This window comes from Rhodopila globiformis, from assembly GCF_002937115.1.
Lineage (GTDB): Bacteria > Pseudomonadota > Alphaproteobacteria > Acetobacterales > Acetobacteraceae > Rhodopila > Rhodopila globiformis.
In genome coordinates this window covers 1-57,671 of sequence record NZ_NHRY01000139.1, presented here as the reverse complement: position 1 = coordinate 57,671, position 57,671 = coordinate 1, and the positions used below count along the sequence as shown (strand labels likewise).

At 67.4% G+C, this 57,671-nt stretch carries 44 protein-coding genes (1 of these 44 running past the window's edge); 18 read left to right on the top strand and 26 right to left on the bottom strand.

Annotated elements, in window-relative coordinates:
- The 4 genes from CCS01_RS13775 to CCS01_RS13760 form a co-directional block, all read right to left on the bottom strand.
- Positions 1 to 41 carry the 5' portion of a DUF1467 family protein gene (locus CCS01_RS13775; RefSeq protein WP_104519387.1) on the bottom strand. It extends 223 nt beyond the left edge of the window, so 41 of the gene's 264 nt are visible here — the first part of the coding sequence; it begins with the start codon at positions 39 to 41; its stop codon lies off the left edge, out of view.
- Between the two features lie 6 nt (positions 42 to 47).
- Positions 48 to 1,706 (bottom strand): ribonuclease J, encoded by a 1,659-nt coding sequence (locus CCS01_RS13770; protein ID WP_104519386.1) that lies wholly within the window; start codon positions 1,704 to 1,706, stop codon positions 48 to 50.
- A gap of 18 nt (positions 1,707 to 1,724) precedes the next feature.
- On the bottom strand, positions 1,725 to 2,534 hold the full coding sequence (locus tag CCS01_RS13765; RefSeq protein WP_104519385.1) for a type III pantothenate kinase: 810 nt from the start codon (positions 2,532 to 2,534) through the stop codon (positions 1,725 to 1,727).
- Positions 2,535 to 2,937: 403 nt separating this feature from the next.
- The gene (locus CCS01_RS13760) at positions 2,938 to 3,876 is read right to left on the bottom strand and encodes a S1C family serine protease (protein ID WP_104519384.1); all 939 of its coding nucleotides are present in this window, start codon (positions 3,874 to 3,876) and stop codon (positions 2,938 to 2,940) included.
- A 233-nt stretch (positions 3,877 to 4,109) separates the two neighbouring features.
- Between CCS01_RS13760 and CCS01_RS13755 the strand changes: the two genes are divergently transcribed.
- Complete coding sequence (locus CCS01_RS13755; protein ID WP_104519383.1) at positions 4,110 to 4,466, top strand: GxxExxY protein; 357 nt, start codon at positions 4,110 to 4,112, stop codon at positions 4,464 to 4,466.
- 577 nt (positions 4,467 to 5,043) lie between these two features.
- Here CCS01_RS13755 and CCS01_RS13750 read toward each other — a convergent pair.
- Positions 5,044 to 6,729, bottom strand: a complete 1,686-nt coding sequence (locus tag CCS01_RS13750) for a methyl-accepting chemotaxis protein (protein WP_104519382.1) — start codon at positions 6,727 to 6,729, stop codon at positions 5,044 to 5,046.
- Between the two features lie 551 nt (positions 6,730 to 7,280).
- Here CCS01_RS13750 and CCS01_RS13745 point away from each other — a divergent pair.
- The 7 genes from CCS01_RS13745 (at position 7,281) to CCS01_RS13715 (ending at position 20,680) form a co-directional block, all read left to right on the top strand.
- Entirely contained in the window at positions 7,281 to 8,171 is an 891-nt protein-coding gene (locus tag CCS01_RS13745; protein WP_104519381.1) for a S1C family serine protease, read from the top strand.
- Positions 8,168 to 8,704 (top strand): response regulator transcription factor, encoded by a 537-nt coding sequence (locus CCS01_RS13740; RefSeq protein WP_239992154.1) that lies wholly within the window; start codon positions 8,168 to 8,170, stop codon positions 8,702 to 8,704. The genes CCS01_RS13745 and CCS01_RS13740 overlap by 4 nt, the downstream gene beginning before the upstream one ends.
- 1,373 nt (positions 8,705 to 10,077) lie before the next feature.
- Complete coding sequence (locus tag CCS01_RS13735) at positions 10,078 to 13,122, top strand: PAS domain S-box protein (RefSeq protein ID WP_104519380.1); 3,045 nt, start codon at positions 10,078 to 10,080, stop codon at positions 13,120 to 13,122.
- 802 nt (positions 13,123 to 13,924) lie between these two features.
- On the top strand, positions 13,925 to 16,942 hold the full coding sequence (locus tag CCS01_RS13730) for a PAS domain S-box protein (RefSeq protein ID WP_158258378.1): 3,018 nt from the start codon (positions 13,925 to 13,927) through the stop codon (positions 16,940 to 16,942).
- Between the two features lie 527 nt (positions 16,943 to 17,469).
- Positions 17,470 to 18,426: an AAA family ATPase gene (locus CCS01_RS13725; RefSeq protein WP_204848263.1), complete on the top strand. Its 957-nt coding sequence runs from the start codon at positions 17,470 to 17,472 to the stop codon at positions 18,424 to 18,426.
- Positions 18,427 to 18,619: 193 nt separating this feature from the next.
- Positions 18,620 to 20,035, top strand: a complete 1,416-nt coding sequence (locus tag CCS01_RS13720; protein WP_104519378.1) for a vWA domain-containing protein — start codon at positions 18,620 to 18,622, stop codon at positions 20,033 to 20,035.
- 66 nt (positions 20,036 to 20,101) lie between these two features.
- On the top strand, positions 20,102 to 20,680 hold the full coding sequence (locus CCS01_RS13715) for a peroxidase-related enzyme (RefSeq protein ID WP_104519377.1): 579 nt from the start codon (positions 20,102 to 20,104) through the stop codon (positions 20,678 to 20,680).
- A 351-nt stretch (positions 20,681 to 21,031) separates the two neighbouring features.
- On the opposite strand, the gene CCS01_RS13710 is transcribed toward CCS01_RS13715, so the two are convergent.
- Positions 21,032 to 21,883 (bottom strand): CBS domain-containing protein, encoded by an 852-nt coding sequence (locus CCS01_RS13710; protein WP_104519376.1) that lies wholly within the window; start codon positions 21,881 to 21,883, stop codon positions 21,032 to 21,034.
- Positions 21,884 to 22,098: 215 nt separating this feature from the next.
- Here CCS01_RS13710 and CCS01_RS13705 point away from each other — a divergent pair, with 215 nt between their 5' ends.
- From CCS01_RS13705 to CCS01_RS13690, 3 genes are all read left to right on the top strand, one after another.
- Positions 22,099 to 23,445, top strand: coding sequence for an LLM class flavin-dependent oxidoreductase (locus tag CCS01_RS13705; protein WP_204848262.1), 1,347 nt, complete (start codon positions 22,099 to 22,101; stop codon positions 23,443 to 23,445).
- Positions 23,446 to 24,324: 879 nt separating this feature from the next.
- Positions 24,325 to 25,389, top strand: a complete 1,065-nt coding sequence (locus CCS01_RS13695) for a zinc-binding metallopeptidase family protein (protein ID WP_104519374.1) — start codon at positions 24,325 to 24,327, stop codon at positions 25,387 to 25,389.
- A 144-nt stretch (positions 25,390 to 25,533) separates the two neighbouring features.
- Positions 25,534 to 26,613 (top strand): NAD-dependent epimerase/dehydratase family protein, encoded by a 1,080-nt coding sequence (locus CCS01_RS13690; protein ID WP_104519454.1) that lies wholly within the window; start codon positions 25,534 to 25,536, stop codon positions 26,611 to 26,613.
- Positions 26,614 to 26,723: 110 nt separating this feature from the next.
- Here CCS01_RS13690 and CCS01_RS13685 read toward each other — a convergent pair whose 3' ends face one another.
- From CCS01_RS13685 to CCS01_RS13650, 8 genes are all read right to left on the bottom strand, one after another.
- On the bottom strand, positions 26,724 to 28,073 hold the full coding sequence (locus tag CCS01_RS13685; protein ID WP_104519373.1) for a cellulase family glycosylhydrolase: 1,350 nt from the start codon (positions 28,071 to 28,073) through the stop codon (positions 26,724 to 26,726).
- An 848-nt stretch (positions 28,074 to 28,921) separates the two neighbouring features.
- Positions 28,922 to 29,722, bottom strand: coding sequence for a fumarylacetoacetate hydrolase family protein (locus CCS01_RS13680; protein WP_104519372.1), 801 nt, complete (start codon positions 29,720 to 29,722; stop codon positions 28,922 to 28,924).
- A 766-nt stretch (positions 29,723 to 30,488) separates the two neighbouring features.
- Positions 30,489 to 32,159 (bottom strand): AMP-binding protein, encoded by a 1,671-nt coding sequence (locus tag CCS01_RS13675; RefSeq protein WP_104519371.1) that lies wholly within the window; start codon positions 32,157 to 32,159, stop codon positions 30,489 to 30,491.
- Positions 32,160 to 32,324: 165 nt separating this feature from the next.
- Positions 32,325 to 32,969: an isochorismatase family protein gene (locus CCS01_RS13670; RefSeq protein WP_104519370.1), complete on the bottom strand. Its 645-nt coding sequence runs from the start codon at positions 32,967 to 32,969 to the stop codon at positions 32,325 to 32,327.
- A 46-nt stretch (positions 32,970 to 33,015) separates the two neighbouring features.
- Positions 33,016 to 35,337 carry a xanthine dehydrogenase family protein molybdopterin-binding subunit gene (locus CCS01_RS13665; protein ID WP_104519369.1) on the bottom strand — a complete coding sequence of 774 codons (2,322 nt, stop codon included), beginning with the start codon at positions 35,335 to 35,337 and terminating at the stop codon, positions 33,016 to 33,018.
- A 651-nt stretch (positions 35,338 to 35,988) separates the two neighbouring features.
- The gene (locus CCS01_RS13660) at positions 35,989 to 37,713 is read right to left on the bottom strand and encodes an MFS transporter (protein WP_239992153.1); all 1,725 of its coding nucleotides are present in this window, start codon (positions 37,711 to 37,713) and stop codon (positions 35,989 to 35,991) included.
- Between the two features lie 193 nt (positions 37,714 to 37,906).
- A complete protein-coding gene (locus CCS01_RS13655) occupies positions 37,907 to 38,602 on the bottom strand; it encodes a creatininase family protein (protein WP_104519368.1) in 696 nt (231 codons plus the stop codon).
- A gap of 57 nt (positions 38,603 to 38,659) precedes the next feature.
- The gene (locus tag CCS01_RS13650) at positions 38,660 to 38,869 is read right to left on the bottom strand and encodes a hypothetical protein (RefSeq protein WP_204848261.1); all 210 of its coding nucleotides are present in this window, start codon (positions 38,867 to 38,869) and stop codon (positions 38,660 to 38,662) included.
- 48 nt (positions 38,870 to 38,917) lie between these two features.
- On the opposite strand from CCS01_RS13650, the gene CCS01_RS13645 reads away from it, so the two are divergent.
- Entirely contained in the window at positions 38,918 to 39,607 is a 690-nt protein-coding gene (locus CCS01_RS13645) for a DNA-3-methyladenine glycosylase family protein (RefSeq protein ID WP_104519367.1), read from the top strand.
- A 393-nt stretch (positions 39,608 to 40,000) separates the two neighbouring features.
- Here CCS01_RS13645 and CCS01_RS13640 read toward each other — a convergent pair whose 3' ends face one another.
- From CCS01_RS13640 to CCS01_RS13605, 9 genes are all read right to left on the bottom strand, one after another.
- Entirely contained in the window at positions 40,001 to 41,338 is a 1,338-nt protein-coding gene (locus CCS01_RS13640; RefSeq protein ID WP_158258377.1) for a cation diffusion facilitator family transporter, read from the bottom strand.
- Positions 41,339 to 41,612: 274 nt separating this feature from the next.
- Positions 41,613 to 41,849, bottom strand: a complete 237-nt coding sequence (locus CCS01_RS34645; RefSeq protein WP_204848260.1) for a hypothetical protein — start codon at positions 41,847 to 41,849, stop codon at positions 41,613 to 41,615.
- Positions 41,819 to 42,004, bottom strand: coding sequence for a HEPN domain-containing protein (locus CCS01_RS34640; RefSeq protein ID WP_204848259.1), 186 nt, complete (start codon positions 42,002 to 42,004; stop codon positions 41,819 to 41,821). Before CCS01_RS34640 ends, CCS01_RS34645 begins: the two co-directional genes overlap by 31 nt.
- A 14-nt stretch (positions 42,005 to 42,018) precedes the next feature.
- Positions 42,019 to 42,369, bottom strand: coding sequence for a nucleotidyltransferase domain-containing protein (locus CCS01_RS13630; RefSeq protein ID WP_204848258.1), 351 nt, complete (start codon positions 42,367 to 42,369; stop codon positions 42,019 to 42,021).
- A 167-nt stretch (positions 42,370 to 42,536) separates the two neighbouring features.
- The gene (locus CCS01_RS13625) at positions 42,537 to 44,081 is read right to left on the bottom strand and encodes a DHA2 family efflux MFS transporter permease subunit (protein ID WP_104519364.1); all 1,545 of its coding nucleotides are present in this window, start codon (positions 44,079 to 44,081) and stop codon (positions 42,537 to 42,539) included.
- Positions 44,082 to 44,577: 496 nt separating this feature from the next.
- On the bottom strand, positions 44,578 to 44,934 hold the full coding sequence (locus tag CCS01_RS13620) for a helix-turn-helix domain-containing protein (RefSeq protein ID WP_104519363.1): 357 nt from the start codon (positions 44,932 to 44,934) through the stop codon (positions 44,578 to 44,580).
- A complete protein-coding gene (locus CCS01_RS13615; protein WP_193540137.1) occupies positions 44,916 to 45,191 on the bottom strand; it encodes a BrnT family toxin in 276 nt (91 codons plus the stop codon). The genes CCS01_RS13620 and CCS01_RS13615 overlap by 19 nt, the downstream gene beginning before the upstream one ends.
- Before the next feature lie 126 nt (positions 45,192 to 45,317).
- The gene (locus CCS01_RS13610) at positions 45,318 to 46,415 is read right to left on the bottom strand and encodes an HlyD family secretion protein (RefSeq protein ID WP_104519362.1); all 1,098 of its coding nucleotides are present in this window, start codon (positions 46,413 to 46,415) and stop codon (positions 45,318 to 45,320) included.
- Entirely contained in the window at positions 46,415 to 46,915 is a 501-nt protein-coding gene (locus CCS01_RS13605) for a MarR family winged helix-turn-helix transcriptional regulator (protein WP_239992152.1), read from the bottom strand. The genes CCS01_RS13610 and CCS01_RS13605 overlap by 1 nt, the downstream gene beginning before the upstream one ends.
- A 554-nt stretch (positions 46,916 to 47,469) precedes the next feature.
- On the opposite strand from CCS01_RS13605, the gene CCS01_RS13600 reads away from it, so the two are divergent.
- The 3 genes from CCS01_RS13600 to CCS01_RS13590 all read left to right on the top strand — a co-directional run bounded on the left by CCS01_RS13600 (position 47,470) and on the right by CCS01_RS13590 (position 50,133).
- Positions 47,470 to 48,696, top strand: coding sequence for an amidohydrolase family protein (locus CCS01_RS13600; RefSeq protein ID WP_104519361.1), 1,227 nt, complete (start codon positions 47,470 to 47,472; stop codon positions 48,694 to 48,696).
- Positions 48,693 to 48,995 (top strand): DUF4387 domain-containing protein, encoded by a 303-nt coding sequence (locus CCS01_RS13595; protein ID WP_104519360.1) that lies wholly within the window; start codon positions 48,693 to 48,695, stop codon positions 48,993 to 48,995. The genes CCS01_RS13600 and CCS01_RS13595 overlap by 4 nt, the downstream gene beginning before the upstream one ends.
- A gap of 865 nt (positions 48,996 to 49,860) precedes the next feature.
- Entirely contained in the window at positions 49,861 to 50,133 is a 273-nt protein-coding gene (locus CCS01_RS13590; protein ID WP_104519359.1) for a hypothetical protein, read from the top strand.
- Positions 50,134 to 50,211: 78 nt separating this feature from the next.
- Here the strand turns inward: CCS01_RS13590 and CCS01_RS13585 are convergent, their stop codons facing one another.
- Both CCS01_RS13585 and CCS01_RS13580 read right to left on the bottom strand, forming a co-directional pair.
- Positions 50,212 to 50,595 (bottom strand): hypothetical protein, encoded by a 384-nt coding sequence (locus CCS01_RS13585; RefSeq protein WP_146101743.1) that lies wholly within the window; start codon positions 50,593 to 50,595, stop codon positions 50,212 to 50,214.
- Positions 50,596 to 50,730: 135 nt separating this feature from the next.
- Positions 50,731 to 50,904 carry a hypothetical protein gene (locus CCS01_RS13580; RefSeq protein ID WP_158258376.1) on the bottom strand — a complete coding sequence of 58 codons (174 nt, stop codon included), beginning with the start codon at positions 50,902 to 50,904 and terminating at the stop codon, positions 50,731 to 50,733.
- 34 nt (positions 50,905 to 50,938) lie between these two features.
- Between CCS01_RS13580 and pncA the strand changes: the two genes are divergently transcribed.
- From pncA to CCS01_RS13565, 3 genes are all read left to right on the top strand, one after another.
- Positions 50,939 to 51,592, top strand: a complete 654-nt coding sequence (pncA, locus tag CCS01_RS13575; protein ID WP_104519356.1) for a bifunctional nicotinamidase/pyrazinamidase — start codon at positions 50,939 to 50,941, stop codon at positions 51,590 to 51,592.
- A gap of 18 nt (positions 51,593 to 51,610) precedes the next feature.
- A complete protein-coding gene (locus tag CCS01_RS13570; RefSeq protein ID WP_158258375.1) occupies positions 51,611 to 52,102 on the top strand; it encodes a DUF2147 domain-containing protein in 492 nt (163 codons plus the stop codon).
- Positions 52,103 to 53,285: 1,183 nt separating this feature from the next.
- Positions 53,286 to 54,365 carry a hypothetical protein gene (locus CCS01_RS13565; protein WP_146101741.1) on the top strand — a complete coding sequence of 360 codons (1,080 nt, stop codon included), beginning with the start codon at positions 53,286 to 53,288 and terminating at the stop codon, positions 54,363 to 54,365.
- 207 nt (positions 54,366 to 54,572) lie between these two features.
- Here CCS01_RS13565 and CCS01_RS13560 read toward each other — a convergent pair whose 3' ends face one another.
- Positions 54,573 to 56,579: a ThiF family adenylyltransferase gene (locus CCS01_RS13560; protein ID WP_146101739.1), complete on the bottom strand. Its 2,007-nt coding sequence runs from the start codon at positions 56,577 to 56,579 to the stop codon at positions 54,573 to 54,575.
- Between the last annotated feature and the right edge of the window lie 1,092 nt (positions 56,580 to 57,671).

Sequence of the window (57,671 nt, the reverse complement as noted above, 5' to 3'; positions counted from 1 at the left end):
CAGATCATCACAAACAGTACGGTGCCGGTGAACCAGTTCATCGCCGTTCAGATCCGGATCAGGTGAACGTCAACGGCCGGCCGCTTGCCGATGCGCCGCCCCAGGGCCCGGCGCAGCGCCGCACGCGCGGCATCGGCCAGCAGCGTGTCGTCGCGCCGCACGTCCGCCGGCAGGTCGCGCAGCGTGTCGGCGAAGTCGTCCGCCACCCGGTCGGTCCCGGCCTCGTCCGGCTCCAGCAGGCCGGGCGCGCTGACCCTGGGCCGCCCGAGCAGCCGCCCGGCCTGGTCCACCGCCAGGCTGGCGACGACGATGCCGTTGAACAGCATGCGGCGGCGAGCGCTCATCACGTCGCCCTTCAGCGGCAGCAGCCGGACCCCGTCCAGCACCAGCCGACCGGAGGGCGCGCTGTCGGTGATGGCCGGGCGGCCGGGGAACAGCGTGATGATGTCGCCGTCCTCCATCATGAACGGCTCCGCCCCGGCTTCCCGCGCCAGCTCGGCGTGCGCCGACAGGTGCCGCCATTCGCCGTGCACCGGCACCGAATAGCGCGGCTTCACCAGGCGGTACATCCGCCGCAGCTCGTCGCGCGCCGGATGGCCGGAGACGTGCACCAGGTGGTCGTCATCGGTCATCAGCCGTACCCCGGCGCGCACCAACTGGTCCTGCACCGTGCCGATGGCGCGTTCGTTGCCCGGGATCATGCGGGACGAGAAGATCACCGTGTCCCCTTCCCCCAGCGACACCCGCGGATGCTCGTCGCGTGCGATGCGGGCCAGGGCGCTGCGCGGCTCGCCCTGGCTGCCGGTGACGATCATCAGGATGTTGTCGTCCGGCACGTCGTCGATGTCGTCCTCGGTCAGGAACGGCGGGATCGAGCGCAAATAGCCGCACTCCCGCGCCGCGGCGTCGATGTTGCGCAGCGACCGGCCGACCAGGGCGACGCTGCGGCCGGCGTCCTGCGCCGCCAGCGCGATCGACTCCATGCGCGCGACGTTGGAGGCGAAGCAGGTGACCGCCACCCGCCCGGTCAGGTCGCGGATCAGCGCCGAGAGGCTGTTGCGGACATCCAGCTCGCTGCCGGAGTGTCCCTCGACCATGGCGTTGGTCGAGTCGCACACCATCGCCAGCACGCCCTTCGCCCCCAGCGCTGCCAACGCCGCCTCGTCTGTCGGCGGGCCGATCAGCGGGTTGGGGTCGAGCTTCCAGTCTCCGGTGTGCAGCAGGATGCCGGCCGGCGTCTCGATCACCAGCGCCTGCGCCTCGGGGATGGAGTGCGCCAGCTTCAGGAAGCGCACCGCGAACGGCTTCAGGTCGATGCTGCCGCCCGGCGGGACGACGCGCACCGGGACCTGGTTGGCCAGCCCCACCTCGGTCAGCTTGCGGCGCAGCACCGCGGCGGCGAACGGCGTGGCGTAGACCGGGCACTGCAGCTGCGGCCACAGCCAGGCGACGGCGCCGATATGGTCTTCATGCGCATGCGTGATCACCAGCCCGCGCAGCCGCTCCCGCCGATCGGCGATGAAGCCGGGATCGGCCATCATCACCTCGACCTCGGGAAGTTCGCTGCCGCCGAAGCCAATGCCGCAATCCACTGCGATCCAGGTTTCCTGGCCGGCCTCGCGCCAGCGGTACAGGTTGAGGTTCATGCCAATTTCGCCCGTCCCGCCCAGCGGCAGGAAGGCCAGTTCACCGATGTCTTCGTCCATCTGTAAGATTTCGTTCCGTTACTCGTGTTCGATCAGTCGCGTTCTCTCCCGGGGCAATGTGGGCGCTGGGTTGCGCTCCGCCAACATCCGCAGGCCATCCAGTGTCAGGTCGGGCTCGATATGTTCGATCATCAGCGTGCCCTCGGCGAACAGCGGCGCCAGGCCGCCGGTGGCGACGACCTTCATCGGGCTGCCGAATTCGGTCGTGATCCGGGCCAGCAGGCCCTCGATCAGGCCGACATAGCCCCAGTAGATGCCGGACTGCATCGCCGGCACGGTGGAGCGGCCGATGACCGACTGCGGCCGGCCGATGCCGATGCGCGGCAGGCGGGCGGCGGCTTGGTGGAGGGCCTCGATCGAGAGGTTGATGCCGGGGCAGATCACGCCGCCCAGGTAGGCGCCGGTGCCGTCGACCACGTCGAACGTGGTGGCGGTGCCGAAATCGACGACGATCAGCGGCCCGCCGAACCGCCTGTGCCCGGCCAGAGCGTTCAGCAGCCGATCGGCGCCGACTTCGCCGGGCTGGTCCACCTTGATCGCGAAGCCCCAGTCCAGGCTGGCGCGGGCGACCAGCGGCTCGACATGGAACCAGTCGCGGCACAGGCGGCGCAGGTGGTACAGCGCGGCGGGAACCACCGTGCCGATGACGGCACCGGTGATCTGCTCGCGCTTCAGGTCGCACAGGCTCAGCAGGCTGCTGAGCCAGACGGCATACTCGTCCGAGGTCCGCTGCGCGTCGGTGCGGATGCGCCAGACGCCGCGCCAGACGGTGCCGTCGTGGACCGCGAACACGATGTTGGTGTTGCCGGCGTCGATGACCAGCAGCATGGCTAAACCGGCACATCCGCGCCGCGGTGCCGGGCAGCGGCGACAATTGGTATGTGTTTCATGACCCTGCGGTGTAGCCCCTGGGGTGTTGCTATGTCTGGACCGGTGTAGGCCGGAATGCCGCCACTTGATCGCTCGGTCGGGCTGGTGTCAACGTGCGGTTGAGTCCAGAGCGCGTCATCTTCCGGGTAGTGCCGCGTGCACCCTCCGCGTACCGGGTCGTCACCCTATCGTCATGGCCAAGCGTGTCCCGGCCATCCCCCCCACCGTCGAAGTGCAGATGGCCGGGACACGCCCGGCCATGACGGTGAGGCAACCGACTGGGCACTCGTTTTTTCTCCAGCCGTCGCCCTATCCTGATAGCCATAGGGACACGCCCGGCCTTGACGGAGAGACCGCCGCCTCAAGCCTCGGCCGGCGTCACCGGCAGCGTCAGTACCTCGGCCCGCCGCAGCAGCACCAGCGGCGCCGGGACACCGGCGCGCTCGGCCGTCAGCACGCGATGCAGGTCGTCCACCCCGGTGAGCGTCACGCCATCGAACGACAGCAGCACGTCCCCGGCCTGCAGTCCGGCCAGCCGTCCCGGCCCGTCGGCGGCCAGCTCGGACACCATCACGCCCGCGGCCTGCTGCAGCCCGTGGAACCGCCGCACCCGCAGGCTGATGGGCACGGTCTGCGCCGCCAGGCCGAGCCGGGAGCGGCGGACCCGGCCGTCGCGCATCAGCCGCGTCGCCACCCAGATCGCGGTGTCGATGCCGATGGCGAAGCAGATGCCCTGCGCCGGCGCGATCATCGCCGTGTTGATGCCGACGACGCGGCCGGCGCCGGACACCAGCGGGCCGCCGGAGTTGCCCGGGTTCAGCGGCGCGTCGGTCTGGATCACGCTGTCGAGCAGCCGCCCGGATCCGGTGCGCAGGCTGCGGCCGAGCGCGCTGACGATGCCGGCCGTGACGGTGCAGGTGAAGCCCAGCGGATTGCCGATGGCGACGACAAGCTGGCCGACGCGCAGCGAGGCCGAGACGCCAAGCTCGGCGTGCGGCAGTCCGGCGCCCGACAGGCGCAGCACGGCGATGTCGGTATCGGGGTCGTCGCCGGCGAGGGAGGCTTCGAAGCTCTGGCCGTCGGTCAGGCTGGCGCGCAGCCGGTGCGCCCGGGCGACGACGTGGCTGTTGGTCAGGACGTAGCCGTCGGGGGTGAAGATCACGCCCGATCCCTGTCCCGCGGGACGGCCGTCCTTCGCGAAGGCCATGACATGCACGACCGCCGGGCCGGCGCTGTCGAAGGCATGCGCCACCTGGGCGGAGTAGGGATCGAGATCCTGGTTGAAGGAGTCGAGCGGCATCGAAGGGGGTCCTTTCGGCGGGGGGAGATGGGGAGGCGAAGGACGCGGGCATACCCGGCCATGTGGCGGGGCCTGGGGTCGGGAGGATTCGTGGCGGCTTGTGGGGAGGGTCGCTGGCGGCTTCTGTGCCGTTCAGACTTTATTAATGTTTCGCACAGAGAAAATGGGAGGGCTTCAGAAAGCCGGAGAGCCGTGCGACAGGCGGAGGGTTCGGGATGTATGAGCATTAGGAACTGACCGGGCGGATTATCGGCCTGGCGATCGACGTTCACCGGGTGCTTGGGCCGGGGTTGCTCGAATCGGTTTATGCGGCCTGCCTGTGCCGGGACCTGAAGCGGGCGGGGATCGGATTCCAGCGCCAGGTCGCCATTCCGGTCACCTACCGGGGCGAAGTGCTGCCGTTGGCGTTCCGGGCGGATGTTGTCGTGGAGAATACCGTTATTCTTGAAATAAGGGCGGCCGCGGCCATCACGGCCGAGCATGAGGCGCAAGTCCTGACCTATCTACGCCTGAGCCACCTGCCGATCGGCCTGCTGATGAACTTCCATGCGCTGCGGCTGGTCGATGGCCTGCGGCGCTTCGTGGCCTGATCGGGAATTGATCCGGAGGATACAACAAACCCCAGGCAAGATGAGCCGGGAAACCCCGGGCAAGGTGAGCCTGGCCGACGTGCGCCTTCATTGGCATGGGCACCCTGCGGCCGCCATGACGGAAGGGACGGTTCGCTGCGCTCGGCCGCCTTCTGTCAGCGCCTGTGCGGACACGCCCGGCCGAAAGGGCCTGATGCAGAATAGCCGCTCCCATTGTCGCACGGACGGTCCAACCGTCCTGGCCGGTACCCGGGACAAGCCCGGGCACAGGCTCCGGGCCGCCATCCACGCCTGGCGGTGCTGATATCGGCAAAAGGCGTGGATGGTGGGCCTGCGCCCACCATGACGATGTAGACACGACCGCGCCGCCCATCCCGCTATTTCACGCCCATGGGGCCTCCGCCCGGCATGACGATCGGGGCTGGCCGCCCTTTGACCGCTTCCTTGGTAACGCCAACAGGCCCTCCGCCCCAAGCCCTCAGAGACGATCTCGCTTCGCCAGCGACCTTATCCAATGCGCATGGAGATGGCCCGGGTGGCCAGGTCCCGCATGGCCGCCCGGACGCCATGGCGCCTGCTACGCGGCCCTCACCTCGGCGACGAACCGGTTCACTTCGCCAGCCAGGGAAGACGCTTCCCGTGCCAGCTCGCCGGCGGACGTCAGAACCTGCGCGGCGGCCGTTCCGGTCGTTGCCGCGGCCTCGTTCACGCCAGCGATGTTGGCGGTGACGTCCTGCGTGCTGGCCGACGTCTGCTGCACGCTCCGGGCGATTTCCGAGGTCGCAACCCCCTGTTCCTCCACGGCGGCTGCGATGCCGGTGGCAATCCGGCTCACCGCTTCGATCGTACTGGCGATGCCTTGGATGGCGGTGACGGCTTCGGTTGTCGCGGTCTGGACCTGCGTGATCTGGCCGGCAACCTCGTCCGTCGCCTTGGCGGTCTGCGATGCCAGTCCCTTCACCTCGGCCGCGACAACGGCAAAGCCCTTGCCGGCATCCCCGGCCCGCGCCGCCTCGATGGTCGCATTCAGCGCCAGCAGGTTGGTCTGCCCCGCGATCGAGGTGATCAACCCGACCACATCGCCGATCTTCTGCGCCCGTTCCGCCAGGACACGCACGATCTTGTCGGTCCGGTGTGCCTCCTCGACCGCCTTGCCCATCATCTGGCTGGAATCGGCAACCTGGTGGCTGATCTCGGAGATCGACGTGGCAAGCTCCTCGGCCGAGGCGGCGACCGTCTGCACGCTCAGGCTGGTCGCCGAGGCGGCCGCCGTCACGGTCGATGCCTGGCTCTTGGTCTGCTCCGCCGTCGCCGACATCGACTGCGCCGTCGCCTCAAGCTGCGATGATGCCGACGAAAGCTGGCCGACCAGCCCACTGACCTGCGCCTCGAACGCCTGCACCAGACTGGCCAGCTTCGTGGCGCGTTGTTCCTTCGCGGCCCGTTCGGCCTCCTGCTCGGCGGCAAGCTGCCTGTTCCGGACCATGGAGTCCTTGAACACCTGGACCGCCTGGGCCATCTCGCCCACCTCGTCCCGGCGCTCCGTCGCCGGCACCGTGACGGTGACGTCACCCGCCGCCAGCCCGCGCATCGTCGCGGTCATGCCCTTGATCGGCGTCGCGACCGCGCGGGTAAGCGTAACCCCGCAGGCCAGGGCGATCGCCAGCGCCGCGACGCCGCCGCCCAGCGTCACCAGGCGCGTTGTGCCGAATGCGCGGTCCTCGTCCGCCGAGCGGATGGCGAGCAGGCCGCGCTCGGCCTTCTCGATCTCGCCCACCTTGGCACGGATCGCATCCACGGAGGCCTTGCCCGCTCCGCCGGCCTCGATGGCACGCGCCTGTTCGCGGGTTTCCGGTTTGCCCATCAGCGCGATTTCGCGCTCGGCAACATCGTTGCGCCAGGCCTGGGCAGACCGGTTCAGCTCATCCAGCCGCGCCTGCTGCGCCGGGTTGTCGGATGTCAGCTGCCTGATCCTGGCCAGGGCATCATCATAGGCGGCCCGTCCCTTCTGGTAGGGCTCGAGGAAATGCGTATCGCCGCTGACGAGGTACCCTCGGACGCCGGTTTCCTGGTTCACCATGCTGGCCGCGACCGCATCGGCGGTCTCCAGCACCTGATATGTATGGTTGGTCCAGCCGTTGCTCCGCTCGAGGAATCCGAGCTCGACGTAGATGGCCGCTCCGATCCCGGCAACAATTACGATAATGCTGGAGAATGCCAGGATCAGCTTGTTGGCGATCCTGAGATCGGTCAGACGGCGCATGAGTTTACAAAGCTCCGGGAAACAGGAAGCAAATTTCCGATGGCACGCCGATCGGCGCACATGGCGAATGGCGGTAAAACTAGCGATTGGGACATTGTTGCACAATCATTTTCGCCGTGTGGCGGCATTATTCCGTTGCTGTCGGTTACAGAATGATATTCCTCTGCTTCCGCAACGGCTACCGTTGTTGCAAGTGCAACCGTCCCGCCCGGCAGGATGGCGGCCGCGGCGGCCGGAACCTTGATGCGACCGGCCGGGACAATGGAAAATGAGCGGATGTCGCCACGAGAAGGACCCGGCCTATGCGCGGAGGCGGCGCCAGGGCGCCCCGGCCTTTGCCATGGGCACGCTCCGCCTGCGGTGACACCGGACGACTGGTGCCGAAACCGTTGCCGCAGATTCAAGGACCAAATGCCGCGATGGGCTGCAACGGGAAAACCCCTGCCGCACGATCACCCGGCCATCCGGCGGGGCCGGCGACCGGCTATCCGCCCGATGTCCAGCCGGCACGCCGGCGCGCAGGATGACGCCATGCAAGGAGGTACCACCGCATGGGCATGATTGACGATCTCTCCACCTCGCTCGCCGGGCAGGTGAACCAGGCCGCCCCGTTCGTCGTCGGCGTCCACACCGGCCATCGCCCTCACTCCGGCATCCTCTGGCGCCCCGACGTCGTGCTCGCCTCGGAACAGACGTTGCCGCGCGACCTGTCCGGGCTCTCGGTCCTCCGCGGCGGCCAGACCGTCGGCGCGAGCCTGGCCGGACGCGACACCGGCACCAACGTCGCGGTGCTGAAGCTGGCGACCCCGCTGGACGGCGCCCTGCCCTCGCCCACGCCCGACACGTCGCCTGTCGGCAGCCTCGCCCTGATCCTGGGCGCCGATACCGCCGGCCATCCCACCGCGCGCCTGGCCATGGTGCATGAGGTCGGCGAGGCCTGGCACAGCATGGCCGGCGGCCGGATCGACGCGCTGATCCGCCTCGACTGCCGCCTCGCCGCCGATGAGGGCGGGCCGGTGCTGACCCCGTCCGGCGCGCTGATCGGCATGTCCACCGCCGGGCCGCGGCGGCGGACCATCGTCATCCCGGCCGCGACCCTGGCGCGCGTGGTCGATCCGCTGCTGACCGAGGGACGCATCGCCCGCGGCTGGCTGGGCGTCGGGCTGCAGCCGGTGATGATCCCGGACGGCTTCCGCCAGAGCAGCGGACGCGACAGCGGCCTGATGGTGGTCAGCCTGGCCTCGGGCGCGCCGGCCCAGCTGGCCGGCATCCTGCCAGGGGACATCGTGCTGGACATCGACGGCACCCCGGTCAGCCGCCCGCGCTCGCTGGCGGCGTCGCTGGGGCCGGACCGCATCGGCCAGGCGGTGGCGCTGCGGGTGCTGCGCGCCGGCGCGCTGCAGACGATCAGCGTGACCGTCGCCGCCCGGCCGGCCTCGTGACCGAGCCGTCCGGCCTGCGGGTCCGCATCCACGCGGCGGACCCGGTGCGGCGGCGCGGGCTGGCAGCGATGCTGGAAGCCGCCGGCCACGCCGTCACCGATGACACGCCCGACGTGGAGCTGTGCGACCTGGCCCAGCCGCTGCCGCGGGAGTCCGAGGCGGCGGTGGTGGCGCTGGCCGCCAGCGTGCCGGCGGGCGCCGCGCCGGCCGGGCTGCTGCCGCCCGACGCCTCGGCGGCGCAGTTGGACGCGGCGCTGCGGGCGGTGGCGGCCGGGCTGCTGGTGCGCGCCGCCGGGATGCCGGAGACGCGCGGCTTCGCGCCGATCGAGGATGCGCCCCTGCTGACGCCGCGGGAGCGCGAGATCCTCGGCCTGATCGGCGAGGGCCTCAGCAACAAGGCGATGGCGCGGCGGCTGGGGATCTCGGTGCACACGATAAAGTTTCATGTGGAAGCACTGTTCGCCAAGCTGGACGCGACCAGCCGCGCCGAGGCCGTAACGAAAGGGCTGCGCGGCGGCATCATCGAGTTGTAGGCAGGCCGGAGGTTGCCCCTCGGGGCCGGGACGGGCTGTCGTTGCCGGTCCGTTGTCAACCGGCCCGGGACAAGCTGCGTGAGCGCTATTGCGTTGGCCTGCATCGACCTGAACGCCGGGTGCGGCGAAGGCGACGATCCTGGCCCGCCGGGCCTGTTCCGGCTTGCGGGCAATGACGCCCCTCCCGGCAGGCGACGTCCGGTTGACATGGGCAATGCCGATCGCCATTGAGCCACCGCGATCGCAGATCGCAACAAATTCTTCTCTGCGTGCTCTGCGCCCCACTCTGCGCGCTCTGCGTTTTAAAAATGCGGTCGTGCCACAAAGATCTGCGTTTCCAGTGAGTCGCCCAACCCCACACGCCGGTGGCGCCCCGGCCACCGCTTTTTGCAACGCAGAGTGCGCAGAGTGGGGCGCAGAGTCCGCAGAGAAGGGATTCGGATGGCCCATGGTCGCGATGGCCGCCGGGCCGTGGGCATCAAGGCCAGGGCATCCGGATGATTGCCATAGACGTGCAACGAAAACGTCACCGCGTCCGGCCAGCATGAAAGCTACCCCTCCGGCCGAAGCCATCGCAATATCGACATCGCCCATGGCTCCGGATTCCCCCAGGGCGCATGCGCACTCTGTATCGGAACAACAATAAGCCAACACCGGGCAACGGGAGGCATGGCTCACGCCGAGGATTGCAGCCCCCGTGCCGCGGCAGGTCACCCGGACAAGCCGGACCATGACGGATAACGAACGTCCTTGGCCTTCGCCAACACATTGAATTGTGGAGCAGTTTCGAGAGGCGCGTACGCCCTGGCGGGCCCCAGCACAAAGCGGGCTGCTCAATGCCCCCCGTTGCCCCCGCGCCACGATGCCCCCCGAGGCATGGCAGCGCAGCGTCCCGTCTCCGCCGTGCCGTCCGATCCAGGACGACAAGTGCCGGATCCGCAGGACAAGCGGACAGCCGGCGCGACGGCCCTGTCGTCAGGGTGGCTGCCCGGGCCATGTCCGGGTGGCCGCCATGGCAGGAAGCGGCAGCCTGCCCCGCTCCATCTGATGCTGGCCGGCGACGAAATCGCGAAGGACGGTACTTATAAGAAATGAACCGGCGCGGCCCCTGCCGCCGCTGAGCGATGCTCCCGCTCGTTGCAGTTGATCACGGGATCACAGCGTGGAATTTTTCACGTTCATGCGCGGCAATTCTGTCGACAACGCCGCGCGCCCCCGCCTATAAGCCGGACGAACAGTGAATTCAGCCAGGAACATTCGCCCGAATCGCGATTGGCCGACCCCGTCATTGAGGCATTTATTACGTTGCGAGATGGTATAATCGCCACCCGTCACCGCGGCAGGCAAGGCAGCGGCGGCGGGCCGACGAGGGAATGCGCCGCCTCGTCATGACGCATGCGGACAGCCAGCCAGAGCCGCCCGGGCCGCTCAAAATCTTCTCGCTCCGCCGCCGCGCCACATGGGGGGTCGCCGCGATCGCCGTGCTGGTCATGGCAATGGGGCTCGGCGCCCGCCACGTGATCCGCGACCGGGAGCGCAGCGCCAACGAGGCCGTTGCCCAGTCCGACCATGCCCAGGCATTGATCGCGACCCTGGGCGACCTGCTCATCGGCGCGGATGACGCGGAAACCGGGCAGCGCGGCTTCCTGCTGACCGGCAAGCCGGCCTACCTCGGCCCCTACCACCACGGCATCGCGGCCACCCGGCGCGCTGCCGCGAGGGCACGCGACCTGGTTGCCGGCAATCCGCGCCGGCAGGATCGCCTGCGGGCGCTGGAAACCCTGCTCTACAACAGGCAGGCGGTGCAGTCCCATACGATTGACCTGGCGCAGGCGGGCGACCGGGCCGGCGCCGTCGCCGTCGTCAACACCGACGAGGGCCAGCACCTGATGGATGCCATCCGCGCCACGGTCGCCGGCATGGTCGCGGATGAGCAGCAGGTCCTCCAGCAGCACCGCGCCGAGCGGCAGCGGTCGCAGCACTGGTCGGGCTATCTTCTGGCCGGCCTGCTCGCCGCCGCGGCCGGCGGCATGGCACTGGGCGCTGCGACCGTCGCCTGGCTGCTCTCCGCGGTCACCGCTCGGAAGGACGCCGCGGCCGCGGCCGATCGGCGGCGGCTGCTGGCGATGATGGACCTGGCGGCGATCATGGTGCGCGACCTGAACGGCACGATCCGCTTCTGGTCCGCCGGCTGCCAGGCGCTGTACGGCTACACGGCCGGAACTGCCGTTGGGCAGTCGTCGCACGCTCTGCTGCAGACCGTATTCCCGGTGCCGTTGGCCGAGATCGAGGCCGCCCTGTTGCAGGACGGGCACTGGAGCGGCGAACTGCGCCACCGCAGGCAGGACGGCGCCGAGGTGACCGTCATCGCCCACAAGGCAATGCGGCGCGAACCCGACGGCCGCAACCTGGTCATGGAAAACGTCACCGACATCACCGACCTGCGGCGGGCCGAAGCCGCGCTGCGCATCAACGAGGCCCGGCTGCGGCTGGTCCAGGCGGTGGGCGGCGTCGCCTACACCGACCAGCGCTCGCCGGCTGACGCCGCCCTGGTCTCGCCGGAGTACGCCCGCCTCTACGGCCTGCCGCCCGGGCAGACGCATATTTCCGTTCAGGAATGGGCCGCCCTGGTGCATCCGGACGACGAGGACCGGCTGCGGTCCGAAACCGGCGCGCTGTTCGCGCAGGGCGGCAGCCTAGCGACGGAATTCCGCATCCGCCGCCCGAACGGCGCCGTCCACTGGATCGCCATGCGGGTCGAAACGTTCCCGCACGCGGACGGCACGCCGGGACGCGTCGTCAGCGCGCATCGTGACATTACCGAAATCGTCCGGGCCCGCGAGGAACAGGCCTCCCGCGCGGCGGAGCTGGAGCGTCTGGTGGCCGAGCGCACCGCCGCGCTGGCGGAAGCCGAGGCCCGTTTCCGCGCCATCTTCGACTCCCAGTTCCAGATGATCGGCCTGCTCGACCCCGACGGCACCGTGCTGGAAGCCAACCAGACCGCCTGCGAAATCACCGGCCTGGCGCCCGGGCAGTTCGCCGGCCGCCGCTTCTGGGACGGGGCCGAGTGGCCGGACACCGAGCGCGCCCGGCTGCGCCAGGACGTTTCCGAGGCCGCCGCCGGCACGTTGATCCGCCGCGAGGTCAGGATCGTCGACGCCGGCGGGCACGGCCTGTGGATCGACTTCTCGCTGAAGCCGGTGCGCGACGCGGCGGGCCGGGTGGTGTGGATCATCCCCGAGGGCCGCGACATCACCGAGCGCCGCAGCCTGTCGTCGCAGCTGGCGCAGGCGCAGAAGGTGCAGGCGCTCGGCCAGTTGGCGGGCGGCATCGCGCACGATTTCAACAACATCCTGCAGGCCGTCGAGGGCGCCGCCACGCTGATCGAGCGGCGGCCCGAGGATATCGACAAGTCGCGCCGCCTGGCCCGCCTGGCGATCGAGGCCACGTCCCGCGGGGCCTCGATCACCCGGCGCCTGCTGTCCTTCGCGCGCAAGGGCGAGCTGCGCACCGAGGTCCTGTCCACCGCGGCGCTGCTCGGCGACGTACGCGAGGTGCTCGCCCACACCCTTGGCACCGTGATCACCGTCCGCTGCGTGGTGCCGCCGGACGTGCCGCCGGTGGTGGCCGATCGCGGGCAGCTGGAGACGGTGCTGGTCAATCTGGGGACCAACGCACGGGATGCCATGCCGCATGGCGGCACGCTGACCCTGGCGGCCGCGGTCGAGACCGTCGCCGCCGGCGCGCCGCACCCGGCCGGGCTGGCGCCGGGGAACTATGTCCGGCTCAGCGCCGCCGACACCGGGGACGGCATGGATGCGGCGACCCTGGCGCAGGCGACCGAGCCGTTCTTCACCACCAAGGCCGCCGGCCAGGGCACCGGCCTAGGGCTGCCGATGGTCAAGGCGTTCGCCGAGCAGTCCGGCGGGGCGATGGCGATCGACAGCGCCCCCGGCGCCGGGACGACGGTGACGCTGTGGCTGCGCCAGGCCGGGGACACCGTGGTGCCGTCCCCCGGCGAGAAGCCCGGCCGGACGGGAGGCCTGGATGCCTCGGCGCGGGTCCTGCTGGTCGACGATGACGACATGGTGCGCGAAACCATGGCGGCGCAGCTGGAGGAACTCGGCTTCACCATGCTGGTGGCGTCCGGCGGCGCCGAGGCGCTCGCCCTGCTGGAGGCGGGCGAGGTGGTCGATGCGCTGGTCAGCGACCTGTCGATGCCGGACATGAACGGCGTGACGACGATCGAGCGGGCACGGACGATGCGCTCGCGGCTGCCGTGCTTCCTGCTGACCGGCTATGTCGGCGAACGCGCGGCGCTGGAGGCGGAAGACAGCTTCACCCTGGTGCGCAAACCGGTTTCCGCCCAGGCCCTGGCGGCGCGCATCGAGGCGGCGCTGGCGGCGGGGCCGGGGTAGAGCGAAATCGGCATGATTCGATAGCAGTCCCCCAGCCCGCCCGCGGGCACCACGACGGATGAAAATGGGCAAGGCCGGCGCCTCCCCGTCATGGTGGGCGCAGGCCCCATTGGCGTTAAAATAGCGTGGCGGCGGCACGATGCTTGCCATTCCGTCATGGCCCGGCTTGTCCGGGCCACCTATTCCAGCACTGTGCCGCGACAGGTGGCCCGGACAAGCCGGGCCATGACGAGGAGGCAACAGCCAGCCCTGTTTCAACGCCAATGGGGCGCAGGCCCACCATCCACGCCTTCTGCCGATACCAGCACCGCAAGACGTGGATGGCGGCCCTTCGGTCGCCATGATGGGCTAAACCAGGCGTGCGGCAAAGACGTCAAGCGTTTGCCCTGATCGCGTGTAAAATCGCCGGCAGTTCGTTGGTAATACGGACAGATAAGACAACGCGCTCGTTCCGACTCACTTATTAAATATTCGCGCATGGCCGTTGAATCTCGCCGCCAGCCAATGCGGAACGGTGTTTGCACTATCTTAAAGCCTCCCATTCTGACTGGATTTTTCATAAGCCTACAAATAAATTCATTCGACATGATCTTGAGTCCGCATTTATAAGAACAAGCGATCACCATCAGGATTCCTGTTCCGAGCGGATATTGTTCTACGCCACACGCACCGTGTGCGTCATGGCGCTCATCATTCTGCGAGGGAATGCGGGATCCCAGGAATCCCGGCTACCATTTCGAATGTGGAAAAAGGCGTGACTGAGATCCTGCCTTCCAAAAGCGTCATCACCTCTGATCCCCCCATGCAAGGGCTGCCGGCCGGCGCCGCCCCCCATCGTCTGAGCCGCCAGCGCGCCATCTGGATGCTCGCCACGATCCTGCTGATGGTCGTGGCGATCATGTTTGGCGCTCACCGGGTCATCCTGGATCGGGCGCAGAGTGACGATGCCGCCGCGGCCTGGGCGGTTCATTGCCAGGAGGTTGTCGCCGGCCTGAACGGCATCGTGACCGGCGCGGACGAGATCGAAACAAATCAGCGCGGCTTCCTGCTGACCGGCAAGACGGCCTACCTTGTCCCCTATGACCGTGCCATCGAAACGGTTTGGCGCAACTTTTCCCGGGTCCGTGATCTCACCGCCGACAATCCGCGCCAGCAGCAACGCCTCCTGGCCCTGCAGGACCTGCTGCGAAGCAGGCAGGCGGAACTCGCGCATACAATCGAGCTGGCAGAGAAAGGTGACAGGACCGGCGCGCTCGCCGTCGTCAATACGGATCAGGGACTGCACCTGATGGACGCCATCCATGGCAGGATTGCGGAGATGACCGCCGCGGAGCAGCGGTTGCTTCAGGCGCGGCAAGCCGAGCTGGCGCGGACCCACAGCGTATCGCAGTCGATCCTGGGCGGGCTGCTCGCAGTCGCGGCGGGCGGCATCGCGCTGGGTGGCGCCGCGTGCGCCTGGCTGCTGACCCTGGCGACCGCCGCGAAGCGCGAGGCCCTGCTGGCCGAGCGGCAGCGACTGCTCGACATGATGGACGGGGCCGTCATCATGCTGCGCGACTTCGACGGCACCATCCGCTTCTGGTCCGAGGGCTGCCGTGACCTGTTCGGTTGGACGGCGGAACAGATCATCGGACAATCCTCGCACGCGCTGCTGAAGACGGTTTTCCCGGCGCCGCTCGACGACATCAGGGCCGCCCTGCTGCGGGACGGCAGCTGGCGCGGCGAGCTGCACCACCGCAGGCAGGATGGCACCGAGGTGATCGTTTTCTCCCACAAGGCGGTACGACGCGAGGCTGACGGCAGGCTCACGATCATGGAGAACGTCACCGACATAACCGACAGGCGGCATGCGGAGACAGCCCTGCATGACAACGAGGCCCGACTGCGCCTGGCGCAGACAATTGGCGGTATAGGCGCCACCGACAGGACACTGCCCGACGGGCAGACCGTCGTTTCGGAGGAGTTCGTGAAACTCTATGGCCTGTCATCCGGTCAGACCCGGCTCGCAGCGGCGGAATTTCTCGCGCTCGTTCACCCGGACGACTGCGCCCGGATGAAGCAGGAAGCTGACCGCGTCTACCGGATGGGGGGCACGTACGCCACCGAGTTCCGCATTCGCCGTCCCGACGGCGCCGAGCGATGGGTGAGCCTGCGCACCGAGATATTTCTGGGGAAGGATGGCAAGCCGCGGCGCGCGATCAGCGCGCAACAGGACATCACCGAGCTTGTTGCCGCCCGTGAGGCACAGGCGTCCCGCGCGGCGGAACTGGAGCGGCGAGTGGCCGAGCGCACAGCGGCGCTGGCCGAGGCCGAGGCACGGTTCCGCGCGATCTTCGAATCACAGTTCCAGTTCATCGGCCTGCTCGCGCCGGATGGGACGCTGCTGGAAGCGAACCGCACAGCCCTGGAGGTTGCCGGGCTCTCGCGCAAGGACGCCATCGGCCGTCCATTCTGGGAAACCGGCTGGTGGCCGGAGAGCGAGCGCGAGCGGCTGCGCCAGGAGATCACCCAGGCTGCCCGGGGCGCCGTCATTCGCCGCGAGGTGACGCACATCGGCGCCGACGGACGCGAGATCTGGGTCGATTTCTCGCTCAAGCCAGTGCGGGATGTGGCGACGGGCGAGATCACCGGGATCATCCCCGAAGGGCGCGACATCACCGAGCAGCGCAACCTGGCCGCCCAACTCGTGCAGGCGCAGAAGGTGCAGGCGCTCGGCCAGCTTGCCAGCGGCATCGCCCACGACTTCAACAACATCCTGCAGGCGGTCGAGGGCGCCGCCACGCTGATCGAGCGGCGGCCGGAGGATCTCGAGCGGACCAGACGGCTGGCGCGGATGGCGATCGACGCCACCGGCCGCGGCGGCTCGATCACGAAGCGCCTGCTGGCCTTCGCCCGCCGCGGCGAACTCCATGCCGAGCCGCTGCCCACCGCCGAACTGCTCAACAATATCCGTGAGGTGCTGGCTCATACCCTGGGCACCACCATCGTCGTCCGGAGCATCGTTTCACCCGAGGTTCCGTCGATTTTCGCCGATCGCGGGCAGCTGGAGGCGGCGCTGCTCAACCTCGGCACCAACGCCCGCGATGCCATGCCGGACGGCGGCGTTCTGACGCTGTCGGCCGCCGCCGAACAGGTCGCCGCCGATGGCCCGCATCCCGCCGGGCTGAAGCCTGGGGCCTATGTGCGTCTCAGCGTCATCGACACCGGCACTGGCATGGATGCGGCAACCTTGGCACAGGCGACCGAGGCGTTCTTCACCACCAAGCCGCTGGGAGAGGGCACAGGCCTTGGGCTGGCCATGGCCAAGGCCTTCACCGATCAGTCAGGCGGGGCAATGGCGATCAGCAGCACTGCCGGCCAGGGGACGACGGTCACGCTGTGGCTGCGCCAGACCATGGATGCCACCACAGCCGTGGCCGGCAGGGCAGATGATCGGAAGGCCCCGCTCAACGGCCCGGTGCGTGTTCTTCTGGTCGATGACGACGACATGGTCCGTGAGACGCTGGCAGCCCAGCTTGAGGATCTCGGCTTCCGGATGCTGGTGGCATCCGGCGGCGCCGAGGCGATTGCCCTGCTGGAGGCGGCCGAGGTGGTCGATGCGCTGGTCAGCGACCTGTCGATGCCGGACATGAACGGCCTGACGACGATCGAGCGGGCGCGCACGATCCGCGCGCGGCTGCCGTGCTTCCTGCTGACCGGCTATGTCGGCGAGCGTGCGGCGATGAAGGCCGGCGATGCCTTCACCCTGGTGCGCAAGCCGGTCTCTGCCCAGGCCCTGGCCGCGCGTATCGAGGCGGCGCTGGCGGCGGGGCGGGGGTAGCCGAGCGGCGCTGGCAGGTGCCGGCGGCACGGTCGTTGCCCTTTCGTCATGCCAGGCGAAGGCCCGGCATGACGTTATGGCAACGGATGCCGCTAACTTACGGATCCGATCGTCATTATCTTTGCCATGATAAACAAGGCACGGTGATCATCGCACAGCCATCGCGACCGCAGGGGGCAACAAATTCTTCTCCGCGTGCTCTGCGCCCCGCTCCGTGCGCTCTGCGTTTAAAAAATGCGGTGGTGCCACAAAGATCTGCGTTTCCAGTGAGTCGCCCAACCGTAAACGCCGGTGGCGCCCCGGTCACCGCTTTTTGCAACGCAGAGTGCGCAGAGCGGGGCGCAGAGTTCGCAGAGAAGGAATTGGGCGACCTGCGGTCGCGGTGGCGCGAACGCAGCCGGCCTGTCTTGGCCCGCCCGCGGTTTGCCGTGGCCCCTGCGCGGGAGTAGCCAGCCGGCGACACCCCGCGGTTTGACATTCCCCCGCTGCAATGCGATCGGGTTACTGAACAGTAGCTGGAGCCGCATGTGAATGACTCGCTGCTGCCGGGGGACACCCCCCTGGCATCGATCGACGCTGTCGAAAGCGGCCTGGGCGAGGCTGGCTATATCGCCAACCGGCAGATCTGCACCGCGGTTTTCATGGCGTACCACCTGCAGAAGCCGATCCTGGTGGAAGGACCGGCGGGGGTCGGCAAGACCGAGCTGGCGAAGTCGGTCGCGACCTGGCTGCGGCTGCCGCTGATCCGCATGCAGTGCTACGAGGGGCTGGACGAGTCCAAGGCGCTGTACGAATGGAAGTACGGCAAGCAACTGCTCTACACCCAGATCCTGAAGGACAAAATCAATTCGGTCATCGGCGACGCCGCCACCCTCACGCACGCGCTCGACCGGCTGCACACCTTCGGGGATGTTTTCTTTTCACACCAGTTCCTCGAGCCGCGGCCCCTGCTGCGCTCGCTGGAGGCGCCCGGCGGCGCGGTGCTGCTGATCGACGAGATCGACAAATCCGACCAGGAATTCGAGGCGTTCCTGCTGGAAATCCTCTCCGACTACCAGGTCACCATCCCCGAGATCGGCACCGTAACGGCCAAGGTGCCGCCGATTGTGCTGCTGACCTCGAACAGCACGCGCGACCTGGGGGACGCGCTGAAGCGGCGCTGCCTGCACCTGCACATCGGCTTCCCGGACGAGAAGCTGGAGGCGCGCATCATCGCCTCCCGCGTGCCGGGGATCGACGCGCGGCTGATGAAGCAACTGGTCAGCTTCGTGCAGCAGTTGCGCACGATGGACCTGAAGAAGGTGCCCTCGGTCAGCGAGACAATCGACTGGGCGCGGGTGATGATGCTGCTGCACACCGCGGTGCTGGACGTGGACGTGGTGCGCGACACGCTGAACGTGCTGCTGAAGTTCGAGGTGGACGTGGAAGCCGCCGGCAAGCAACTGGCCGGGCTGACGCAGAAGGCGCGCGAGGCGGGGGGCTGATCCCATGGGCGCCACAACAGCGCGGTATGCCGGCCGTCGTTGTCATCCCGTCATGCCGGGCGCAGGCCCGGCATCCACGTCTTCCACTGATATCAGCACCGCAAGGCGTGGATGGCGGCCCTGCGGCCGGCATGACGGGAGAGGCAGGCCATCGTTTGCCGACGCTGTTTCGACGCAGATGGGCGCCTGATCCATGTCCGAGGCCGCATCCACGTCCGACGCCGCACCCGCCAGCGAGCCGCTGCGCCGCTTTCTGCAAGTCGCCCGCGGCGCCGGGCTGCGGGTTTCCGCCGCCGAGGGGATCGACGCCGCCCGGGCGGTGGAGCTCGTCGGCTTCGACGACCGGGCGGTGCTGAAGGACACGCTCGGCCTGGTGCTGGCCAAGACGCCGGACGAGAAGACGCTGTACGACGAGACGTTCGAGCTTTTCTTCCAGCGCAACGAGTTCGCCGGCAAGGGGGACGAGCCGGAAACCCCGGCGCCGGAGCAGGACGAATCGGCCGAACCATCCGATGCGCTCGGCGGCGACGGCATGGGCGGCCAGGGCGGGCAGTCGCTGGGGTCGTTACTGGCCAGCGACGACCGCGCCGCCCTGGCGACCGCGATGGAGCAGGCGGCGCGGGAAGCCGGCATCGAGACCATCCGCTTCTTCACCCAGAAGAACCTGTACGCGCGCCGCATCCTCGACCGCATGGGCCTGCGCGCGCTGGAACGCGGCATGGAGGCAATGCGCCAGTCCGGCACGCCCGAGGGGCTGGGGCGCGCGCAGTTCCTGGAAGGCAAGCTCGAGGCGCTGCGCGACGCGGTGCGCGACTTCGTCGAGCGCAACCTGCTGCTGTACGCCAAGGGCGACACCGAAAAGTTCCGCGAGGAAATGCTGAAATCGGCGCGGCTGTCGAACGTCGAGCGGCGCGACCTGGAGCGGATGCGCGTGCTGGTGCGGCAGATGGCGAAGAAGCTCGCCGCCCGCTATGCGAAGACAAGGCGGCGGCGCCTGCGCGGGCAGTTGGACACCAGGCGGACGCTGCGGCGGAACATGGGCTGGGGCGGGATTCCGTTCATCACGGTCTGGAAACAGAAGCGCATCGAGAAGCCGCGGCTGATGGTGCTGTGCGACGTCTCCGGCTCGGTCGCGGCGATGGCGCAGTTCCTGCTGATGTTCCTGTACGCGCTGAACGAGGCGCTGTCGGACATCCGCTCGTTCGCCTTCGCCGGGTCGCTGGTCGAGGTCTCCGACATCCTGGAGAAACACCCGGTCGAGGACGCCATCACCCATATCATGGCGATGATCGGCTACGGCTCGTCGAACTACGGCAATTCGCTGGCTGATTTCGAGGACGGCTGGATGCGGCACGTCACCAACAAGACGACGGTGATCATCCTGGGCGATGCGCGCGGCAACCGCACCGATCCGCGGACCGACGTGATGGCGCGGCTGTCGCAGCGGTCGAAACGGATCATCTGGCTGAACCCGGAATATCGTTCGGCCTGGGGGACCGGGGACTCGGACATGTACCGCTACGCGCCCTACTGCAGCCTGGTGACGGTGTGCCACTCGCTGCGGCACCTGGAGCGGGCGATCGAGAACATCCTGGAGGATGCGGCCTAGAAGCGGGCGGCCTCCACGTCCGCCATGACCTGTGCCACAACGTCGTTTCAACCGGAGAGCTGATCCATGACGGTTTCGCCCCAGCCTGCCATCAGCCGCTTTCCCGTTCCCGCGCTGGCGGACCTGCCGGGCGACGTGCGCGCGCGGCTGCTCGCCGTGCAGGAGAAATCCGGTTTCATTCCGAATGTCTTCCTGGTGCTGGCGCACCGGCCGGAGGAGTTCCGCGCCTTCTTCGCCTACCACGACGCCCTGATGGACAAGCCGGGCAACCTGAGCAAGGCCGAGCGGGAAATGATCGTGGTGGCGACCAGCAGTGCGAACCAGTGCCAGTACTGCGTCATCGCCCACGGCGCGATTCTGCGCATCCGGGCGAAGAATCCGCTGATCGCCGATCAGGTCGCCGCGAACTACCGCAAGGCCGACATCACGCCGCGGCAGAAGGCGATGCTGGATTTCGCGCTGAAGGTCTGCAATCACGCCTACGCCGTCGGCGACGATGACATCGCCACGCTGGCCGGGCACGGGTTCGATGCCGAGGACGCCTGGGACATCGCCGCCATCGCCGCGTTCTTCGCGATGTCGAACCGCATAGCCAACGTCACCAACATGCGTCCGAACGACGAGTTCTACAGGCTTGGGCGGTGAGTGGAACACGGAGTTCTGCTGGTCGAGGCGCCCTTTGACTGGTTTTCTCTCGCCCTGCTTTGAAAATACGGTTCCGCAGGGTCATCGCCCCATCGTCATGGCCGGGCGTGTCCCGGCCAGCATCCACGCCTTGCGGTGCTGATCGCGGCAAAGGCGTGGAGGGTCCGCCTTCGCGGGCGTCACGGCGAAAGGACGGCGCCCCAAGCCCAACGACGCGGCCATCCCCTGACGGGGGCCCAAAGGCCGCCTGCACGTCTCAACCAATCCGCGGTTCTCCGCCGACGGACCGCCGATCGGCACAGGCCGGCCCACAACCGCATGATCGCAACCCTGCCGTTGCCACCGGGCGACCTACCCGAGGTACTGGAACATCGCCTCCTCGGAATAGGCCACGTCGCCGAGATGAACCTGATCGCCACCCTTGCGGTACTTCGGCCGTCCATCGACATAACGGCCGACGAGGCCCGGCACCGGACCGTTGCTGTCGAGCTTGACCAGCAGGCAGCCGCGCCGCAGGAGAAACCAGCCGATCGGCCGGGCAAAGCGCACGAATGTTTCGCTATCGCGGCAATAAACCAACAGCGCGAGGCGAATCCCCCCGTGGCGCCGTGTCAATTTGAAGACGAACGGAAACCGCTGGCCGTCAGCCTCACAGATCAGGCTGAGACAGCCGTACTGCTGGTGTTGTTGAAGCAGGTCAATCTCGGCCTGATCGAGATCCCGGTCGGGATGGATCACCGGCGGAAGTTTTCCGACATGCGCCCGGACGGCGGCGGGGCCAAGCAGTGGAACAGCGACCATGTAGCCGGCGGCGAACCGCGTGAACCCAAGCGCTTCCAGCGTCGGCCAGGTATGCGGCGCCGGCGTCACGTTGAAGAAGATGACATTCCTGTGTCGCGACGCCTGCATGGCGAGGAGCGACGCGTAGGCACGAAAGGCGGGCCTGACATACCAGCTTGAAACATTGCAACGAATATGGCTGCGCCCGCCAATGTGAATCTCAGTGAAAATCAGCAGCACGACACCGACAAGTGTCTGATCCTGTTTCAGGACATACCCGTATTTCGGCAACCCCGGCGGCGTCCGGTGATCGGCCAGTCGCTGCAGGGCGTCGACACGGTAATTCCTCGGGCCGAAGCCCTCGTTCAGCAACGCGACGACATTCTCGAAATCATCTGCCTGAATTTCCCGACACTGAATCATGAAGCACGGCCCCAGAACCAGACCTTGTCAGCCCTGCTTTTGTAATCCTGGCTGTTTCTATTTCTCATCAACTTCGTGTGTCGCTTTCCACCAATCGGCATCCGTGACTTCGCCGCCGCCTGCCGGGCCGCCGCGGCTTGCACGCACCGCCGGACGCTCTACGCTCGGCGCGGCCGGAGGGTTCCGGCGCGTCCAGGCAGCAGCGGAGCGCAACGATGCGGCAGATGATCATGGTCGGGTTCCTGCAGGCGCAGAACTGCACCACGCTGGCGAGCGCCTGGCGGCATCCCGATGCCCGGTCCGACTTCACCTCGGCGGCGTATTACCAGGCCATTGGCCGGGTGCTGGAGGCAGGCAAGTTCCAGCTTGCCTTTTTCGACGACCGCCTGGCGATGCCCGACATCTACGGCGGTAACCCGGCCGAGGTGGTCGCGAACGGCGTGCGGGTGGTCAAGATCGACCCGGTCGTGACACTGATGGCGATGGGGTTCGGCACGCGGCATCTCGGCCTTGGTTCCACCGCCTCGACGACCTACTACGAGCCGTTCGACGTCGCCCGCCGGTTCCAGACGGTGGACCACATGCTGGGCGGACGCGCGGCGTGGAACGTGGTGACGTCGGTCAACGACGCCGAGGCGCGCAACATGGGGCGCGAGGTCCACATGGACCACGACCTGCGCTACGACCGCGCCGACGAGTTCATGGAGATCGTGCTGGGCTGCTGGGACGGCTGGGAGGACGGCGCCCTGGTGGTGGACAAGCAGACCGGCCTGTTCGCCGATCCGGACAAGGTGCACCGGTTGGAGTACAAGGGAAGATTCCTGAGTTCATCGGGGACGTTCACCGTGCCGCGGTCGCCGCAAGGGCATCCGGTGATCATCCAGGCCGGCTCCAGCGCGCGCGGCAAGACGTTCGCGGCACGCTGGGCCGAGACGGTGTTCGTCGGCCATGAGGATCTCGCCGCCGGCAAGCGGCAATACGCGGACCTCAAGGCCGAGGTGGCGCGGCTGGGCCGCGATCCCGACATGATGAGCATCAATACCATCGCCTATCCGGTGGTCGCCGAAACCCGTGCCGAGGCCGAGGACAAGATGGCGCTGATCGACTCGCTGTACAAGGAGGTCGATGGCCTGTCCCTGCTGTCCGAGGCGCTGAACTTCGATTTCAAGGCGAAAGGCCTGGATGAGGCGTTCACCGCCGAGGAACTGCAGGGGATGTCCGGGATGCAGGCCATGCGCGACCGGGTGATGCGCCACACCGGCCATAACCCGACGGTGCGCGACTTCCTGGAGATCACCCGCCGTGGCCGCCCGCGCGAGGCCGTCGTCGGTTCCGGCAAGGACGTGGCCGATCGGCTGGAGCAGTGGTTCGTCGAGCGGGCGTGCGACGGGTTCGTGGTGGCGGGCACGCACATGCCGGGCAGCTTCGAGGATTTTGTGCGATTCGTGGTGCCGGAGCTGCAGCGGCGCGGGCTGTACCGGACGGAGTACACCGGCGCCACGCTGCGGGAGAACCTCGGCCTGCCGGTGCCGGCGCGGGGGGCCTGGCGGCCGCCGGCGTAGCGTCCCGGGCGCACGGGCGGTGCCCGGCACCCCGACGGCGGAAAGCGGGCCAGAGGCTTGTTGCCCCTCCGCCATGGCCAGGACACACCCCATGCGTATCAGGACAGGGCGTCCGGCGGAGCAAGGTCTTCTCCCTCATCGTCATGGCCGGGCGTGTCCCCGGACGCATCAGGATAAGACGACGGCCGGAGAAGGATTTGGCGCCGTGGCCGTTCTCTCACCGTCATGGCCGGGACACGCCCTGCCGCATGCACACATCCTGGAAACAATCGCAGAAGCAAGCGCTCGCCAATGCCCGGGAACATTGCCGCCGTCGCGGCCCCGCGTTTGCCTGGCAAGCTAACGGCCGAGGATGCGCCGGACCACATCGCCGTGGCACGACCCGCATATCGGGCGTGGGGCATCGTGCCCACCGGGATGGGGTGGGGGTGGATTTGTCTCCGCAATCAAGCGAACACAGAGTTCCACGGGGTTGGCACGGAGTTCCGCAGAGTCTTCCGGGGCACCCGCAACATGGTCGCCCCCCTTGGCGGCATCCGATGATGTCATGCGCTTCGCGCGAAGCGCCGTATTCCCTTTCTCCGCGGAACTCCATGCGAACCCCGTGAAACTCCGTGTTCGCTTGATTGCTGCCGGTGAAACCCGCACCGGCCGTGACGGCATGGGTCACGGCCGCGACGGACCGTTTCCAAGATCTGCGTATCCAGTAGGGACACGCCCGGCCATGACGATAGAAAGACGGTCGCCACGCCAGCCATCGACGTTCACCAGCCTGCGATGATGTGAACGGGGGAATCCCTTCGGCGATGCAACGGGCGCAACGACCTCGGCGTTCCCACGCGCTACTCTCCGCTCTCCCCCGCCGAAAAGGACCCCGGCATGAAGCTGTTCAAGTGCCAGAACTGCGGCCAGGTGCTGTATTTCGAGAACACCCGCTGTGAATCCTGCGGCCTGCAACTGGGCTACCTCTCCCGCGCCATGACGATCTCGGCGCTGCAGCCGGACGGCGCGCAGTTCCACGCCCTCGCCGCGCCCGACCAACCGGCGCGGCTGTGCGACAATGCCGGGCATGACGCCTGCAACTGGCTGCTGGACGCCGGCGGCACGACGACGCTGTGCCTGGCCTGCCGGCACAACCGCACCATCCCCGACCTGACGGTTCCGCTGAACCTGGCGCGCTGGCAGAAGCTGGAACGCGCCAAGCACCATCTGTTCTACTCGCTGCTGCGCCTGAAGCTGCCGCTGGCCAACCGCATCGACGACCCCGTGCACGGACTGGCGTTCGACTTCCTGGCCGACGCGCCGGACGCCGCGGCGCCCAAGGTGATGACCGGCCACGACAACGGCCTGGTCACCATCGCCCTGGTCGAGGCTGACGACGCCGAGCGGGAAAAGCGCCGCACCCAGATGGGCGAGCCGTACCGCTCCCTGCTCGGCCATTTTCGCCACGAGGTCGGGCACTATTTCTGGGACGTGCTGGTGCGCGACGGCGGGCGGCTGGAGGACTGCCGGGCGCTGTTCGGCGACGATACCCGGGACTATGCGGCGGCGCTGCAGGCCCACTACCAGAACGGCCCGCCGGCGGACTGGCAGGCGCACTACGTCAGCCACTACGCCAGCAGCCACCCATGGGAGGACTGGGCCGAGACCTGGGCGCACTACCTGCACATCGTCGACACGCTGGAAATGGCGAGCGCCTTCGGCATCACGGTGCAGCCGCGGATCAGCCGCGACGAGACGTTGCAGGCGGTGATCGACCTCGATCCCTACGAGACCGCCGACATGACCACGATCATCGACGCCTGGCTGCCGCTGACCTTTGCGATGAACAGCCTGAACCGGGCGATGGGCCAGCCCGACCTGTACCCGTTCGTGATCTCGCCGGCGGTGATGACCAAGCTGAGCTTCGTGCACGACGTGATCCGCAACCGCCCGGCGCCCTGAAGGCCGTTCCGTTCCCGCTACGGCCTGGCATGCTCCGGCCAGCCTCCCCCTGCCGTCGAAGCGCGGATGGCACCGCGGCCGGACGCCGGCCGGATTGGCGTTGCCGCCGCGACCGGTGATATCCTGGCCGCAGGAGGGCAAGCCATGGCATGCAAAACCGTCCTGGTCGCCGGCGCCACCGGGCTGGTTGGCCATGCCGCGCTGAAGCATTTTGCCGCCGAGCCGGAAACCGGCGTCATCGCCCTGTCCCGCCGGCCGCCGGGGATTGCCTCGGCCCGGCACCTGGCGCTCGACATGGCCGACGCCGCCGCCTGCGCGGATGCCGCCGCGTCGCTGCGCGAGGTCACTCACCTGGTCTATGCCGCGCTGTTCGAGCTGCCGGGGCTGGTCGAGGGCTGGCGCAACGCGCAGCAGATCGCTACCAACGACCGCATGCTGCGCAACCTGCTCGGGCCGCTGCTGCACGCCGCGCCGGGGCTGCGGCACGTGACGCTGCTGCAAGGGACCAAGGCCTACGGCGTGCATGTGCGGCCGCTGGCGGTGCCGGCGCGCGAGGGCCGGTCGGAGATGCGGCAGCAGCCGAACTTCTACTGGCAGCAGGAAGACTACCTGCGCGAGGCGCGGCACGGCCGGGACTGGCGCTTCACCATCCTGCGCCCGGTGCTGGTCATCGGCGAGGCCATCGGTGGGGCGATGAACCTGATCCCGGCGCTGGGCGCGTACGCTGCGGTGATGCGTGAACGCGGGCCGATCCTGCCGTATCCGGGCGGGGCGGAGCGGGTGAGCCAGGCGGTGGACGCGGATCTGCTGGCGCGCGCGATCGCCTGGGCTGGCGAGGCCGCGGCGGCGCAGGACGAGGTCTTCAACGTTACCAACGGCGACGTCTTCACCTGGCCGAACGTGTGGCCGGCGATTGCCGACGCCGTCGGGATGCGGACAGGGCCGGACGAGCCGTTCCTGCTGCAATCGCTCGGCCGCGCCGACTGGGACCGGGCGCGGCAGCGTCATGAGCTGGCCTCGCCCGGGCTTGGGGATTTCGTCGGGCTGTCGCTGGAATACGCCGACTACCAGATGCGCTACGGCCACGCCGATCCCGGGCCGCCGTCGATCGTTTCGACTATCAAGATCATGCAGGCGGGCTTTCACACGGTGATGGACACCGAGGCGATGTTCCGCAAGTGGTTCGCCGTATTCCAGCAGAAGCGCCTGCTGCCGCCGCGCTGACCGGATGCCCGGCCATGACGGAGAGGCAACAGACCTCGCCCGCTGCCGCAACCCCGGGCGGCCCGCTGCATGCCGCCCGTCCCACCGTTGCGGCGCGTTCCGCGCCCGTATCAGGTGATCGAATGCGCCAGCAGGGTATCGAGGTTCAGGTCGGTCGCGCCCGGTATGGTCGCGATGACGGATCCCACCCCGCCCGCGGTCGTTGCGAGTGAGACCACCGCGCCCGAGGACGTGTCCGTCACCGTGAGATAATCGGCCAGTGTCGAGGCCGCGCCGTTCCAGTCGGTCGCGGCAAGCGCGCTGGTCAGATCCAGCGTCGCCCCGTCGTTCAGGACGTTGTCGGCGAAGCCCACCGGCGCGCTGCCCGCGGCGGGAAGCGTATAGACGGTGCCGTCCGCACCGCTGGCCGCTCCGGCAGCCGGGGCGCTCGCGCTGCCGACGAGGGACATGTCGCTGCCTGTCTGCGCGTATGCCGAGACATCGCCCTGGCTGACCGTCGCACCAGTCGGGGCCGGCGCGGCGGACGCCGCGGGCTGGGAACTGGCGGCGATCCACTGCGCCACCTCCTGTCCATAGGCGGTCAGGTTGCCCGCCCAATCGGTAAGGCTGTCGGCGCCACCCGGACTCCAGCTGAACGCGACGGCGCCGGCGACGTTGCTGGAATTCTGCGCCAACTGGATGACCTGGGAGCTGTTGGCATCAACGGTCAGGCCATCCGTCGACGGCCCATACTCACCGAGGATGACCGGGGCGGGCCCGTTGGCGGTGGTCATGGTGTGCGCTGAGTTGACCATATCATCCAAAGCCGTGGTCACCGCCTGCTGGTTTGGATCGTAATTCGAACTCCAGCCATACAGGTGGACGTCCACGATGACGTTCGACATCGGGGCATAGACGCTTGGGTTCATGCCATAGTCCGAGATGCTCTGGGCCTCGGGATAGCCGCCGCCGGGCACTGACATCATGATCGGGTTGCTGTTCCCGGTGCCTCTGATGGCGTTGTAGGTTGCCTGCTCCCAGGGGGACAGTCCGGCGATTGGCGGCTCGTTGTCCGTGCCGAACCAGACATAGGGATTGGAGGCATAGGCCTGCGCGATCGACGAATACCAGTTCAGTTCGTTGGTCAGCTGCTGCCCGGTGAACGCGACACCACGGGCGCCGCCCGAGTCCGAACCGTCGCTGGAGGTATGGTCTTCGAACTCGACCACGACGCCATGCGCGGTCATCGTGTTGACGAACGCCGCGTATGCACTGGGCGGCTGATAAGTATCGACCATCAGCCGCACGAAATTGATGCCGGGAAAGTCGGCCAGCACCTGGTCTGCGGCGCCCATGTCGGATGGGCCGATGTCGATCCCCTTCGCGGTGTATACAGCGCCCGTGGGATCGAGAATCTGACCGTTTGAGACCTGGAACCGTCCGGCTGAGGCCGCTGTGCTGATCGTCGTGGTACCGCTCATTGAGTCCCTCTCGTCGGCCCGCCCGGGCCGGTGTTGTTGCTGGCGAGACGACTTTCACAGGATGCCGGCCTGACGGCGCGGCCCTGCTGTCGTTTTGTCTGCTTCGCAGTATTCGTCCTGTTCAGATGCAATGCCCGGTCGCCTGTTGTTCGGCCGATCAGCTGCGGTCGCCGGGCTTGCCGGCTGCAGGCGCCGGAAGAAGGCGGGTTTTGCCGGCATGACAGCCACGTGCGACGCAGCAAGTGATCCAACCGGATTGAGACTGTCTCGCCAGAAGCATTCGTGCCATGTTCCCCTGCTCAAGCCTTCGTCCGCACGCTGACTTATCCACGCGCCCGGCCGGTTGATTTTCGCGGCGAGCCTGCCGGGGCGACCCCGCCGGCCGAAGTTCGCTATTATTATATAACGATATTCCCAACGGGACAGCATCCGCCCGGGGGGCGCATCTATGGTGGCACATCTATTCAGATAGAATTGAACTAAATGCAGGTCAAATATAGTTGAACTAGATCATGTCGCAGACAAGTGACTAGCTGGTAAATGCTATCATGTCCACAGCCTCAAGGTAGTAAACGCGTGCCCGCCAAAACTATGACGACAGGTTCCGGCATTCCACCAAATATCAGCAGATGAAGACAAGCCAGATCAATCGAGGGTAGATTTTTGCGAGAATTGCTCTACCTTAAATCGCCTTTCCGGACGGGAATTCATCGCCGCGCGTAACAGATAGAACCGCCGGCGGTCGCCCGCGCCGGTCCCCGGTCGCGGGCGCAGGATTTCTTCTTGATACGGAACGAACGCCGCGGGCCTGGCGCCCCCGCAATAGCGCAACGACGGATCTGCTGCAATTATCCCAGCGGGCGGTCAAACCCCTCGCGCACCACCGGATTGCTCAGCGTGCCGATGCCGGTTATTTCGATGTCGACCCGGTCGCCGTGCCTGATGTTGGCGGTGGCGCCTTCGGTGCCCATCCAGATTACGTCGCCGGGATGCAGCGTCAGCCGGGTCGTCATCGCCACCAGGTAATCCACCACGCCGAAGATCATGTGGTTGGTGGCGAACGCGATCATCGGCTCGCCGTTCAGGCGGATGCGCGTGACCAGGTCATCCAGTTTCACATTCGTTTCGATCCACGGGCCCATCGGCTTGAACGTGTCGGTGTTCTTCGACCGCCACATCGTGCGGTCCTGCTTCTGCCAGGTCCGCTCGCTGACATCGTTGCCGATGGTGTAGCCCAGCACCGCCGACAGGGCGTTTTCCCGCGTCAGGTTCTTGCATTTCCGGCCGATGACGACGACCAGCTCGCCTTCGTACTGCACCTGCTCGGTGGCGTCAGCCGGGATCACGATCGTTTCGTTGTGCGCGATCAAGGCGTTGTTGGCGCGATAGCCGATCTCGGCGCGCGTTGGCAGGTTGGGCGCCTGGCCGACTTTTTCGGCGACCTCGCGCACATGCTCGGGGTAGTTCATGCCGGCGGCGTAGAATGTGGGCGGGATCACCGGCACCAGCAGCTTCACCGCGTCGCGTTTCAGCCGCTCGGGCGTGCGTTCCCAGGCGTCGAACGGCGAGCCGCGCACCGGGATGACCGTGTCGCCTTCGACCACCGCGTAGGACGGTGAGCCGTTCCGTTCGATGCGAGCCCAGCGCATGATGCTTTCCTCCCTTCCCGGGCGGAAGGGTAAGGCGCTTTGCCGGCGGTGGAAAGCCTGCCGCGGGGCCAGGCCTCATGCCCAGGACAAGGCGGGTCCGTAGAGGGACCTCGTGGCAGCGGCCGTTGCATCCTCGTCATGGCCGGGTGTGGCCCCGGGCCTGTCAGGAAAAGCTGGCGGTTGGAGAAAGGTTTGGCGGCGCATGGCGGCCGCGTCGGATGTGGCAGAAGACTCTTCGCCTTTTGTCCTGGCCATCATCGGTATGGGATGGAGACTGGGGGGCTGAAGCCGGGACGGGCGGTGGCAGTTCCTCTCCCGGAACCGTTCGTGCCTGCGCATTCTTCCTTGATTTTCAACACGGAGAAAGCGGAGGATCACGAAGCGCCACGGAGACCGGACCTTGCTGGCTTCCCGGGATTGGACGAACCGCATCCCCGGGTTGGCGATCAAGGCGCATCGCAGCATCGACGGGCCTGCTTGAAGCAGTGGCTCTTGTCGGGTTCCGGGGTGGTCGAGTGAGGCGTTCCACGGCCCCGAAATCCAACAAGAGCCGAAGCAGTTTATGTTTTGTATCTGGCGAACGGCCTGCGCCGCGTCGTCGGCTGACTCGTTCACACCCTTCGTGGCCCTCTGTGGTCCTTGGCGTTCTCCGTGTTAAAAATCGGTCGCCAATCCAGGCTCCGCCGCTGCCGTGTCCCGCCCCGGACGACACCACCGCCCGTTGCAACAGCTCAGGGAATGGGGACAAAATCTTCGGCGGCCAACACTACCCCAGCTCCTCGATCATCTTCTGGCGCATGATGAACTTCTGCATCTTCCCGGTCACCGTCATCGGGAACTCATCGACGAAGCGGACGTAACGCGGCACCTTGTAGTGCGCGATCTGCTCGCGGCAGTACGCCTTGACGTCCTCCTCGGTCAGCGTCTCGCCGGGGCGCAGCTTGATCCAGGCGCACAGTTCCTCGCCGAAGCGCTCATCCGGGATGCCGAACGTCTGCACGTCCTGGATCGCGGGATGGCGGTAGAGGAACTCCTCGATCTCACGCGGATAGATGTTCTCGCCGCCGCGGATCACCATGTCCTTGATCCGCCCGACGATGGCGCAGTAGCCGTCCGCGTCCATCGTCGCCAGGTCGCCGGTGTGCATCCAGCCGGCGACGTCGATGGCTTCCGCCGTCTTCTCGGTATCCTCCCAGTAGCCCTGCATCACCAGGTAGCCGCGGGTGCACAGTTCGCCCTTCTCGCCGCGCGGCACGATGCGGCCGTCGGGGTCGATGATCTTGATCTCGACATGCGGGTGCGGCCGGCCGACCGTGCCGACCTGCTTGTCGAGCGAATCGCCGATGCGGGTCTGCGTGCTGACCGGGCTGGTCTCGGTCATGCCGTAGCAGATTGTCATCTCGGTCAGGTGCATGTCGCGGATGGCGCGGCGCATCACCTCGATCGGGCACGGCGAGCCCGCCATCACGCCGGTGCGCAGGCTGGCCAGGTCAAACGTCGCGAAGTCCGGATGATCCAGCTCGGCGATGAACATCGTCGGCACGCCGTACAAGGAGGTGCAGCGATACTCCGCCACCGTCTGCAGCGTCGCCAGCGGATCGAACCCCTCGCCCGGGAACACGATGGCCGCGCCATGCGTCAGGCATGCCAGCACGCCGATGACCATGCCGAAGCAGTGATACATCGGCACCGGGATGCAGACCTTGTCCTGCTCGGTGTAGTGCAGCACCTCACCGATGAACCAGCCGTTGTTCAGGATGTTGTGGTGCGTCAGCGTCGCGCCCTTCGGCAGCCCGGTGGTGCCGGAGGTGAACTGGATGTTGATCGGGTCGTCGAACTGCAGCTGCGGCGCCAGGTCCTTCAGCCGCTGGCGGTCCGCCTCCCGCCCATGGTGCGCCAGCTTGTCGAAGGCGAAGGTGCCGGGGTCGTCGCCGCCGATCTGGATGACGGCGCGCAGCGACGGCAGGCGGGCGGCGTGGACGTCGCCGGGATGCGAGATCGCCAGCTCGGGCGCCAGGGTGTTGATCATACCGATGTAGTCGCTGGTCTTGAACCTTGTGGCGGTGACCAGCGCCTTGCAGCCGACTTTGTTCAGCGCGTATTCCAGCTCGCTGATGCGGTAGGCGGGGTTGATGTTGACCAGGATCAGCCCGGCCTTGGCGGTGGCGAACTGGGTGATCACCCACTCGGCGTTGTTCGGCGACCAGATGCCGACGCGGTCGCCCGGCTTCAGGCCGATGGCGACAAGGCCGGCGGCGAACGCATCCACCCGCTCGGCCAGTTCCGCCCAGGTCCAGGCGATGCCCTGCTGGCGGACGATCAGGCCGGGGCGATCGCCCCAGCGGGCGACCGTCCGGTCGAAATGCACCCCGATGGTATCACCGAGCATGGACTGGTCGGAGGCGCCATGCGCGTAGCTCGACGCGGGCTCGGTCATCGGTGTCACTCCCTGAGGCTCCCATGATGATTGGGCGCCATATAGCGGTGATATCGCCCGGCTTACAACGGTGGTGTTACGGACCGCGCACGCAGCCGTGCCGGCCATCCCGCGGCGGAGGCCCGCTGCCGCGCGTGGTGGCCGGCATCCCCCGGACACACCCGCTCACGCGGCGTTGGGACGCGGCAAAGCGGTGATCCGCTCGAGGCAGGTAGCCAGGTCCACGATATCGGCATAGCGCCGCCCGACATCGTCGAGGTTGGCGAAATGCGGCCCCTCGGCCACGTCGCCGACGCAGTCCTCGGGCACAACGACCCGGAACCCGTAGCTGAACGCGTCGATCACGCTGGCGCGGACGCAGCCGGAGGTGGTGCAGCCGGTGACGATCACGGTGTCGATGCCGTTGCGGACGAAAATCGGCGCGGCGGCGGTCTGGAAGAAGATCGACGGCGCGGTCTTGCACAGCACGATGTCATAGGCCGCATCGTGGATGCGCGGGTCGAGCCGCACCTGCTCCGAGCCGTGCCGCAGGCATTCCAGCACCGGCGGCACCTTCCAGTGCGGCGCGTCGCCGCCGTGATAGGCGGTGTAGCAACTGACGACGGGAAGCCGCGCCGCCCGCGCGGCACGCAGCAGCGTCGCGGTGTTGCCGACGGCCCGCTCGGTCAGCGCGGCGCCGCCCAGGGGAAAGCGGGCGTCGGTGAAGCCGAGCTGGAAGTCCACGACGGCAATGCCGATGCGGGTGCCGAATCCGACTGCGGCGCCGCCATAGCCGCGCCGGGCGTAGTCGTCGGCTGGGGCGTGGGTCATGCACGGTCCTTTCAGGTTGACGATCGTGAGGGCGCACCGGCGTCGTTCAGGCCTTCGCCGCCTGGATCGCCTGCCACACCCGCAGCGGCGTCGCCGGCATGTCGAGGTGGCGGATGCCCAGCGGCGCCAGCGCGTCGTTGACGGCGTTCATCGCGGCGGCCAGCGCGCCCACTGTGCCGGCCTCGCCGACGCCCTTGGCGCCCAGCGGGTTGACCGACGTCGGCACCTCCCGCGTCGCCAGGCGGAAATCCGGGCCGTCGTTGGCGCGGGGCATCTGATAGTCCATGAACGACGCCGTCAGCATCTGGCCGGAGTCCGGGTCGTGCCGGATGATCTCGCCCAGCGCCTGGCCGACGCCCTGCACCACCCCGCCATGGATCTGCCCAGAGACGATCATCGGGTTCAGCACGCGGCCGAGCTCCTCCACCGCGCTGTAGCGGACGATCTCGGTGACGCCGGTGTCGGCGTCGATCTCCACCTCGCAGATGTGCGTCCCGTTCGGGAAAGTAACGGCCGTGGGGGTGAACTCGCCGCTTTCCACCAGGCCGGCTTCCGCGCCGGGCGGCACCTGCGTCGGGTCGTTTGCGGCCTGCGCGACGGTGGCGAGATCGACGGAGCGGTCGGTGCCGGCAATGGTGAAGCGGCCGTTTGACAGCTCGATGTCGGTGACCGCGGCCTCCAGCAAATCGGCGGCGATGCGGCGGGCCTTGTCGATCACCTTGTCGGTTGCCAATGAAACAGCCGAGCCGCCGACGCACAACGCGCCGGACCCGCCGTTGCCCTTGCCGCCCGGCAGCAGGTCGGTGTCGCCGCCTTCCCACACCACCTGTTCCAGCGGGATGCCGAAACGATCCGCCACCAGCTGGGTCATCGTCGTCTCCAGCCCCTGCCCCACCGACATCGAGCCCGAGCGCAGCACCAGTTTGCCGTCCCCGGCGAGGCGCAGCGTGGCGAGGTCCTTGGACGGGCGCAGGAACGGGCCGCCGGCGACTTCGATGCAGTTGCACAGGCCGATGCCGCGCAGTTTGCCCTGCTGCGCCGCCTCCGCCCGGCGCTGCTCGAACGTTTCGAGGTCCGCGAGCGCGGCGGCTTCCTGCATGTTGGCCTCGAACTCGCCGCAGTCATAGGTGAAGGTCAGCGCAGTCTTGTACGGCATCGCCTCCGGCGGGATGAGGTTGCGCCGGCGCATTTCGTACGGGCTGAGGCCGATCTCCCGCGCGGCGACGTCGATCAGGCGCTCAATGGCATAGGTCGCCTCCGGCCGCCCGGCGCCGCGATAAGCCGCGGTCGGCACGGTGTGGGTGAACACGCCGCAGACCTGCGCCGCGATGAAGGGGATTTGGTACACCCCCGCAACGCCGCCGATATTGCCGACGCTCCAGCCCGAGCGGCCGGAAACATAGGCGCCGAGATTGACGTCCCAGCGCAGCCGCAGCGCGGTGAAGCGGCCGTCGGCGTCGAGGCCGAGCGCGGCGCTGACCCGCATCTCCCGCGCCTGTTCATCAGTCAGGAACCCCTCGGTCCGATCGGCGATCCAGCGCACCGGCCGGTTCAGCCGCCGCGCCGCCCAGGCGACGAGGACGGATTCCAGGTGCACCCCCGACTTCATGCCGAAGGAGCCGCCGACATCGCCGGGAATGACGCGGATATCCGTCGGCGGGACCTGGAAATTCGCGCTCGCCATGGCGTTGCGCAAGGCGAACGGCGACTGGTGCGAGGCATGCAGCTCCAGCCGCCCGTCCGGTGCGACGCAGGCCCAGGCGCCGCGCGGCTCCATCGAATTGGCGGTGACGCGGGAGACGGTGAAGTCGAGCTGCGTGACATGCGCCGAGGCCGCAAGCGCCGCGTTCGCGCCGTCGGCGTCGCCGCGCTGCCACAGGAAGCCGATATTGTCCGGCACGTCGTCCCACACCGCCGGCGCGCCCAGGGCCAGCGCGGCCGCCGGTTCCGCAACGAGCGGCAGGGGGGCGTAGCCCACCTCGATCGCCTCGGCCGCTTCCAGGCCATCGGCGCGGGTCTCGGCGATGACCAGCGCAACCGGTTCTCCAACGAAACGGACCCGATCGGCTGCCAGCAGCGGCCGATCGGTTTTAGGCGCGGGCGAGCCGTCGGGACGGGGGAAGTTGATGCCGCCCGGGATCGGGGCGACGTCGGTCAGATCGTCAGCGGTATAAACGGCGATGACGCCGGGCAGCCCGCGCGCGGGGGCTGTATCGATGTGCGTGATGCGGGCGTGGGCGTGCGGGGAACGGAGGAAGATGGCGGTTGCCATTCCCGGCGGAGCGGAGTCGGCGGCGTAGTTGCCCTGGCCGGTGAGAAGGCGGTGGTCCTCGCGGCGGCGGAGTGATTTTGGCTGGATGAGGGTCATGGTGTCTGCTCCCCGGTCGTTCGGTGGAGGAGCATAGCGGGTTTACCGGGGAGCGCGACCCGGAGGGGCCCGGCGGTATCGTTTCATAATGGACCGGGTGGACATGGGATGTTAGCCGCCGCCGGCGGCGCCGGCACCGCGATGGCGGAAAACCGGCGCCTTCCGTTGCTTATCGGTCCGTTATGCCACCGTCATGGTCAGGTGCGTCCCCAGGGCTATCAGAATAGGGTGAGCGTTGAAGAAGGATTTGGCGCATGGTCCGTTGCCCTGTCGTCATGGCCGGGCGTGTCCCGGCCATCCACCCCCACCGTTGAAGCGCAGATGGCCGGGACACGCCCGGCCATGACGATAGGGAGACGACCAGGCCCTGTTCCCGATTATGTTGGCGCCCATGGGGACACGCCCTACGGGATGCACACATCTCGGAAACGGTCCGCCGCTGCGTTTCCCTTTCGTCATGGCCCGGCTTGTCCGGGCCACCTATTCCAGCACGTGTGCCGCGACAGGTGGCCCGGACAAGCCGGGCCATGACGATGGTGGAACGCTCTTGGCGCCCAGGCAAGCACTTGATTGTACGGTCATTTCCGACTCGTTTCCAGGATGTGTGCATTGCGTAGGGACACGCCCGGCCATGGTGGTGAGAGAGATACCCTAATAATCCGCCGCGTTCGGATCGAACTCCACGAACCGGTCCTGCGGATGAAACGAAAGATCCCCCTCGAAAATATCCCGCCGGTTCGTTTCCGGCACCAACAGCAACCCGACGATCGCCGTCGCCGCGGCCACCACCACCGGGTACCACAGCCCGAAATAGATGCTGCCGCTCCACGCGTTCATCGCGAACATCACCGCCGGCAACAGCCCGCCGAACCAGCCGTTGCCGATGTGATACGGCAACGACATCGAGGTATAGCGGATCCGCGTCGGGAACAGCTCCACCAGCGCCGCGGCGACCGGCCCGTAGACCATCGTAACGAGTATCACCAGGTACGCCAGCACCACCACCAGCTTGAACGGCTGCGGCCGGAAAATGTCCCACGGATGCGCCAGCCGCACCACCGATGGATTGGCCGCCGCGGGATAACCGACCGCCGCCAGCGCCGCGGCCAGGTCCTGCGCAAAGCCCGGCGCCTTCGGGTCGATCGTCTTGTTGCCGATACGGATCGACGCCGGCGTGCCGGGCGCCGCCTTCTCCTGCGAGTACACCACCGAATTCCCCGCCAGCGCCGCCTTCGCCCGATCGCAGGAGCTGCTGTATCGCGCCAGGCCCGTCGGATTGAACTGGTACGAGCACTCCGCCGGGTCCGCCGCCAGCACCACGTGCACGCCCTGCTGCGCCTGCGCCAGCGCCGGGTTCGCCAGGTTGGCGATCATTTTGAACGCCGGGAAATAGGTCAGCGCCGCCAGCAGGCAGCCGCCCAGGATCAGCGGCTTGCGGCCGATGCGGTCGGACAGCCAGCCGAACAGGATGAAGCCGCCCACGCCCGCGGCCAGCGCCCAGGCGACCAGAAGGTTGCCGGTGAAAGCATCGACCTTCAGCACCGAGGTCAGGAAGAACAGCGCGTAGAACTGCCCGCAGTACCAGATCACCGCCTGCCCCGCGATCAGCCCGAACAGCGCCAGGATCGCCCATTTCGCGTGCTCCCACTGGAAGAACGCGTCATGCAGCGGCGCCCGCGAACGCTTGTCCTCGGTCTTCATCCGCAGGAACGCCGGGCTCTCGCCCAGCCGCATGCGGATCCACACCGAAATCGCCAGCAGCACGATCGAAACCAGGAACGGGATGCGCCAGCCCCAGGCGCGGAAGCTGGCATCGGACAGGAAGGATTGCGTGGTCAGGATCACCAGCAGCGACAGGAACAGGCCCATCGTCGCGGTGGTCTGGATCCAGCTTGTGTAGAACCCGCGGCGATCCTGCGGCGCATGCTCGGCCACGTAGGTCGCCGCTCCGCCGTACTCGCCGCCCAGCGCCAGGCCCTGCAGGACGCGCAGGCCGATCAGCAGGACCGCCGCGCCCATGCCGATGCTGTTCGACGTTGGAATGACGCCAACCAGGAAGGTTGACGATCCCATGATCAGGATCGTTACCAGGAAGGTATATTTCCGCCCCGCGAGGTCGCCCAGCCGGCCGAACACCAGGGCGCCGATGGGCCGCACCACGAAGCCGGCGGCGAACGCCAGCAGCGCGAAGATGTTGCGCGTGACCTCGTCGAACTGGCCGAAGAAGTTCGCCCCGATCACCACCGCGAGCGAGCCGTACAGGTAGAAGTCGTACCACTCGAAAACCGTGCCCAGCGAGGACGCGATGATGACCTTCTTTTCATCCCGCGTCATCGGACGCATCGCCACGCCCGGCTGGATCGCGCTTGCACTCATGCCAAACCGCCTTCCCAGAACGTTCCCCCGGCCAGGTCACGGCTGCGGTTCTGCGCGCAGTTCACGGCCCGGCGACCGCCGGCACGACGCCGGCGGGGAAGATTGCATAGCCGGAAACCTGACTGCCCAACAAGGAAAAGACACGTGCGGGCGGCGCCGCGGGCGATCGCGGCTCAGTCCCGCCGGCGGATGGCTACCATTCCTCCAGCAGGGAGCGGGTTTCCTGCACCGCGACGTCCCAGAGTTCCAGCATCTCGGAATCGTCGCGCTGCAGGCGGCCGCCGTAGCTGCCGTCGTCCAGCAGCAGCCGCACCTCGAACGGCGGCAGGGTGCGCATCCGGTCGACGTCGACCACCGCCTTCCCGCCCTCCTCCGGCGGCCGATCGGCCAGGCGGGTCCAGGGGTAGTTCTCCATCCAGCCGGCGTGGCCGGCGACCGGGTCGATTCGCTGCACCGCCGCCAGCGTCAGCGGGCCCCGCCACCAGTCGTGCACCCGCACCCGCGCATCCGGATGGTCCATCATCCATTCCTGCGCGATGGCGCCGACCGGCTGGTTGCCGCCATGGCCGTTGACGATCATGATCCGGCGGAAGCCGCTGCCCTTCAGGCTGTCGAGGACGTCGCGGACCAGCGCGGCGAAGGTGGCGACGCGCAGCGTGACCGTGCCGGGGAAGCCGCTGAAATACGGCGCCAGGCCGAACGGCACCACCGGAAAGACCGGAATGTTCAGGGGTTCCGCCGCCTCGGTGGCGATCCGCTCCGCGAGGATGGCGTCGGTGGCGAGCGACAGGCCCGCGTGCTGCTCGGTGCTGCCCAGCGGCAGGACGCAGCGGTCGTCGTGGCGGACCCAGTCCTCCACCATACGCCAGTCCATATCGGCTATACGCATGTCCCCTCCGGTCGTAGCCATGATCGTGGCACACGGTGGCGCCACGGGCCGGACGGGTCAATGCGCCACGGTCATCAGAGTGTTACAATTGGTGCGCCCAGCCATCAGGCAGTCCTCGATCGCTGCGGCGGCGCGCAGGTGCCGCACCGGGAACAGGCCGATGACCAGCAGCAGCAGGGTGATGGCGATGCCCAACAGGCCAGCCGTCCGCCGCGCCGCGGGCGTGTCGCAGGCGGAGTCCTCCGGCAGGGGACGGTGCGTGTCCAAGCGTGCCTCCGGTTGCACCGCGACTGGGGTAGCGCATAAGAACGCGCGATGGAAGCGACCCCGGCCGTCATTGCCAAACCGAGCCCACTGCGCCGGCGTGTGACAGGAGGCGCCGCCGTACGGCACCTGACCACGGACCCGTGCTTCGCCGCGCTGATCCATCGCGTCGGCCCGCCCGCCCTGGCCATCCAGCGCCAGCGCAGCCTGTATGAGGCGCTGGTGCGGGCCATCGCCCACCAGCAACTGCACGGCCGCGCCGCCGAGGCGATCCTGGCCCGCTTCGCCGCCCTGTTCCCCGGCGATGCCTTCCCCGAACCCGCCACCGTGCTGGCAACCGCGGATGTGGCCCTGCGCGGCTGCGGCTTCTCCGCCGGCAAGATCGCGGCGATCCGCGACATCTGCGCGAAGGCGCTCGACGGCACGGTACCAAGCCGGCGCGAATCGGCCCGCCTGAGCGACGAGGCCCTGATCGCGCGGCTGACCACCATCCGTGGCGTCGGCCGCTGGACTGTGGAAATGCTGCTGATCTTCACCCTGGGCCGTCCCGACGTGCTGCCGGTGGACGATTTCGGCGTCCGCGAGGGCTACCGTGTCCTGTACGGCCTGGAAACCCAGCCAAGGCCCAAGCTGCTGGCGGAGATCGGCCTTGCCTGGGCACCGCACCGGTCAACGGCGACCTGGTACCTCTACCGCGCCGCCGAGGAATCCCGCCGCCAGGCCATTCAAAGCCGCTCGTAACAGCAAAATCCGTAACATGCCAAAATAGTCTGATTTCAGCGGCGGCCGATGATCCGAGCGCCGATGGACAGGCCATGCCTGCGTCTCGGCCGGGGGAGCACCGACGGTGACGGGCGTGCGGCACCGGCCCGTCCGCCGCCATGGCGAAGCCAACACGCCAGCAACAACCACTCCACCCCGCGCAACGTCCCCCTGATCCTCCGAGGCCCTCAGCAGCCCTCAGTTCTTTCTCTGTGCGATCAAAAATACGCCCTCAACCACGCTGTCCCCGCCGGAAAGGCACCACGCCAGACCGCCGCCATGCCGGAACAAGAGCCCCCCGGACTCAATCATCCACGAACACCACACGGCGCCAATGTCCAGCCAGATGGCAAGCCGCTCCCCATAAGGCTCTCAAACCGGTGTGGAACCAGAGGTTTCCAGGAAGTCTCCCACGGCGACCTCCCCGCCCAGGTCCGCCAGAGCCTGGTCCAGGGTGACGGCGTGCGTGACTCGCATTTGCGTGCCGGCATCGGCAAGCACATAGGCCGGGCCCTGGCCGTGCATGTCCTTGCGCAGCAGGACCGTATCGGCCTTCAGGCTCACCAGCCACTCGGCCACGTGGATGCCCCGTGCCTTTTCCTGGTCCAGATGGGGATTGGCCAGCACCTCCTGGCGCTCCACCCGGCCATCGGCGGTGCGCAGCGTGACCAATCCGAAGCAGGGCGCTTCACCGAAATGGTCGCTGAGGGTGCCCGCCGGGCTGGCCAGCGGCACCGCCACGCACAGATGGCACCGCGGCCGCGGCTCATAATGGAGCATCACCCGCTCGACATTCGCCACCCGGGCGCGCACGGCCCGTTCGAGGCGATCGCTGACGTCATGCGCCTTCTTCAGGTCCGTCACGCGCAGGGCCACCTCGGCCTCGAGGAACCGGTAGCGCCCCGCGTTGCGCCCCACCAGCGAACGCACTTCGCTGACCGCCGGATCGGCCTCGATGATCCCCCGCACCCGGTTGAGCGTGTCCGCGTCCAGCGAGGCATCCAGCAGGACCTGCATCGCGCCCGAGAGCAGTTCCCAGCCGGTCTTGCCGATGAACACGACAATGAACAACGCGGCATAGCGATCCAGCGGCACGCCCGCCAGGTGCCCCAGCAAGGACAGCAGGACCATGCCCGAGGTCAGGACATGGGTGCGATACTCCTGCGCCACGGCGATCAGGCTCGGCGAATTGAGCTGCCGTCCCACCGACATCACGTAAAGGCTGAACGCGAAGGGCAGCGCCGCGGACAGGACCACACCGCCCAGGATCGGGCCACTGACCCGCACGGGGGCGATGTCGGCCAGCACCGCATCCCTGGCAATCTCGTAGCCGGTCAGGAACACCAGCAGGGACAGCACAACGGCGACCACGTTCTCCACTTTGTAGAGTCCGTAGGGGAAGTCGCGGCTCTTGCGCTCGGATAGCTTGACGCCGACGAGAACGGCGGCCGAACCGGCCAGGTCGACCACGTTGTGGACCATCTCGGCGGTGATGGCCAGGCTGCCCGACGCGGCGGCGATAACCAGGTTCAACGCGCTGAGGGCGACGTTGACGCCGATCGCCGCCCAGGCAATGCGCGAGGCCAGGCGTTGCTGATCGCGGCTCATGCCGGCACCGGTTGCTGCTGTGTCGCGCCGGCGAATCGGGGGCGGACACACTCTTGCGCAAGGGTCCAGGCCGAAATAACCGATCCGCCGGAGCCGGCGCACCGGCCCATCCGCGTCATGGCCGGCGCAGGCCGCATCGGCGTTAAAACAGGGCACAGGCGGCGCGACTGCTCTATCGTCATGGCGGCCGAAGGGCCGCCATCCACGCCTTGCGGTATTGAAGCCGCAGAAAGGCGTGGATGCCGGGCCTGCGCCCGGTATGACGATTCAGCAACGGCCGCCGCTATTTTAACGCACCTGCGGAGCAGGCCGGCCATGACGGTTGAAGCGTCCGTGCGACAAGTAAAGCGGTTAATCTGCATTGGCTTTCAGTCCATCATGCCGTCATCCCGGAAGATTGCTCTGTGTCCGGATCGTTACGATTAAGCAATGACTGCAAGTTTGCAACAAACATCTCGGCCTGCGCGACAATTTCCCGGGCATCGGCGAATTCCACGGCGTTGTCGCTGTAGTCGGCTACGTACCGGAAAGCTTCAGCGTGCTTGAGCAGCCGTCCCGCGTCTCTGGACACTGCGCCGCCCTTCACCAGACGCTCGTTGAAGGCGTTGAGCACGCCACGGTGAGTTTTGCCAACCCGTGGCCAACGGCCAGCAGCGCGGCCCGGGCGGCGTCGAACATGGCGTAATAAGCCCGGTTGCAGGCGCCGTCGGCGTCGCCACGGTCCAGCAGCGCCCGGGCAGACTCAGCGGCTCGGGCAGCCTTGGCCATCAGGTCCTCAGCCTTCACAAAGGCACCCCTTCCCTGGCGATGTTGCGCAGCAGCACCGGGTTCGCGTGCGTCTCAGGGTGCTCCCACTCATCCATCCAGATCGGTAGCGGGGTGATGTTGATGCCGGTTTCCATCAGCACGTCGTAGGCCACGTCGGCCATCGCCAGCGTCGTGGGCAGCAGGCGCAGGTGTTCGCCACGCAGCAGCACCGCAACGTCGGCGTCGCTGTCGGGCTGGTGGTTTCCACGCGCGCGGCTGCCGTAGAGGATTGCCCCGGCCATGTCGTAGCGTCCGGCAATTCGGCACAGGAATCCCTTCACAGCCTGTCCGGTGCCAGGGTCAATGGCGTTCGCGGCTATGCGCAACCTCCACATCCATGTTCAGTTCACATCTAGCAACGGGTCCAGCCGGACACAACATACAAACTCGGCCTTCGACCTTGTGGCGTGCGGTCCGCGCTACCGCCGCGGCAGGCTACACGGCCGGCGCAGGTCTGCCGGCGCAGACAGCGAACCCGTTGCTCCGCCCGGCCTCAATCCATCGCCGCGTGCGCCGCTTCGGCCGGGGCCGAGGACAGGCGCGGGCGGCGCATCAGCACCAGCAGCAGCAGCGACGGCAGCGTGGTGAAGATCATCATCCAGTAGTCGTCGATGTAGGCGATGATCTGCGCCTGCTGGTTGACCATCGCATCCAGCACCGCCGCGCCGTGCGTATGCGCCGGGTTCCACGCGTGCTGCACCGCCCCGCCGTCCTGCAAGGCGCGGTTGAACGGCGTCACGTACGCGCCGATCTGCTCATGCAGCACCTGGGTGTTGTGCGACAGCATGGCGGACGTGGCCGAGACGCCGATGGCGGCGCCGATGTTGCGGAACAGGCTGAACAGCGAGGCGCCGTCGGTGCGGTACTGCGGCGCCAGGGTGGCGAACGCCACCACCTGCAGCGGCAGGAAGATGAAGCCCAGCCCGGTGCCCTGGATCACGATGGTGGTGATGATCTCCCATTGCGCCACGTCCGGCGTCCACCCTGTCATCTCCCACATCGACCAGGACAGCGCGAGGATGCCGATCGCCATCAGGATGCGCGGGTCCATCTTGTTCGACAGCCGCCCGCCCAGCAGCATCGCCGCCATCGTGCCGATGCCGCGCGGCGCCATGATCAGCCCGGCCGTCTCCACCGGATAGTTCGCCAGGTTCTGCAGCCACGGCGCCATCAGCGACGAACTGGAAACCAGGATCGTCCCGGTCGCGAACATCAGCAGCAGCCCGGCGGCGAAATTGCGGTCGCGGAACAGCACCGGCGGGATGAACGGCTTCTTCGCGGTGGCCATGTGGACGATGAACAGGTAGAAGCCAAGGCCCGCCAACACCGCCTCGATGATGATCTCGCGCGCGGTGAACCAGTCCTGGTCCTGGCCGCGGTCCAGCATCAGCTGCAGCCCGCCGATGCCCAGCGCCAGCACGGCGAAGCCGATCCAGTCGAAGCGCATGTTGAAGTTGCCGAACGAGCGCGGCATGAAGATCATCAGGCCGAGCGTCGCCAGCACGCCGAACGGCAGGTTGATGTAGAACACCCACCGCCAGTTGTACATCTCCGTCAAGTACCCGCCCAGCGTCGGCCCCAGGATCGGCCCGACCATGACGCCGACGCCCCAGATCGCCATCGCCGTGCCGCGCTGCTCGATCGGGTAGATGTCCATCATGGTGGCCTGCGACAGCGGCACCAGCGCCGCGCCGAACACGCCCTGCATCAGGCGGAACGCCACCATCTGGCTGAGCGACTGCGCCGCGCCGCACATCATGGAGGTGACGGTGAAGCCGATCAGGCAGGTGATGAACAGGTATTTGCGGCCGAAGCGGGCGGCCAGCCACCCCACCGGCGCGGTCATGATCGCCGCGGCGGTGATGTAAGAGGTCAGGACCCAGGTGATCTCGTCGTAGGTCGCCGACAGGCTGCCCTGCATGTAGGGCAGCGCGACGTTGGCGATGGTCTGGTCCAACGCCTGCATCAACGTCGCGCCGACGGTGCACAGCGTGATGATCAGCCGGTGCGGCACGGGCTCCTGGGACGAGGGGGACATCAGGGCCCCGCCCCTTCCGTGGCAAGCCGCGCCGATACCCCGGCGACAGCAAGCCGCAGGCAGGTTGAGACGGAGCGTGAGAAGGGGCGTAAGACGGGGCGTAAGACGGGGCGTAAGACGGGGCGTAAGACGGGGCGACAGCTTTCCTTCATCGTCATGACGAGCGCACGCCCGCCACGGGCCTGAGGCAGAATAACCGCTCCACTTGTCGCACGGACGCTCCAACCGTCATGGTGGGCGCAGGCCCACCATCCACGCCTTTTGCTGCGATCAGCACCGTAAGGCGTGGATGGCGGCCCTGCGGCCGCCATGACGCGGAGGGGCCGGTGCACCGACTCCGGCGGACCGGTTATCTCGGCTTGGACCCGATCCACCCCTGGCGGTGCTGAAACCGACAACAGGCGTGGATGGCAGGCCTGCACCCGCCATGACGATGGGGCAACGGCTGCGCGTCCCGATCTGCCTGCGGTTTGCTGTAACCGGTCGAATCGCATGATCAGGCAGCCTGTGGCCCGCGCAAGGCACGCAGGGCGGCCTCGGGTTCGCGGTCGATCAGCCGCAGCAGGGTCTGCGCAGCGGGGTCCATGGTGAAGCGGTTCTGTTCCCAGTTGCGCAAGGTGGCGACCGGGATGTTCAGCAGAGCGGCAAAGGCGACCTGTGTCAGGCCAAGCTTCCGGCGAACGTCCTGGGCCAGGATGGGCGCGACGAAGCGCGATTCCGCATCCGGATCCTCGCCGTCCTCCATCATATGCCGACGGATGTCGTCCTCGGTGGTGGCGTCGAGCCGGGCACGGTCCACGCGCCCGCCGCCGCCGGCCTTGATCTGCTCTGTGGTCATGCGCGTGACAGCCATTGGGCGCGCTCCTTCTTGTTTGCCCGGCGGGCCGGGATGATCCGGATGGCGTCGCCGCGCAGGGTATAAATGACAACGAGAACGTCAGAGCCAATCTGGCCAATCGCCTTCATGCGGATCTCGCCGTGGTCAGCGCGCGTATCCTCGGCAACGACCAGGGCGGTATCGAAGATGCGGCTGGCATAAGCGAAGTCGAATCCCCGCGTCTGGTACGTCGTCTCGCTCCTGGCTGGGTCCCATTCAAATTCCACCGCCATAAACTACGCGCAGCGCGTAGTCTTGACAACGACTTCCTCAACGCTGCCACCACACAGCCCGTTCCCACCTGTCGCGCTGATCATCGGATTCCCGCTTGAAATCCCAACGGGATATTTTCGAGAGCCCTAGAACAGGTCGTGCCACGTCCGGCGGTGGCCGGTATCGATATCCGTGATCACGCTCATGCCGGCGCGCAGCTCCGGGTCGCCCGGCTTGCGCGTCACCTTGATGCGGACCGGGATGCGCTGCACCACCTTGACCCAGTTGCCGGAGGTGTTCTGCGCCGGCAGCACGGAAAACTCCGATCCGCTGTTCGGCGCGATCGATTCCACCTCGGCCTTCCAGGTCAGGCCCGGATAGGTATCGACGCTGACGTCGACCGGGTCGCCGGGCTTGACATAGGTCAGTTCGGTCTCCTTCGGGTTGGCCTCGATCCAGACGCGCTCGGTCGAGACCAGGCCGAAGGCGGCGGTGGAAGCGCCCAGGTACATGCCCGGCTGCACGGTATCGACCTGGGTGACGATGCCGTCATACGGGGCGTAGATCACCGCATGGTTGAGTTCCCGCTGCGCCTCGTCCACCCTGGCCTCGGCCTGCCGGTAGTCCGACATGGTGCGCACATCGACGTTGGGGTCGCCACCCAGGCGGGCAAGCTGCACCGCGGCGGTGACCTTCAGCGCCTCGATCGCCTGCTGGTCGGCCATCAACCGGAAGCGGGCGTTGTCATACTCGGCGCGGGTGACGCCGCCGCTCTTCACCAGCCCGGCATAGCGGTTGTAGTCGGCCTGGTCGGAGTCCATCTGCGCCTGCTTGACGTCGACCTCGCGCAGCATGCGCTTGTAGTCGAGCTTCTGGGCATTCAGCGTCGAGACCATACTGTCGCGGGCGGCCTTGGCGCCGGCGAGAGCGATCTCGAACGGCCTGGTATCCAGGCGCAGCAGCACGTCGCCCTTCTTCACGTACTGGCCCTCGTGCACCGGCACCGCGGCGACGATGCCGGAGACATCGGTGGCGATCGCCTCCTTGGCGGCGCGGACATAGGCGTCATCGATCGAGACATAGCGCCCGCCGGTGATCCACCAGCCCAATGAGGCCACGGCGACGGCCAGGATGCCGCCCAGCATCAGCACCGGACGCAGCGCGCCGCGGGCGAGGCGGCGGCGCGACGGGGCCTCGGTGACGCGCTGGCCGACGCGCGGACCGGAGACGGCGGCGTCGGACATCACACAGCCTCCGGCGACACGCTGTCAGGCGCGGCGGTCATGCGAGCCTCCGCGGCCCGTCGTGCGGCGTGGGACTCCTGGGTCAGGGTGGCTTTCATCCGCAGCAGGGCTTCGGTCATGGTTTCGATGGACGCTTCGCTGAGGCCGATGGTGACGATGCGCGTCATGTCGGTGCGCTGCTCGTCGATTTCGTGCAGGACGTCGTGGGCCGGCGGCAGCAGGTGCAGCCGCCAGATGCGGCGATCACGCGGGTCCGGGCGGCGCTCGACCATGCCGCGTCCCTCCAGCCGATCGATCAGGCGGGCGACGGTGATCGGCTCGACTTCCAGGATCTCGGACAGTTCCTTTTGCGAGATGCCGGGCTGGCGTTCCAGCCAGATCAGGATCGCCCACTGCGCGCGGGTCATGCCGTTCACCCGGGCGCGCTTGTCGGCCTCGACGCGCAGCAGGCGGGCGACGTCATGCAGCAGAAAGAGCAGGTCGCGGTGAAATTCGTGCACGGGAACATCCTGTAGTTCACCTGATTATAAGGCGCGTTATGATATAAAAGCCAGTCCCGGGGCCATGCGTTTGTTGCAAAGCCGCTACTCGTCAGTAGCCAGGTGTGAGGCTTCGGCCGGATTCCGCCGCCGGGATCGCGTCACCCGTTGAACAAACCCAGGCGGAGACGCCGTTTTCCGGCCGCGTCCGGGGCGCTGGGCGTGTCTGGATAAGACGACGGCTGGAGAAGGATTTGGCGCTGCGGCCGTTCTCTCACCGTCATGGCCGGGCGTGTCCCGGCCATCTGCGCTTCGACAGTGCGGGGTGGATGGCCGGGACACGCCCGGCCATGACGATAGGGAGAAGCCCTTGCTCCGCCGGTCCGCTTATCCTGACCTGATACGTATGGGACACGCCCGGCCGCGACGAGAGGAGATGACCTCGCTCCGCGCAGCCACCGCGCCTGGAAGTCCACATTTTCACAGCAGAGGCGCCGCAGCCTTTACACGCGCCGCGTCCCGCTGGCAGGTTCCCCATTGCCAAGCTATGGGCCGGCCCGATCACAGGGAACAGCATGGACCTGATCATCCGCAACGCGCGCCTGCTCGGAGCCCCGGACCATCCGCCCGTCGACATCGGCGTCCGCGGCGGCCAGATCATCGCCATCGAGAACAACCTGCTGGCCAACGCGCCGGTGCACGACGCCGAGGGCCACCTGGTCTGCGCCGGCCTGGTCGAAACCCACATCCACCTCGACAAGACCCGCATCATCGACCGCTGTCCGCCGGAGGACGGTCGCAACGTCAATGCCGTGCCACGCGTCGCCGCCGTCAAGCCCACGTTCACCGAGGAGGATGTGTACCACCGCGCCCGCCAGACGCTCGAAGCCTGCCTCAGGCACGGCACGACACGGATGCGCACGCATGTCGAACTCGACGCCGGCGTGGAGATGCGCAGCCTCGACGCGCTGACCAAATTGCGTGACGACTACGCCTGGGCGATCGACATCGAATTCTGCGTCTTCCCGCAGGAGGGGCTGACCAACAACCCACGCGCCGGCGAACTGCTGGTCGAGGCGCTGAAGCGCGGCGTCAGGGTCATCGGCGCGGCGCCGAACTACGACCCCGACAAGGCGGGGCAGATCCGCCGCATCTTCGAACTGGCGCGGGAATTCGACTGCGACATCGACATGCACCTGGATTCCGGCAACAGCCCGGCCGACATGGACATCCACCAGGTCTGCGCGCTGACGCGGGAGCACAAGCTGGGCGGGCGCGTCGCCATCGGCCACGGCTGCAAGTATGCCACCTTGCCACCGGCGGACCTGGCCGCACTGGCCGGTCAGATGGCCGACGCCGGCGTGGCGGTGACGGTGCTGCCGGCCACGGACCTGTACATGATGGGCCGCGACCAGGACCACAGCGTCCGCCGCGGCGTCGCCGACGCCAACGTGCTGGTGGAGCACGGCGTCAACTGCTCGATCGCCAGCAACAATATCCTCAATCCGTTCACGCCGTTCGGCGACGGCAACCTCGTCCGCATGGCCAACCTGCAGGCGAACGTCTGCCAGATCAGCGGCGCGCGGCGGCTGCGGGAGTGTTTCTATATGGTCACGGAACGCCCGGCCATGCTGATGAACCTGCGCGACTACGGCATCGCCATCGGCAATCCGGCCGACATCGTGGTGATGGACGCGCGGACTCCGGAACAGGCGGTGGCGGAGGTGCGCGGCCCGCTGGCGGTATTCAAGAACGGACGGCGCACGGTGACGCGGCCGCGGGCGGAGCTGCACCGGCCATGAGGCTGTCCGACCTCGCCCGGGTGATCCGCAGCAAGAACGCCGGGCCACGGCGGCTGACCCTGGATATCATGTTCGGGTCGGAGGCGGATTACCAACGCGTCGTGCGGTCGCCGGCGCTGGGAGCGGACGCCATCGGACGGCTGTATCGCGTGCCGGCGGAGGACGTGCGGGTCATCCCCTACCCCGCCGGCCGGGCGATCAAGATCGTGCTGCCACGCGGGATCATGGCGGGCGATCCGGGAGATTGCGATGTGTATGGCGCGCAGCAGCACGCGCCGCTGCTGGGGATCGAGGTGTAATACGGTTCCCGGGAAACTTTGCCGGTTTCGTCACTCCTCAGGCCAGCGCAGGCCGCATCAACAGTCGCGGGAAGACGGCCAGGGTTTCCCGGGTGCCGTATAATACCAACCGGCACGGAGTTCGACCGTCAGCCACCGGTGCCTCGCGGTCATGGCCGGCTCGTCCCGCATTGGCGTTGAAATAGCGTGGCGGCGGCACGACGCTTGCCATTCCGTCATGGCCCGGCTTGTCCGGGCCACCTATTCCAGCACTGTGCCGCGACAGGTGGCCCGGACAAGCCCTACGGGATGCACACATCTCGGAAACGGTCCGCCGCTGCGTTTCCCTTTCGTCATGGCCCGGCTTGTCCGGGCCACCTATTCCAGCACTTGTGCCGCGACAGGTGGCCCGGACAAGCCGGGCCATGACGATGGGGGAACGCTCTTGGCGCCCAGGCAAGCACTTGATTTTACAGTCATTTCCCACTCGTTTCCAGGATGTGTGCATTGCGTAGGGACAAGCCGGGCCATGACGAGGAGGCAACAGCCAGCCCTATTTTAACGCCAATGCGGCTCGTCCGGGCCATGCCGAGGGGGCGAAACGGTCACTCCCAATGCCGGATGGCATGAGTCCAGGGGCGTGGCGGAGCCATCACGGTTTTGCGCTCATACCGGCGCCACCGAAATCGCATAGTGCGCCCTGCCCCGCCCATGCTGCGGTGGGGCTGGCGCAGGTAGCCGGCGTCACCCTGGCCTGTGGCCGCCCCGGAGCAGCATGGATGCTCATGCAGCACCGCGGCGGCCCACGGCGACGGGCGGAGCCGGGCCGCCGAAGGCCCCGAAGACGTCCGGCTCATCGTTGAAACATTCATCTGGCAGGTAGCATATGGCGCGCATCATCACCGCTCTGTTTCTGCTGTTCGCTGTGCAGCAGGCCAATGCCGCCGAGTGCGGCTCGACGGCCAACCGATCCGGCTGCGTCGGCCCGAACGGAGCCGCGATGTACAACAAGAACACCGGCCAGGTTCACACCGCGCAGCCGTACCGTTCGAACCAGGTCGCGCCCGGCACCAGCGTCCAGGGCGCGCGCGGCAACCGTGCGACGAAGGCGCTGGCACCGGGATGCGCCTACGTCAACGGCCGGCGCGTCTGCAACTGACCGGGGATGCGGTTCGGCCCGTCGCTGGTTCCCCGGGATCGGCCGTGGCCCGCATGGAGATGGAATCCGGCGCGCCCCTCAACCGCCCGGCGCGCGCGGCATCACCGCCGGATTGTCGGCTGTTTCCGCGAAGCAGCCGCCCGTGCCGGCCTGGCATACGCTGACGTAGACAATGCGGTGCCCGCAGCCCGAGATGCCGATGCTGTACGCCGCCTGGTCGTAGCCGGAAAACGGCGAACTCTGCAACGGACTGCTCGATAGCACGGTACCGGTCGCGGTCGGGCAATCCAGTTCGAACCGGCCGCGGTTCACGGCCGCCTGCATGGCGGCGTTCTGCCTGCTGGCCAGCATCTGCGACGGATTTTGTTGACACCCCGCGAGAGCCGTAGCCACAGCCAGAGCCGCGACTGATGCGGCCGTTCCACCGAACAGGCGTTGCGTTGCAGTCGATCCCACAGTCATGACGCACTCCATCTCGCCAACAGCCTGATGTGTCGCTGTCGCGCCGTGATACAATATCACAGCACCGGAAACATCGAACCCACCCCGGCCGGGCCGGATCAGCCGGGTCCATGCCGCCAGTCGCCCCGGCCACCCTCACCGGCTGGTGATCGCCGGCTGGCCGGTCGCCGACGCCGGATTCCGCGTGCGGTTGCGCCGCACCGGCGGCTCATGGATATTGGACAGGAACGAAAGCCGCACGGTTTCCTGCCGCGTCGCCGGGCCCATGGTGGTCGCCGCACCGTCATTGGCCCAGTGGAAGGTTACCATCCCGGCCAGCCGGATCTGCACAGGGAGAGTGCATATGCAAATCGATTCTGTCACCGACATTCTTGGGCTGATCGACATACAGCCGACGTTCATGCCGGGCGGTGAACTCGCGGTGGCCCGGGGTGACGAGATCGTCCCGGTCGTCAACCGGCTGCTCACCCGCTTCGACCACGCCTTTGCGACGCAGGACTGGCATCCGCCGGGTCATGCGTCGTTCGCCGGCTCCCATCCCGGCCGGCAGCCGTATGACACCATCGACCTGCCCTACGGCCGGCAGGTGCTGTGGCCCGACCACGGCGTCGCCGGCACGCCGACCGCCGCCATTCATCCCGGCATCGATCAGGCAAGGGTGGAGGTGATCATCCGCAAGGGCTTCCGTCCGGCGCTCGACAGCTACTCAGCGTTCTTCGAGAACGACCGCGCCACGCCGACGGGGCTGGAGGGCTGGCTGCGGCAGCGCGGCTTCACGCGGCTGTTCCTGTGCGGCCTCGCCACCGATTTCTGCGTCGCCTGGTCGGCCGAGGATGCCGCCCGGCTCGGCTTCACGGTGTTCGTGATCGAGGACGCCTGCCGCGGCATCGGCCTGCCGGTGGCCGAGGGCCGCACCACCATCGACGAGGCGCGCGACCGCCTGGCGGGGCTGGGGGTCGGGTTCATCGACAGCGCCGGGCTGCGCGGCGGCGCCTGACGCCTTATGTTACGGCGCATGCTGCGTTTGCTTGCCTTTCTTGTCGTGCTGCTGCTGCTGCCGCTGCCGGCCGCCGCGGTCGTACCGCCGATGGCCGGGCTTTGGCTGACCCAGGATCATGACGGCGTCATCGGCGTCGAGCCGTGCGGCGACAAGCTGTGTGCCCGCATCGCCGGCTTCTTCCTGGACCACCCGGCCGACCCGACGCCGTTGGATTACCGCGGCGTGTCGCAGTGCCACCTGCCGCTGATCAGCGACGCCGGGCAGGTCGCGCCGAACCTGTGGAAGGGCCACATCACCGACCCGCGCAACGGCAGCGTCTATCATGTGGAACTGTGGCTGACTCCGGAGGGCGCCCTGGCGTTGCGCGGCTACCTCGGCATCCCGCTGTTTGGCCAGACGCAGACCTGGACCCGCTATGCCGGGACGGTGCCGGCGGATTGCCGGCTGACGCCGCCGGCGGGACACCCGGAGGTGGTCCGTCCGGGTGGCGGCGCGGCGGCCGGATGACACATCAGGCAGACCATGAGCCGATGACGGGAGGCGCGGTTTCCAGGCCGCCGCGCCGACGCCGGACTGCCAACGGCCGACTGGCCTGGCGGCGGGTTTTCCGGCTGGCCGCCGCCACGCGGATACAAGCGCCTGATTGCGGCGGGCCTGCCTGAACCGGGCTTCGCCGCGGTGCCCCCTTCTTGCAGCGGCCGCTGCCTGTCGTAACTTTATGGATATGTCCCGGCCGTGTCCCGGTCGCGCGCGCGTTGGCCATTTGGCCGGCTTGTATCGGACGCATCATGGTTTGTATGACAATCGTGCAGAATTGCAGGCCTGGCACCACGGGATGTCAACGCAGTATTTCATAGGCCGCACCGACCGGCATTGACATTGGCGTTACTTGGTAATCCCCAGGCGCCGGGCGGGTACAGATCCACATCCGCGCCTTTTGCCTGTCTCGACAAAGTCGCGGATGCCTGGACAGACCCGCGTTAGAGTTACCAAGGAGGCGGTCAAAGGGCGGCCATCCCTGATCGTCATGGCGGGCGCAGGCCCCATTGGCGTTAAAATAGCGTGGCGGCGGCACGATGCTTGCCATTCCGTCATGGCCCGGCTTGTCCGGGCCACCTGTTCCAGCACTGTGCCGCGACAGGTGGCCCGGACAAGCCGGGCCATGACGAGGAGGCAACAGCCAGCCCTGATTTAGCGCCAATGTGGACAGACCCGGCCATGACATGGAAGCAAACACCACCCTGGTTGTACAGGCCCTCTGCAGACGGATGCAGCGGGAGTGTGATGCCTCTCACATCTCCAGCGAAAACATTTGGATATATGCTGCGGGCAGATCCAACGTCTCGACTTCACGCCGAGGAACTCATGCGATTGGTTCTTTCCATGATCACGACATTTCTTCAGATCAATCCCGTGTGTGGACGAACGCCGATGCACCGGACGCCCTGACGGAAGCCGGTCTTTACTATCGGGAAAAATTCCGACCTTGACGACCCGCCGCGCAGCCCGGTGCTGCGCTATCAGGACATACGAAAGGTGAGCAACCATGTATACCAATTCGATATCGTATCAGAAAACCATGAAACGGCCCAATGATCGTCCCGTCGCTGCGTGCGGCCTCCGGGACGAACCGCCGGAGCATTGTCGCGCCGGGAAGCCGTCACTTGCCTTGCGCTGCCTCGGACGCCAGGTGCGGCCGGCGGTTCTGCTGTGGGCTTCGGTGGCTGCAATCGCGGCAAGCGTCGTGCCGACGCCGGCCCATGCGCATATCAAGTGGTTTGCCCCGTATGACGTGACGAAACCGCCGATGCCGGTCCACGGCGTGCTGACACAGCACTTCCTGCTGGTCTTCATCGCGTTCACCCTGCTGATGGCCGCAAGCTTCATCGCCGATCGGCTTGCGGCGAAGCGGTCCTGGACACTGGCGGAGTCCGGCGCGAACGAGGCGCTGGAGGAACTGTTGGTCCGAAGCGGGACAGGCGCCTTCTTCATGGCACTGTTCGCCGTCGGCGGTATCATTCTTACACCGGAACTTCATACCAGCGACGGCTGGGTGGCGTGGCTTCAGCTCGGCATCGCCGCCAGCATGCTTTCGGCGCGGACCTGCATCGTCGGCAGCCTGGGAATCCTCGTGCTGTATGCCTATGGCATTTCGCAATACGGGGTGTTCCATCTGTCCGATTATCCGGTGTTTCTCGGCTTGGCCGCCTATCTGGCCCTGACGTCGTTCCCGTCCGAGCGGCTGCGGTCGTACCGGATGGCTATCCTGTATGCCGCCCTATGCGTCTGCCTGATGTGGGGCGCGGTCGAGAAGTGGGCCTACCCGCAGTGGACCTTGCCCCTGCTTGCCGCCCGGCCGTACCTGACGTTCGGCTTCACGGCCCCGAACTTCATGATCTTCGCCGGGTTTGTGGAATTCGCCTTCGCCTTCTATATGCTGACCGGATTGGGCCTGCTGCGCCTTGCGATTCTTGGCCTGAGCACGATTTTCATCGCGGCGGTCTTCGACTTTGGCAAGGTCGACGCGATCGGCCACCTGCCGATCCTGACCGCCATGGCCGCAATGTTTGTGCACGGGCCGACGCAGATGCATGTCTGGTTGCATGCCAAGGCGGACACGGCCTTTCGCCTCGGCCGTACCGCGGGCGGTGCCTTCGTGATGACCGTGTTCCTGTTCCTGGCGGTGTATTACGGCGTGCAGCACGCGGAGTATGGGCACAATCCGCAGGACAGGATCGCCACATCCGTGTCATCCGGTCACCGCCTGTGAAACGCAACAGGCGGGATCACGATCGTTCCCAGGGCGCCACAGGCAGCGGGGCCGTCCGCTGCCACGCGGGGCGGCGGACGATACCGAAACCAACCTGGCTGCCAAAGGCCCGCGGCCGGACGATATGCTCGACAACGTCAGGTGGTTTCACGAAAAAGCCGCGCTTCTTCCGACAACGTGGCGGCCGGCGCCGCCACGTTGGTTCATTCACGCAACGGCAGGGCTGGCACCGGCAGTCGAGGCCACCTGCCGCTCCACCGTCAGCAGTTCCGCCACCGGCTTGCGCACCGACCTTGGATACGCATCGCGCCAGTGCGGCTCGCCGATGCGGCCCATGAACACGAAATCCCCGGCGCCGAACAGGGCGCGGGTTTGCCGCGCGAGGTCGCGGCCCTTGGCCTGGAGCCTGGCGTCAGCCGTGAACGGGGCATTCTCCTGGCCATAATGCGCGAAGGTCAGCACGTCCATCAGCGGCTGCAACGCCAGGCCCAGCCGGGTCGCCGTCAGCCAGAAGTTCTGGAGCCTGACGCCGGTTTCCAGCAACGCGCGGGTCGTTCGCGGCGAGTCGGACTCTTGGCTGTAGCGGATGGCGAACACCGCGCCGGACGCCAAGACGGGCAGGTAATCCGTCTCCAGCGCCATCGCCGCCGCGCCGCCGACCTGGTTGAACAACCGGGTCCGATCCTCACTGTCCAGGGCCCAGCGATACGCCCGCGTAAGGACCGGATCGAGGCCCAGCGCCTTCGCCGGGGTCCGGTCCGGGCTGATCGGCAGGGTCCATTCGATGCGGCGCCGGTGGACCGGCATCATTTCGGGTGCGCGCAGGCGGATCGTGCCGGCCCGCAGGCTGAGCCGGGCAAAGCGCTCGCGGTCGCGCGGGCCAGGCAGCCAGACGACGCGCAGGGTCTCGCCCAGCGCGGCTTCCAGCGCCTCGCGTTCCCCGGCGGTCAGCGCGCGCGTGCGATACCGCGTGCGATCGACGTGACGCAGGCCCAGCGACGGGCAGAGCGGATCGGGTTCCATTTTCGGGTCAGCGGTGAACCCGACACGAATCAGCAACGGATCGGCGTCGGACTCGATCCGCCACGCCATCCGCCTGCCATGCGCCGAGGCGGCGATCCGCAGATATTCCAGCAGGCCGCCGATACCCAGCAGGTTCGGCTCGCCATTGCGGTACTGGTACAGGCCGCCGGCGGTGGTGCGTCGGGCATGGATGCGAAGCTCGTCCGGGCCCAGCTTCTCGAACCGCCAGGGCTGCTCGTTGTTGCGGCTGGGCGCCCAGCGGGCCGCGTGCAGCACCTCGTCGAGGTAGCCTTCGGGAACGAACGTCTCGGGCGGCAGCGGAATGGCCCGCATGCGCTCGATGGCCGCGGGCACCATCCGCGCCATCTTGCGGCGCCACCGCGCGCCGTTGAGGCCGCCGCGCACCTTCGTCACCGCAAGGCGGTTGCTGAAGACATCATACTGGAACGCGTACGGCACCGGCTTGATCTCACCGCGGCGCAGCAGGAACTTCAGCGCGGTGATGGCGGCGGCGCCGGCGCAGAGCTGGCACGCTGCGCCGACCGAGGTGGCCGTCTTGGCCACGAGATTGAGCCGCATGGGGTCGGAGAGGTAGGAGGCGGGCAACGGCTTGGGCACCAGGCCGGTCATGAAGCGGATGGCTTGCTCGTATTCGCTGGCGCCCTCCATGCCGAAATATTCGTCGAAGCTCATGCCTTTGGGGTCGAAGGCCAGCAGCGACACGCTCATGCCCATCGGCCCGGCGCAGACGACGGGAATGCCCAGCTCGCGGCAGCGCCGATAGGTCTTGCGCCGCATCTCGATGACATTGAAGTCGAAGCCGTCGACGAACAGGTCGACGCCGTCGAGGAACTGCTCGAGGTTCTCGTCGGTGACGCCGTCATCGAAGCGGCGGATGCGCAGCTCCGGGTTCACCGCCAGCGCCATTTCCTCCATGACCTCGCCCTTGACGAGACCGAGGGTGTTGACGTTGCAGCCGTACTGGCGGTTGAAGTTGGGGATGTCGAACCGGTCGAAGTCGGCGGTGTTGAAAGCGCCGATGCCCAGCCGCGCGAGGGTGATCATGTGGACGCCACCGACGCCGCCCATGCCGGCGAGCGCGATGCGCATGCCGCGCAGGGCAAGCTGCTCGGCTTCCGTCAGCCAGCCGACGTTTCGTTCAAATGCCGCATCGAACGTGAATTTCACCATAGTGCCTGCCTCTCCAATTCTTGTGCGTGGCCTGATATCATACTTTCGCGTTCGTCCTCGCGATATCCTCCCCGGTCGCGGCAAGCAGGTCTTCACAAGTGCGGATGGCGGCGGATCCGTGCTGCACCGGACCAGGTAGTTACATTGGGACTGAAAGGATGTCCGTCATTGCCGCTGTCGTTGGTATCAAGGAGCATGTCCCAAGGCTTGTCCAGTCTCCCACGCGTATTGCTGCAAATACCGGGTCGCCATGTCATCGTATCGGTATCGGCCCGATCTTGCCAAAGGCCGGAGCCGGAATAACCGATCCACCGCAGCCGGCGGGCCACCCCCACCACGTCATGGCCCGGACAAGCCCCTACGGGATGCACACATCTCGGAAACGGTCCGCCGCTGCGTTTCCCTTTCGTCATGGCCCGGCTTGTCCGGGCCACCTATTCCAGCACTTGTGCCGCGACAGGTGGCCCGGACAAGCCGGGCCATGACGATGGGGGAACGCTCTTGGCGCCCAGGCAAGCACTTGATTTTACGGTCATTTCCGACTCGTTTCCAGGATGTGTGCATTGCGTAGGGACAAGCCCTACCGCAGCATGCACAGATCTCGGAGAGATCCGCCGCAGCCGTTGCCGCCCCGTCATGGCCGGGACACGCCCTACGGGATGCACTGATTTCGGAAACGGTCCACTGCAGCCATGCCTCATACTGCCACGGCCTGTGCCGGTTTCACCGACGGCAATCAAGCGAACACGGAGTTTCACGGAGTCGCCCGGGGCGCCCGCAACACGGTCGCCCCCGTGGCGGCGTTCGATGATTTCAGGCGCTTCGCGCGAAGCGCAATATCCACTTCCTCCTCCCATGAAAATGCGGACCCGCAGGCGCCAACGGCAGGGCGGAGCCAGGTCGTCTCCCCATCGTCATGGCCGGGCGTGTCCCTATCAGGTTCACAGATCATGGAAACAATTCCGCACTAGCGTCGATAAAAGACGGTTGGATGCGCCGTCGCCCGATCTGGTGCTCCGATTGTATCGTAATGAGCCGCAAAAACCCGACTTTGAAGACCATCGGACGATCGTTCGCACGATGTGTGAATTT

Coding starts and splice junctions, on each gene's coding strand:
- pncA (WP_104519356.1), top strand. CDS start 50,939: ATGCAAATCGATTCTGTCACCGACATTCTTGGGCTGATCGACATACAG.
- CCS01_RS13585 (WP_146101743.1), bottom strand. CDS start 50,595: ATGACTGTGGGATCGACTGCAACGCAACGCCTGTTCGGTGGAACGGCC.
- CCS01_RS13695 (WP_104519374.1), top strand. CDS start 24,325: ATGAAGCTGTTCAAGTGCCAGAACTGCGGCCAGGTGCTGTATTTCGAG.
- CCS01_RS13615 (WP_193540137.1), bottom strand. CDS start 45,191: ATGGCGGTGGAATTTGAATGGGACCCAGCCAGGAGCGAGACGACGTAC.
- CCS01_RS13675 (WP_104519371.1), bottom strand. CDS start 32,159: ATGACCGAGCCCGCGTCGAGCTACGCGCATGGCGCCTCCGACCAGTCC.
- CCS01_RS13705 (WP_204848262.1), top strand. CDS start 22,099: ATGCGGCAGATGATCATGGTCGGGTTCCTGCAGGCGCAGAACTGCACC.
- CCS01_RS13580 (WP_158258376.1), bottom strand. CDS start 50,904: ATGGTAACCTTCCACTGGGCCAATGACGGTGCGGCGACCACCATGGGC.
- CCS01_RS13625 (WP_104519364.1), bottom strand. CDS start 44,081: ATGTCCCCCTCGTCCCAGGAGCCCGTGCCGCACCGGCTGATCATCACG.
- CCS01_RS13770 (WP_104519386.1), bottom strand. CDS start 1,706: ATGGACGAAGACATCGGTGAACTGGCCTTCCTGCCGCTGGGCGGGACG.
- CCS01_RS13750 (WP_104519382.1), bottom strand. CDS start 6,729: ATGCGCCGTCTGACCGATCTCAGGATCGCCAACAAGCTGATCCTGGCA.
- CCS01_RS13735 (WP_104519380.1), top strand. CDS start 10,078: ATGCGCCGCCTCGTCATGACGCATGCGGACAGCCAGCCAGAGCCGCCC.
- CCS01_RS13600 (WP_104519361.1), top strand. CDS start 47,470: ATGGACCTGATCATCCGCAACGCGCGCCTGCTCGGAGCCCCGGACCAT.
- CCS01_RS13645 (WP_104519367.1), top strand. CDS start 38,918: ATGGAAGCGACCCCGGCCGTCATTGCCAAACCGAGCCCACTGCGCCGG.
- CCS01_RS13690 (WP_104519454.1), top strand. CDS start 25,534: ATGGCATGCAAAACCGTCCTGGTCGCCGGCGCCACCGGGCTGGTTGGC.
- CCS01_RS13720 (WP_104519378.1), top strand. CDS start 18,620: ATGTCCGAGGCCGCATCCACGTCCGACGCCGCACCCGCCAGCGAGCCG.
- CCS01_RS34640 (WP_204848259.1), bottom strand. CDS start 42,004: ATGGCCAAGGCTGCCCGAGCCGCTGAGTCTGCCCGGGCGCTGCTGGAC.
- CCS01_RS13765 (WP_104519385.1), bottom strand. CDS start 2,534: ATGCTGCTGGTCATCGACGCCGGCAACACCAACATCGTGTTCGCGGTC.
- CCS01_RS13570 (WP_158258375.1), top strand. CDS start 51,611: ATGCTGCGTTTGCTTGCCTTTCTTGTCGTGCTGCTGCTGCTGCCGCTG.
- CCS01_RS13590 (WP_104519359.1), top strand. CDS start 49,861: ATGGCGCGCATCATCACCGCTCTGTTTCTGCTGTTCGCTGTGCAGCAG.
- CCS01_RS13620 (WP_104519363.1), bottom strand. CDS start 44,934: ATGGCTGTCACGCGCATGACCACAGAGCAGATCAAGGCCGGCGGCGGC.
- CCS01_RS13745 (WP_104519381.1), top strand. CDS start 7,281: ATGGGCATGATTGACGATCTCTCCACCTCGCTCGCCGGGCAGGTGAAC.
- CCS01_RS13680 (WP_104519372.1), bottom strand. CDS start 29,722: ATGCGCTGGGCTCGCATCGAACGGAACGGCTCACCGTCCTACGCGGTG.
- CCS01_RS13715 (WP_104519377.1), top strand. CDS start 20,102: ATGACGGTTTCGCCCCAGCCTGCCATCAGCCGCTTTCCCGTTCCCGCG.
- CCS01_RS13655 (WP_104519368.1), bottom strand. CDS start 38,602: ATGCGTATAGCCGATATGGACTGGCGTATGGTGGAGGACTGGGTCCGC.
- CCS01_RS13685 (WP_104519373.1), bottom strand. CDS start 28,073: ATGAGCGGTACCACGACGATCAGCACAGCGGCCTCAGCCGGACGGTTC.
- CCS01_RS13610 (WP_104519362.1), bottom strand. CDS start 46,415: ATGTCCGACGCCGCCGTCTCCGGTCCGCGCGTCGGCCAGCGCGTCACC.
- CCS01_RS13595 (WP_104519360.1), top strand. CDS start 48,693: ATGAGGCTGTCCGACCTCGCCCGGGTGATCCGCAGCAAGAACGCCGGG.
- CCS01_RS13665 (WP_104519369.1), bottom strand. CDS start 35,337: ATGACCCTCATCCAGCCAAAATCACTCCGCCGCCGCGAGGACCACCGC.
- CCS01_RS13670 (WP_104519370.1), bottom strand. CDS start 32,969: ATGACCCACGCCCCAGCCGACGACTACGCCCGGCGCGGCTATGGCGGC.
- CCS01_RS13660 (WP_239992153.1), bottom strand. CDS start 37,713: ATGAGTGCAAGCGCGATCCAGCCGGGCGTGGCGATGCGTCCGATGACG.
- CCS01_RS13760 (WP_104519384.1), bottom strand. CDS start 3,876: ATGCCGCTCGACTCCTTCAACCAGGATCTCGATCCCTACTCCGCCCAG.
- CCS01_RS13730 (WP_158258378.1), top strand. CDS start 13,925: ATGCAAGGGCTGCCGGCCGGCGCCGCCCCCCATCGTCTGAGCCGCCAG.
- CCS01_RS13710 (WP_104519376.1), bottom strand. CDS start 21,883: ATGATTCAGTGTCGGGAAATTCAGGCAGATGATTTCGAGAATGTCGTC.
- CCS01_RS13560 (WP_146101739.1), bottom strand. CDS start 56,579: ATGGTGAAATTCACGTTCGATGCGGCATTTGAACGAAACGTCGGCTGG.